The sequence below is a fragment of the Streptococcus sp. 23.2 genome (assembly GCF_016648665.1).
Lineage (GTDB): Bacteria > Bacillota > Bacilli > Lactobacillales > Streptococcaceae > Streptococcus > Streptococcus salivarius_E.
The window spans coordinates 1-57,664 of record NZ_JACLQJ010000015.1 but is presented as its reverse complement, the minus strand read 5'-3'; the positions used below and the strand labels follow the sequence as shown (position 1 = coordinate 57,664).

Below are 57,664 nucleotides of genomic sequence, written 5' to 3'. Positions count from 1 at the left end.
TGGCTCGGTAGCTCAGTTGGTAGAGCAATGGATTGAAGCTCCATGTGTCGGCGGTTCGATTCCGTCTCGCGCCATTTGTTTATATTTTGGAAGGGTAGCGAAGAGGCTAAACGCGGCGGACTGTAAATCCGCTCCTTCGGGTTCGGGGGTTCGAATCCCTCCCCTTCCATAGTTACGGGCATAGTTTAAAGGTAGAACTAAGGTCTCCAAAACCTTCAGTGTGGGTTCAATTCCTACTGCCCGTGTTAGTAAAGTGGCGAATGTGGTGAAGTGGTTAACACATCAGATTGTGGCTCTGACATTCGGGGGTTCGATTCCCCTCATTCGCCTATATTTTTGGGGTATAGCCAAGCGGTAAGGCAAGGGACTTTGACTCCCTCATGCGTTGGTTCGAATCCAGCTACCCCAGTTATACTTTGCCGGCGTGGCGGAATTGGCAGACGCGCTGGACTCAAAATCCAGTGTCCGCAAGGACGTGCCGGTTCGACCCCGGCCGCCGGTATAAGTTACACTCCTTTAGGAGTGTTTTTTTGTCTATAGGAGTTTAATTTTTATGTCTGATAAATTTCAGCTTCTCTTAAAGCAAATTCGTTTTCCTGAGGAACACGATGCTTTTAAAGAAATTAAAGATGGTTCTATCGAAACAGTAAAACTATTTAAATCAAAACGGCAGTGGTTTTTTGTTTTTTCTTTTCCTAGTGTTCTTTCTTATGAGTCTTTTGTGCTTTTTGATAGTTTACTTCATTCTTCCTTCAATTCTTTAGGTGCCAAAGCTTCTTTTGAGATTCGTTTATTTTCTACTTCTTGCGATGATTCTTTACTTGAAGATTATTTTTCATATGCCTTAGATAGTTTAAAAGTTTCTCACTTTTCTATTTATTCTTTATTCTCAAATCTAAAGGTTGAAATTTCAAATAATAGTATTTGTGTTAAGGCTCCAGCGCATATTATTAAAGAAAATTTACAGGATAGGTTTATTTCTTTGATTTCTAAATCTCTTTCTCAAGTTGGTTTATCTGACGTATCAATTTCTGTTCTTGAAGATAAGGAAGCGTCATCTTCTTTAGAAGAGGCTTACGAAACAAACAAGGTTTCTTTACAAGAACAAGCTGAATCTCAGGCAAGACAGGCTCTTCAATCTATTCTTGAGAGTGCTCCAACACCGAAACCTGTGAACGAACCGGACCAAAATTTTGCTGAGAAACAAAGTCAACGTCAAGCTAGTTTTGATAAGGCTGAAATAACGCCAATGGTTGATATTAATTCTGAAGAGAATCGTGTTGTTTTTGAAGGATATATTTTTGATGTAGAGCAACGCGAAACTAAGACGGGTCGAATTATTATTAATTTCAAGGTAACTGATTATACCTCTAGTTTTGCAATGCAGCGCTGGGTCAAAGATAGTGATGAGCTTGCTAAGTTCGATATGATAAAAAAGGGGAACTGGGTAAGAGTTCGCGGTCGTATTGAGAATAATCCTTTCACTCATAGCCTGACAATGAATGTACAAGATATCAAAGAGATTTCGCACACACCTCGCAAGGATTTGATGCCTGAGGGACAAAAGCGTGTGGAATTTCATGCACATACTAACATGTCGACTATGGATGCCATGCCAACTGTGGAAGAGCTTATTGACACTGCTGCTTCTTGGGGGCATCCAGCTGTTGCTATAACTGATCACGCTAATGTTCAGAGTTTTCCTCATGGCTACCATAGGGCTAAGAAAGCTGGTATTAAAGCTATTTTTGGTCTTGAAGCCAATCTTGTTGAGGATAAAGTTCCTATTGTTTATAATTCCCAGAATTTGGAATTAAAAGAAGCAACTTATGTTGTATTTGACGTTGAGACAACGGGCTTGTCTGCTGTTCATAATGATTTGATTCAGATTGCGGCATCAAAAATGCATAAAGGTAATATTATTGAGCAATTTGATGAATTTATAGACCCAGGGCATCCTCTTTCTGCTTTTACTACTGAGTTGACAGGTATTACTGATAATCATGTAAAAGGTGCTAAACCTTTAGTCCAAGTTTTACAGGAGTTTCAAGAATTCTGTCAAGGAACTGTGCTAGTAGCCCATAATGCGACCTTTGACGTTGGTTTTATGAATGCCAATTATGAAAGACATCAGTTACCAACAATTTCACAACCAGTTATTGATACTTTAGAATTTGCACGAAATCTTTATCCTGAGTATAAGCGTCATGGTTTGGGTCCTTTGACGAAGCGGTTTGGTGTGGCTTTAGATCACCACCACATGGCCAATTATGATGCGGAAGCAACGGGCCGTTTGTTGTTTATCTTCATAAAAGATGTGTTTGATAAGCACGGTTTGACTAATTTGGAACAGTTGAACACGGATTTGGTTTCTGAAGATTCGTATAAAAAGTCTCGTGTTAAACATGCGACGCTGTATGTTCAGAATCAAACTGGCTTGAAGAATATCTTTAAGTTGGTAAGTTTATCAAATGTCTCATACTTTGAGGGGGTAGCACGTATTCCTCGTACGGTCTTAGATGAGTATCGTGAGGGAATCATTGTAGGTTCTGCTTGTGCTGATGGTGAGGTTTTTGATACGCTTCTGTCTCATGGTATTGACAAGGCAGTTGAAGTTGCTAAATATTATGACTTTATTGAAGTTATGCCACCAGCGATTTATGCACCATTGATTGCGAAGGACTTAATTAAGGATGAGGTGGCTATAGAACAACTGATTCGAGATTTGATTGAAGTTGCTAATCGTCTGGACAAGCCTGTGCTTGCTACAGGAAATGTACATTATATCAATCCTGAGGATGCGATTTATCGTGAAATCATTGTTCGTGCTTTGGGACAAGGAGCAATGATTAATAGGCCAATCGGTAAGGGAGAAAATGCGAAACCTGCTCCTTTACCTGAAGCGCATTTTAGAACAACGAATGAGATGCTAGATGACTTTGCCTTTTTGGGAAAAGACTTAGCCTATGAAATTGTTGTAACTAATACGCAGGCTATGGCAGACCAAATTGAAGAGGTCGAGGTTGTCAAAAAAGACTTGTACACACCTTTCATTGATCGTGCGGAAGAACAGGTTGCGGAGATGACATATGCTAGAGCGTTTGAGCTCTATGGTAATCCTTTGCCTGATATTATTGATCTGCGAATTGAGAAAGAGTTGTCCTCAATTCTTGGTAATGGTTTTGCCGTAATTTACCTGGCTTCGCAGATGTTGGTTAACCGTTCAAATGAACGTGGGTACCTAGTTGGTTCGCGTGGATCTGTCGGTTCTAGTTTTGTTGCGACGATGATTGGAATTACTGAGGTTAATCCGATGCCGCCACACTATTTATGTCCTAAATGTCAACACTCGGAGTTCATTACAGATGGTTCTTATGGATCTGGCTTCGATTTGCCTGATAAGGAGTGTTCGGAATGTGGAACGGAGTATAAAAAAGATGGTCAGGATATTCCTTTCGAGACTTTCCTAGGTTTTGATGGGGATAAGGTTCCGGATATCGATTTGAACTTTTCCGGTGATGATCAACCATCAGCCCACTTGGATGTTCGTGATATTTTTGGAGAGCAATATGCTTTTCGTGCTGGAACAGTAGGTACTGTTGCAGATCGGACGGCTTATGGTTTTGTCAAAGGTTACGAACGTGACTACAATAAGTTTTACCGTGATGCCGAGGTCGATCGTCTGGCCATGGGGGCCGCTGGGGTTAAGCGAAACACAGGTCAGCACCCGGGTGGTATTGTTGTTATTCCAAATTATATGGATGTCTATGATTTCACACCTGTTCAATATCCGGCTGATGATGTAACGGCTGCCTGGCAGACGACTCACTTTAATTTCCACGATATCGATGAGAACGTGTTGAAGCTTGATATTCTGGGACATGATGATCCGACTATGATTCGTAAGTTGCAGGATTTATCAGGAATCGATCCAAAAGATATTCGAGCAGATGATCCAGATGTAATGAAACTTTTTTCAGGGACTGATATTTTAGGGGTAACACCTGAACAGATTGGGACACCAACGGGAATGTTGGGAATCCCTGAGTTTGGGACTAACTTTGTTCGTGGTATGGTCGACGAGACGCATCCGACGACCTTTGCGGAACTCTTACAGTTATCTGGTTTGTCCCACGGAACAGACGTTTGGTTAGGTAATGCACAAGATTTGATTAAGGAAGGTATCGCCACTCTGAAAACAGTTATCGGTTGTCGTGATGATATCATGGTATACCTAATGCATGCGGGATTAGATCCTAAGATGGCCTTCACAATCATGGAACGTGTGCGTAAGGGGATGTGGTTGAAGATTTCCGAAGAAGAGCGTAATTGCTATATTCAAGCTATGCGTGAAAATAATGTTCCAGACTGGTACATTGAATCTTGTGGTAAAATCAAATACATGTTCCCTAAAGCCCATGCGGCAGCCTACGTTATGATGGCCCTACGTGTAGCTTATTTCAAAGTGCACCATCCTATTTATTACTATTGTGCCTACTTCTCGATTCGAGCTAAAGCATTTGAGCTTAAGACGATGTCTGCGGGTCTTGATGCTGTTAAAGCTCGAATGGAAGATATTAAGGAGAAGCGCCAACGAAATGAAGCGACTAATGTTGAAAATGACTTATTTACGACGCTTGAAATTGTCAATGAAATGTTAGAACGTGGCTTTACCTTTGGTCAGTTGGATCTTTATAAGAGTCAGGCAACTGAATTTTTGATTGAAGGAGATACCTTGATTCCACCGTTTATTGCACTTGAAGGTTTGGGTGAGAATGTTGCTAAGCAAGTGGTTGCTGCGCGTGAAGAAGGGGAGTTCCTTTCCAAGACAGAATTGCGTAAACGAGGAGGCCTATCATCAACCTTGGTTGAAAAATTGGATGAAATGGGAATCCTAGGAAATATGCCAGAAGATAATCAATTAAGTCTTTTTGATGATTTCTTTTAATGGCTGAAGAGAATTGTCATCAACTTTGAGAGAATGGAGTCAGTCTCCGTTCTCTTTTTGTTTAGGGGGCTGCATGTGATGCTAAAAAGCCAAAGCTGAGAGGAAACCTTTTTCTTCGTCTTATGGTATACTGATAGAAAATTATAGTTTCAAGGAGTTAATCATGGTTTTACCAAATTTTAAAGAAAATCTTGAGAAATATGCTAAATTACTGGTTGCTAATGGGATTAATGTGCAACCTGGTCACACAGTGGCTTTGAGCATTGATGTAGAACAAGCAGAGCTAGCACACCTCTTAGTTAAAGAAGCCTATGCTCTAGGAGCAGCTGAGGTAATCGTTCAATGGTCAGATGATATTATTAATCGCGAGCGCTTCTTGCATGCTGATATGGACCGCATCGAAGAGGTTCCTGCCTATAAAAAAGCTGAGATGGAATATTTGTTGGCCAAGAAGGCAAGTCGCTTAGGTGTTCGTTCATCAGATCCAGGTGCCCTTAATGGTGTAGCTCCTGAACGTTTATCTGCTCATGCTAAAGCTACTGGAGTGGCTTTTAAACCTATGCAGGTGGCAACTCAGTCTAATAAGGTTAGTTGGACTGTAGCTGCTGCAGCTGGTAAGGAATGGGCTAAGAAGGTCTTTCCCGATGCTGCGAGTGATGAGGAAGCTGTAGATTTACTTTGGGACCAAATTTTCAAGACTTGTCGTGTCTATGAAGAGGACCCTGTACGTGCTTGGAAGGAACATGCTGATCGCTTGGATGCTAAAGCACGCCTACTCAATGAAGCACAATTCTCAGCCTTACACTATCAAGCACCTGGAACAGATTTGACTCTAGGATTGCCTAAAAACCATGTTTGGGAGTCTGCAGGTGCCATTAATACGCAAGGTGAAGGTTTCCTTCCTAATATGCCAACAGAAGAGGTCTTTACGGCACCAGATTTTCGTCGTGCAGATGGTTATGTCTCAAGCACAAAGCCTCTAAGCTACAATGGTAATATTATTGAGGGAATCAAGGTAACCTTCAAAGATGGTGAAATTGTAGATATCACAGCGGACCAAGGTGATGAAGTGATGAAGAATCTCGTCTTCAACAATAATGGGGCGCGTGCTCTAGGTGAATGTGCTTTGGTACCAGATCCAAGTCCTATTTCACAGTCAGGCATCACTTTCTTTAACACTCTTTTTGATGAGAATGCATCCAACCACCTAGCTATTGGAGCAGCCTATGCTACCAGTGTTGAGGGAGGGGCAGACATGACAGAAGAGGAGCTTAAGGAAGCTGGTCTTAATCGTTCTGATGTACACGTAGACTTTATGATTGGTTCAAATCAAATGGATATTGATGGTATCCGCCAAGATGGTAGTCGTGTACCGATCTTCCGAAATGGGGATTGGGTAATCTAAGTATGAGGGAGAATTTATCATGATTGGAAGTATGATAGTTGGTTTTCTAATTGGCCTTATTGCCTCTGCTATATCAAATAGGGGTGAACATATGGGCTGTATTGGTAAGACCTTTGTTGGATGGCTAGGTGCTTTTGTTGGTCAGCTTCTTTTTGGAAATTGGGGACCGATGCTAGCAGATACTGCTATCGTTCCTTCAGTACTAGGTGCTGTTATCTTATTAGCCCTTTTTTGGAATCGTAATAGTTAGAAATGAAAGAGTTCTGAGGTATTGGTTAGATATCTAAGGACTCTTTTTTCTTATTTTTTCATTTTCATATACCACTTTTAGAAAAACTGTGGTAGAGTAATAAAAACAGCATCTATTTGGAAAGGACTAGAAATGAGTGACTTAGATAAAAACATGGCTGTAAAAAGTATGGTAGTTATGCGTAAGGCTTTTCGTACCATCGATGCCAAGGTTTCTGAGACCTTTAAAGAATTTAATTTGACACCAACTCAATTTGGAGTCATGGACGTGCTTAATGCTAAAGGACGTATGAAAATTGGCGAATTAATTGACTGCATGCTTGCCACCTCCGGGAATATGACTGTCGTCATTAAAAATATGGAGAAAAAAGGTTGGTTGACGCGAGAAGCCTGCCAAACAGATAAGCGTGCTTTCGAGGTTGATTTGACGGATGAGGGCCGTCGTATTATTCAAGCAGCAATCCCGCCACATCAACGAGCTATTGAGGAGACTTTTTCCGTTCTGACACCTGAAGAGCAGGCACAGTTGGTAGAGCTCCTGAAAAAATTTAAGAATGTCTGAGCATATTTCTTTATATTTCTAATGGAATTATATATATTACTATGTAGTAGTAAAAATCAATTATTAGAAATACAAAGGAAACGTATCATGAAAAACATTTTATTTATCGTTGGATCTCTTCGCAAGGGATCATTTAACCACCAATTAGCAGAAGAAGCTGAGAAAATGTTAGCTGGTAAAGCTAATGTTTCTTATCTTGACTATAGTCAAGTACCTGTTTTTAATCAGGATTTAGAAAGTCCAGTTCTTCCAGTTTTGGCAGAAGTTCGAGAACAGGTCTTGGCAGCAGACGCAATTTGGATTTTCTCACCGGTTTATAATTTCTCAATTCCTGGGCCAGTGAAAAATTTGCTTGACTGGTTGAGCCGTGCCCTTGACCTATCAGATCCTTCAGGGCCATCAGCTCTTCAAGATAAGATTGTAACCGTGTCATCAGTTGCTAATGGTGGTCACAATCAACTTTTTGATGCCTACAAAGACTTGTTACCATTTATCCGTACCCAAGTGGTTGGTGATTTTACAGCGACACGTGTAAATGATACAGCCTGGGCAGATGGGAAATTCCTAGCAACTGAAGAAGTTCTTGAAAGCCTTCAGAATCAAGCGGAAGCTTTGATTGAAGCGATTAAATAAGAATAATGAATACCCGAGGTTTCTAGCTTCGGGTATTTTTATATGCAATAATGAAAAAAAGACACCCTAAGGTGTCTTCGTATTATGAAGGCGGTAGACGGATTTGAACCGACGATCAAGCTTTTGCAGAGCCGTGCCTTACCACTTGGCTATACCGCCATAACAGATACCATTCTATCGAAAAAAAAAAGATTCGTCAAGTCTCTTTCATCAAATTGACTGGTTGATTATTCAAACTGCCTATTTACAAGAAACATAAAGAGGTTGAAAGACATTCAACCTCTTCATATTAATTATAACTGTTGAAGATAGATTACTAACACGCAAGTGTTGATTATTGTCTAATCAAGTAATCAAATGCTCCGATAGCAGCTGTAGCACCAGACCCCATGGAGATAATGATTTGCTTGTAGGCACTATCTGTACAGTCACCTGCAGCAAAAATACCAGGGATATTTGTTGAACCAAATTTATCAACGATAATTTCTTGGCGCTCATTGAGTTCAATACCACTATCTTTGAGCCAAGCAGTATTTGGTACAAGACCAATTTGAACAAAGACACCTTCAAGATCAAGATGTTTTTCTTCGTTTGTATCACGCTCAACGTAATTCAAACCAGTTACATGATCTTGACCAACAATTTCTTTGGTTGCAACGTTCTTAAGAATGGTTAGATTATCAGTTTTAGCAGCTCGTTCTTGTAAGACTTGATCTGCCTTTAATTCAGGTAAGAACTCTAAGACCGTAACATGTTTAGTAATGCCAGCTAAATCTAAAGCCGCTTCCAAACCTGAGTTACCACCACCGATAACTGCAACATTCTTCCCTTCAAATAGTGGACCATCACAGTGTGGGCAGTAAGTAACACCTTTATTGCGGAATTCTTCCTCGCCAGGAACGTTGATATTACGCCATTTGGCTCCGAGAGCCAGGATGGCAGTTTTGGATTTTAAAACGGCACCGTTAGCCAGTGTCACTTCAATAAGTTCTTTCTTTTCGATGCCAGTAGCTAATTGACTTTTGATGATATCAACATCATAAGATTTCGTATGCTCTTCAACTTGGGCCATTAACTTAGGACCTTCTGTATATAGCGTACCAATCATGTTCTCAATGCCGACTGTCTCGATAACTTGTCCACCAAAGGTTTCTGCTAAAAGACCAGTTTTTAAACCTTTACGGGCAGCATAGATGGCCGCACTGTTTCCAGCAGGGCCACCACCAATAACCAAAACATCATAGACACCTTTATCAGCGAAAGCATCAGCATCAAGTGGTCCGTCCAATTTTTCTACAAGCTGTTCAATGGTTGCACGACCAGATGTAAATTCTTCTTGGTCTTTGTAAACCGTAGGAACAGACATGATACCTTTAGCTTTGACCTCATCCTGATACATCCCACCTTCAATCATGGTGTGAGTGATATTTGGGTTCAAAACAGCCATTATATTAAAGGCTTGAACAACGTCTGGACAATTGTGACATGTTAATGAAACATAAGTCTCTAAATCGATGGTTTTATCAATCTTCTTGATACGTTCGATAGTGTCCTTATCAACTTTAGGTGGACGACCAGAAACTTGCAAGAGAGCTAAAATGAAAGATGTGAATTCGTGGCCCATTGGTAAGCCTGAGAAAATAACACGACTTTTTTGCCCTTTTTGTGTAATACCAAAACTAGGTTGACGTTTTAAATGTGTTGATTCAAGACTAATACGGTCAGACATAGCGGCAATCTCGTCTAGAAATTCTTTTACTTTTCGAGAATTATCGTCATCCCCTAAATCCGTTTGTAATACAATATCAGATTCTAGTAAATTTAAATATTGTGCTAATTGCGTCTTGATTTCTTTATCTAAGACCATGGATACCCCCTGGTTGTTAAATTTTACCTACAAGATCTAAGCTAGGAGTAAGTGTTTCAGCTCCTTCTTTCCATTTGGCTGGACAAACTTCACCTGGATGTTGGCGAATATATTGAGCAGCACGGACTTTATCAATAAGAGTGCTTGCATCCCGTCCGATACCGTCAGCGTTAATTTCCATCATTTGGATAACGCCATCTGGATCAATGATGAATGTACCACGTTGTGCGAGACCATCTTGCCCAAGAACATCAAAGCCTTGTGAGATGTGGTGTGAAGGATCTCCAATCATAGGATAAGTAATAGTTCCAACAACATCTGAGTCATCATGCCAAGCTTTGTGAACAAAGTGAGTGTCAGTAGAGACAGAGTAAACCTCTACACCAAGAGATTTAAGAGCTTCATATTGTTCTTGAAGGTCACCGAGTTCAGTTGGGCAGACAAATGAAAAATCTGCAGGGTAGAAGCAGAAAACAGCCCATTTTCCCTTAATATCTTCATCTGTAACAGTAATGAATTCCCCGTTGTGGTAAGCTTGTGCTGAAAATTCAATAATTTCTTTTCCGACTAATGACAAAATAATGTCCTCCTCTATTTTTGATAGCCTAATTATAAACAAAATACTTATCAACCTCAAAGAAAACGATTGCAATTTTAATACGGGTGAATTTTTTCTAATGGTCAGACTGATTTTAGAGCTTGTCAAATGTCACTTTTTTTGATAAACTACTATAGTTGCGTAAAGTGACAAATACTCATTCTAAGCCGATTGTGGTCTTGTTGCCGCAGGGTGGGACTGCAAGTCTAAAGCTTAGAAGAGGAAAAAACAATTTTTAAGGAGAAATACTCATGGCAGTAATTTCAATGAAACAACTTCTTGAGGCTGGTGTTCACTTCGGTCACCAAACTCGTCGCTGGAATCCTAAGATGGCTAAGTACATCTTCACAGAACGTAACGGGATCCACGTTATCGACTTGCAACAAACTGTAAAAATGGCTGATACAGCTTACGAATTCGTTCGTGAAGCAGCAGCTAACGATGCAGTAATCTTGTTCGTTGGTACTAAAAAACAAGCAGCTGAAGCAGTAGCTGAAGAAGCAACTCGTGCTGGTCAATACTACATCAACCACCGTTGGTTGGGTGGTACTCTTACAAACTGGGATACTATCCAAAAACGTATCGCTCGTTTGAAAGAAATCAAACAAATGGAAGCTGATGGAACTTTCGAAGTTCTTCCTAAGAAAGAAGTTGCACTTCTTAACAAACAACGTGCACGTCTTGAAAAATTCTTGGGTGGTATCGAAGATATGCCTCGCATTCCAGATGTAATCTACATCGTTGACCCACACAAAGAACAAATCGCTGTTAAAGAAGCTAAAAAACTTGGTATCCCAGTTGTAGCGATGGTTGATACAAACGCTGATCCAGATGAGATCGATGTAATCATCCCAGCTAACGATGACGCTATCCGTGCCGTTAAATTGATCACTTCAAAAATGGCTGATGCTATCATCGAAGGTAACCAAGGTGAAGATGCTTCTGCAGATTTCCAAGAAGCAGCTGCAGCTGATTCAATCGAAGAAATCGTTGAAGTTGTCGAAGGTGACAACAACTAATCTTTAAGATTGGTTAGGGCTCGATGCCTACTAAAGATACGACAAACACCTAAGGGGCGGGGCTCAGCCCTGCCCCTTAGTTTGATAAAATAAATTTGGAGAAAAACAAAATGGCAGAAATTACAGCTAAACTTGTTAAAGAATTGCGTGAAAAATCTGGTGCTGGTGTCATGGACGCTAAAAAAGCATTGGTTGAAGTTGAAGGTGATATCGAAAAAGCGATTGAATTGCTTCGCGAAAAAGGTATGGCTAAAGCAGCTAAGAAAGCTGACCGTGTTGCAGCTGAAGGTTTGACTGGTGTTTACGTTAACGGTAACGTTGCAGCAGTTGTTGAAGTTAATGCTGAAACTGACTTCGTTGCGAAGAACGCTCAATTCGTTGAGTTGGTAAACGAAACAGCTAAAGTAATTGCTGAAGGTAAACCAGCTAACAACGAAGAAGCACTTGCATTGACTATGCCTTCAGGTGAAACTCTTGAAGCTGCATACGTAACTGCTACAGCTACTATCGGTGAAAAGATTTCATTCCGTCGTTTTGCAGTTGTTGAGAAAACTGATGCACAACACTTCGGAGCTTACCAACACAACGGTGGACGTATCGGTGTTGTTTCAGTTATCGAAGGTGGAGATGATGCTCTTGCAAAACAAATCTCAATGCACATCGCAGCGATGAAACCAACTGTTCTTTCATACACTGAATTGGACGAACAATTTGTTAAAGATGAATTGGCACAACTTAACCACGCTATCGATCAAGATAACGAAAGCCGTGCTATGGTTAACAAACCAGCTCTTCCACACCTTAAATATGGTTCTAAAGCTCAATTGACTGATGCTGTTCTTGCTCAAGCTGAAGAAGATATCAAAGCTGAGTTGGCTGCTGAAGGTAAACCAGAAAAAATCTGGGATAAAATCATCCCAGGTAAAATGGACCGCTTCTTGCTTGACAACACTAAAGTTGACCAAGCATACACACTTCTTGCTCAAGTTTACATCATGGACGACAGCAAAACAGTTGAAGCTTACCTTGAATCAGTAAACGCTTCAGTAGTAGAATTCGTTCGCTTTGAAGTTGGTGAAGGTATCGAAAAAGCATCTAACGACTTTGAATCAGAAGTTGCAGCTACAATGGCAGCAGCTCTTAACAACTAATTCTAGTTGCTAGATAAAAAGAAAAGAAGTTACGTGAATGAATCGTAGCTTCTTTTTTTGTTGCTATTAAAAAACGTCTGAGTATGCCCCAGACGTTGAAAAAGTAATTAATGAGCGAAGGTATTTACACCAAGTAGAAGAGAGAGTGTTCCCATGATGATACCTGCAAGGATAACCCCAAGCATAACAGCAATAACACTACGTTTAAAGTCCCAATCTAGGATAGATGCTGCTAGGGTACCAGTCCAAGCTCCTGTTCCTGGAAGCGGGATTCCCACAAAAAGTAGAAGGGCCCAGAAGACACCCTTATCTCCGGCAGCTTTTTCAAGTTTTTGGCCACCACTGTGACCTTTTTTAAGACACCAGGTAAAGAAGCCACCAATCAGAGGTTTGTCTGCCCCCCATTCGAGAACATGGCGGGCGAAGAAAAAGATAATTGGAACTGGAATCATGTTCCCAATGACACAAAGAATTAGGGCTTGCCACCAAGGAATACCTGAGGCGATAGCAACAGGTACGGCTCCACGGAGCTCAACTAAAGGAATCATAGAGATTAAGAGTGCAATGATGTATTTCATGAGTAACCTTTCATAGGGAAATAAATAAGAGATATGAGCTTTATCGAGAGTGATAAGACTAATACTACTGCGAAAGTGCTAAAAAGTACTTGTTGGATTAGGTGGGTCTCAGCCTGTTAAAGTGGATAGAAAATTTGAATCAAACACCTTAAGTTACCTAATATTTCAGTCTTATTTATTGTATCTTATATGGTCTTTAATGACAACTTTAAAAAGCTTTTTGAAGGTATAGTTTCCCATGAGCTGACATTTTTGGTATAATAATAGTCAGTTATAGTCAAATTAGACTGGAGGAATTAAGATGGCAAGAAATACATCAGATAGTATAGAAGAATATATTAAAGAATTGCTGGGCCAGTCTGGAATTGCTGAGATTCAACGCTCGAACTTAGCAGATACTTTTCAAGTTGTACCGAGTCAGATTAACTATGTTATTAAGACTCGTTTTACAGAAAGTCGTGGTTATATTGTTGAGAGTAAACGTGGAGGTGGCGGTTATATTCGTATCGTCAAGGTCAGATTCTCCGACAAGCACCACATGATTAATGATTTGCTTCAGAACTTGGCAGATCAGCTCAGCGAGCAGGTATTTACAGACTTGATTCAGTTGCTTTTTGATGAAAAAATCATCACTGAACGTGAGGGAAATTTGATTTTAGCAACTGCTAGTGATGATGTTTTAGGCGAAGATGCGGCCGCTATTCGTTCGCGTATTCTGCGCTCGCTATTACTTAGATTGGATAGAAAAGGAAATTAGATGACGACATATTCAAGAAAAATGCAGGCCATTTTCCATCGTGCTCAGCTAGAGGCAGAGCGTTTTGGAAGTCCTTTCTTGGAGACTTGGCATGTGCTTCTGGCTATGGTTGAGGTTCCAGGATCTGTAGCCTACCTAACATTTACTGATTTTGAGGACCGTATTCGTGCGGAAGAGATTGAGACCGCTGCTGTACTAGCGATGGAGAAAAGTCCAAAAGACTTGTCTGAATCAGATATTATCGATTTACGTGCACAGTCACATGCTTTAGAGGCTATGTTGCAAGAGGCAGAGGGAATTGCTAGTGTGACTGGTGCTGTAGAGGTAGGGTCTGAACATGTATTGATGGCCTTCCTTCTTCATAAGGATTTGATGGTTTGTCGTCTCCTTGAAGTTGCTGGTTTTCAATATAAGGATGACAGCGATAAGCCTCGTATTATCGATTTACGACGTTCTTTGGAGCGTTACGCAGGTCTTAGTAAGCAAGATTTGAAGGCCATTCATGACCTTCGTAAGCCTAAAAAATCAAAGGCATCAGGAAATTTTGCTAATATGATGCAGCCTCCTCAATCTTCTACTGGGGAACTGTCAGATTATACCAAAGACTTAACGGCAGTAGCCGAATCAGGTGCTCTTGATCCTGTTATTGGACGTGAGAAAGAAATTTCACGCATGATTCAGGTTTTGAGTCGTAAAACGAAGAATAACCCAGTTCTTGTGGGTGAAGCAGGTGTTGGTAAGACGGCACTTGCGCTTGGCTTAGCACAGCGTATTGCTTCAGGCGAAGTACCTTTTGAGTTGGCTGATATGCGTATCTTAGAGCTTGATATGATGAGTGTGGTTGCAGGAACACGTTTCCGTGGCGATTTCGAAGAACGTATGAATCAGATCATTGATGAGATTGAAGCTGATGGAAAAATCATTCTCTTTATTGACGAATTGCATACGATTATCGGTTCTGGTTCAGGTATTGATAGTACCTTAGATGCGGCGAATATTTTGAAACCCGCTCTAGCACGTGGAACCCTTCATATGGTTGGAGCAACTACTCAAGCTGAGTACCAGAAGCATATTGAAAAAGATGCAGCTCTTTCTCGCCGTTTTGCTAAAATTACAATTGAGGAGCCAAGTGTACCTGAGGCGATTGATATTCTAAAAGGCCTACGGTCGTCTTATGAAGACTATCATCGTGTAACGATTACTGATGAGGCAGTTGAGACAGCGGTCAAGGCGGCCCACCGTTATTTGACAAGTAAAAACTTACCTGACTCTGCCATTGATCTTTTAGATGAAGCGAGTGCAACTGTTCAAGGTCGTATCAAAAAAGAAGCCAAACGTGAGATAACGCCTTTGGATGAAGCACTTCTATCTGGTGATATGAAGGCTGCTGTTAAACAATATAAAGCTAGCCAAAAAGCAAAATTACCCAAACCTGCCTTGGTAGATGCAGATCAGATTATGCAAACCCTTAGTCGTCTATCAGGTATTCCTGTTGAGAAGATGACTCAGGCAGATAGCAAGCGTTACTTGAATCTGGAAGCAGAGCTTCACAAACGTGTTATTGGTCAAGATGAAGCAGTTTCAGCCATTAGTCGTGCTATTCGTCGTAACCAGTCAGGTATTCGTACTGGAAAACGTCCAATTGGTTCCTTTATGTTCCTTGGACCTACTGGTGTTGGTAAGACAGAATTGGCCAAGGCTTTGGCGGAAGTTCTCTTTGATGATGAGTCAGCTTTGCTTCGCTTTGACATGTCAGAATACATGGAAAAATTTGCGGCTAGCCGACTTAACGGTGCTCCTCCAGGTTATGTTGGATATGATGAGGGTGGTGAATTAACAGAGAAAGTTCGCAATAAGCCTTACTCAGTTCTCCTCTTTGACGAGGTGGAAAAGGCTCACCCAGACATTTTCAACATCCTCTTACAGGTTTTGGATGATGGTGTCTTGACGGATAGTCGAGGTCGTAAAGTTGACTTCTCAAATACCATTATCATTATGACTTCGAACTTGGGAGCGACTGCTCTTCGTGATGATAAGACCGTTGGTTTTGGTGCCCAAGACATTTCTCATAATCACCAAGCTATGCAGTCACGTATCATGGAAGAACTTAAGAAGGCCTACCGCCCAGAGTTTATCAACCGTATTGATGAGAAGGTTGTCTTCCATAGTCTAGAGGAAGAGCAACTTCGTGAGATTGTTAAGATTATGGTGAAACCGTTGGTATCAGCTTTGGCTGAAAAAGGGATTGACTTGAAATTCCAACCAGCTGCCCTTAAGCATTTAGCTAAAGATGGTTATGATGTTGAGATGGGTGCTCGTCCATTACGTCGTACGATTCAAACTCAAGTGGAGGACAAGTTATCTGAGCTCTTACTAGGTGGCCAAGTAGTTAGTGGACAAACTCTTAAAATCGGCTGCTCGAAAGATAAATTAACCTTTACAGTAGTGTAAAAATCAAACAAAAAGACATATTACAGGTGTAGTCTGTCTTTTTTGTGTCAATAGGAGTCAAGGTAGAGTCAATCTTTCTGTAAAGATGGGGTAAAAGAAAAAGCCGAGCAAAGCTCGACTGTAATGATTAGAGTTTTTCGTTGACAAAGTTGACAAAGTGATTCCACCAGACCTTGAGGAAGAAGCTTTTCTTAACTTCTTTACCAGCAACCAGTTCCATGCTAGGCATACCTTGGTTAGGCAAGTAACCTTCTCCTACAAGTGACTTATCTTCAAAGGTAGCAGTTCCAACCTTGTCACTTGAGTTGACAGGGGCTTGGACTTGATTTGTAGTAACTTTAATATGTTTACTATTGTTAGCATCTATTTTTTGGATGATATTAAAGTCAGACTTAGCGACGGCAGTGACTTGCTTAGATTTACCATCAATAACATGGGCTTGACTTTTACCGATGGCTTGTCTTTTCTTGGCAATGGTCTTGCTTTCCCAGTGATAGACTACGTAATTAAGCAGGTCGTTAGTTGCAGTGAAACGGGCATAGTCGTCGGTGTCGGTATTATCAGCATTCATAATGACTGTGATAATGCTCATGCCACTTTCATTTGAGTGGGCCACGAAGGAAGCACCGGCTAAATCAGTGGTTCCCGTTTTTAGGCCATCCACTCCTTTACGATAACTAGGTTGTCCCTTGAGCATATAGTTGAAGGTTTTAAGTTTGTTGACACCATCAAAGTCAGCCTCAGTTTTTTTAGTGATGTCGAGAATTTCAGGATATTCTTTCACCACGTGTTGTGCAATGATAGCAACATCTTTAGCACTCATGGTATTTTCTTCGTCTGATTTAGAGCCTGGATAGATATTGTCACCTAAGTAAGAATTATTGAGACCAGAGGCATTGACAATCTTGGCATCAGTGATACCCCAATCTTTAAGTTGGGCTTTCATCATGTCGACAAACTTACTTTCGGTTCCTCCGATTTCCTCGGCTAGAGCAATAGATGCACTGTTGGCACTGGAAATAAGAGTTGCGTCAAGAAGTTGTTTGACAGTGTATTTGCGGGCATCTAGTGGAATATTGGATACTCCGGCACTGACAGTTAGTTCAAAGGGATAGTCAGAAATCTCAACTTTGCTATTCCATTTGAGGTCTCCCTGATCTACCGCTTTATACACCATGTAGGCCGTTAGGAGCTTGGTAATAGAGCCAATCCCTGTAGAGGTAGTGGCATCTTTTTCGTATAAAATTTTGCCAGTAGTCGCTTCGACAGCGATGGCATGTTTGGCTGCGACATCATATCCTTTTTTCTTATCTGCTGCAAAAGCAGGGGCTACGCTTCCCAGACAGAGTAAGAAGGTCATCATAAGCGTAATCAGTTTTTTCATGGTTTGTTCCTTCATGTGTTTTGGATATTTATTATACCACATTTTGAGAGGAACTTAAGGTGTTGAGAAGGGGCTTTTACTTACAAGACCAATTTTGAAGGCAAGATAAAACTACCTTTTGATAGCTAAAAGGTAGTTTTGTGTTTACTTGTTTCCTGTAAAGAAATTAACGATATGATTCCACCAAACTTTTAAGAAGAAACTTTTCTTGATAGATTGGTTGGCTGTTACAGAAACTTGAGGTGGCTCAGAGATGTAACCTGTCCCTACGAGATCCTTATCATCAAAAGTTGCAGTTCCGATAGTATCCCCTTTTTTGATAGGTGCCGTTATGGTTTTTGCTTTGATTTTAACAGCATCATTTTTACTATTTATTTTTTGAACGACCGTAAGGTCTGACTCGAGTTTAGCAGAGATGGTTTGGCTATCTCCGTCAGCCACCTTGATATCATTTTTCTTGACGATTTGTCCTTTGGTGTTGAGGGTTTTGATTTCCCAGTTTTGTGTCACATAATCTAGCAACTCATTTGTGGCTGTGAATCTGGCAGCTTCATCTTCTCCGCCATTATCCGCATTCATAACAACGGTAATCAAGCTCATGCCATTTTCATTGGAGTGGGCTACGAAGGAAGCCCCTGCAAGTTCAGTTGTTCCAGTCTTGAGTCCATCAACGCCTTCACGGTAGTTGTCTTGACCTTCTAACATGTAGTTGTGCGTCGTTAATTTGTTGTCACCTTCGAAATCAGTTTCGGTTTGCTTGGTGATTTCAAGTACCTGAGGATAGTCTTTGATGAGGTGGTCTGCAATAATGGCAACATCTAGAGCACTCATAGTATTTTCGTCATCTGCTTTAGAGCCAGGATAGCGGTTATCGCCTAGGTATTTATTATTTAGTCCTGAAGCGTTGTATAATTTAGCATCTGTAATGCCCCACTCTTTAAGTTGGGCTGTCATAGTGTCAACAAATGCACTCTCTGATCCTGAGATTTTTTCAGCTAGAGCAATAGCAGTACTGTTAGCGCTGGAAATGAGGGTGGCATCTAGGAGCTGTTTAACAGTGTATTTTCGGGAATCTAGTGGGACATTTGAAACTTCTGAATCAACGGTTAAGTTGAAAGGATAGTCTGAGATATCGACGTCAGTGTCCCAGGTAATTTTTCCTTGGTCAACTGCTTTATAGACCATGTAGGCTGTTAGGATTTTAGTCATTGAAGCCACACCGTCAGGAGTAGTGGCGTCCTTTTCATAGAGGACTTTCCCTGTAGTTGCTTCGACAGCAATCGCATGTTTAGCGGAAACATTGAAGTCATCTGTCTGTTCTTGTGCTAGAGCAGGTGTTACTAGGCCTAGTAAGATTAAGGCAATCATAATGATGTGTTGTAATTTTTTCATAGTCATTCCTTTGTCTCTCATAAGTGTTTATTATATCACAAAACGACTTAAATATCTGAGAGAAAGGGAGACTTGGGTGCTAACTTATGCCGGAGCTCTGCCATTTTTGACTATATTATGGTAAAATGAAAGTTATATCAAATGAATGACATAAAGTTGACCGGTTCGTTTTTGTAAGGGCTGGTCATGGATAAAAAGAGGGATCAAACATGGCTAAACAAACTTTTGAGATGACCTTTGCAGGACGCCCGCTTGTCGTTGAAGTTGGGCAGGTAGCCAAGCAGGCTAATGGTGCTGTCGTCGTGCGTTATGGAGATACAACGGTATTATCAACAGCTGTTATGTCTAAAAAGATGGCAACGGCAGATTTCTTTCCTTTACAGGTTAATTATGAGGAAAAAATGTATGCAGCTGGCAAGTTCCCGGGGGGCTTTAACAAGCGTGAGGGTCGCCCTTCAACAGATGCCACGTTGACTGCTCGCCTCATTGATCGTCCTATTCGTCCTATGTTTGCGGAGGGCTTTCGTAACGAAGTTCAGGTCATTAACACGGTTCTCTCTTATGATGAGAATGCTAGTGCTCCGATGGCGGCTATGTTTGGGAGTTCTTTAGCTCTTTCTATCTCTGATATTCCTTTCAATGGTCCAATTGCTGGGGTTCAAGTAGCCTATGCTGCAGAAGATTTCATCATCAATCCAAGTGCAGCGGATAAGGAAGTTTCACTTTTAGATTTGACAGTGGCAGGTACCAAGGAAGCTATCAATATGGTAGAGTCAGGTGCCCAGGAATTGTCTGAGGATATTATGTTGCAAGCACTCTTGAAGGGGCATGAGGCCATTCAAGAGTTGGTTGATTTCCAAAATTATATCGTTGCAGCTGTTGGTAAGGAAAAGGCTGAGGTTGAACTTCTACAAGTTGATGCTGATTTGAAAGTCGAAATCGAAACAGCTTATTATGATCAGTTAGCTAAGGCTGTTCAGGTGGAAGAAAAACTGGCGCGTGAAGCAGCAACCCAGGCTGTAAAAGAAGAGGTCCTCGCTTCTTATCAGGAACGCTTTGCGGAAGATGAGGATAAGGAAACTATTCTGCGTGATGTGGCAGAAATCCTTGAGCAGATGGAACATGCTGAAGTGCGCCGTCTCATTACCGAGGATAAGGTTCGTCCAGATGGCCGTCGTGTGGATGAAATCCGTCCTTTGGACGCAGAGATTGACTTTCTTCCTAAGGTTCATGGTTCAGGTCTCTTTACACGTGGTCAAACTCAAGCCTTGTCAGTTTTGACTTTGGCACCTATGAGTGATACACAGCTTGTTGATGGTTTGGATCCAGAGTATAAGAAGCGTTTCCTTCACCACTATAATTTTCCTCAGTATTCAGTGGGTGAAACAGGGCGTTACGGTGCACCAGGTCGACGTGAAATTGGTCACGGAGCCTTGGGTGAACGTGCCCTTGCTCAGGTTCTTCCAAGTATTGAAGAGTTCCCTTATGCTATCCGTTTGGTAGCAGAAGTCTTGGAGTCAAATGGTTCTTCCTCACAAGCTTCTATTTGTGCAGGAACCTTGGCGCTTATGGCTGGAGGTGTACCGATTAAGGCACCTGTTGCAGGTATTGCCATGGGACTTATCTCAGATGGTACTAACTACACTGTCCTAACTGATATTCAAGGTTTGGAAGATCATTTTGGAGATATGGACTTTAAGGTAGCTGGTACACGTCAAGGAATTACAGCTCTTCAGATGGATATTAAGATTTCGGGTATTACACCGGCCATTCTCGAAGAGGCTTTGGCTCAGGCAAAGGTAGCTCGTTTTGAAATTCTTGATGTTATTGAGTCAGCAATCGCTGAGCCACGTCCAGAATTGGCACCAACAGCGCCTAAGATTGATAGTATTCAGATTCCTGTTGACAAAATCAAGGTTGTCATCGGTAAAGGTGGCGAAACTATTGACAAGATTATCGCTGAAACTGGTGTCACTATTGATATCGATGAAGAAGGTCTTGTTCAGATTTTCTCTAGCGATCAGGATGCTATTATCCGTGCTAAAGCTATCATCTCCGATCTTGTACGTGAAGCTAAGGTTGGTGAAGTTTACACTGTACCCGTTGTGCGTATTGAAAAGTTCGGTGCCTTTGTCCACCTTTTCAATAAGACAGATGCTCTCATCCATATCTCAGAACTAGCTTGGGAACGTACTGAGCATGTCGAAGATGTGGTTAAAGTTGGGGGTACGGTAACTGTTAAAATTATCAAAATCGATGAAAAAGGACGTATCGATGCCTCAATCAAGGCCTTGCTTCCTAAGCCTGAAAAACTTGATGATGGGGAAAATGGAGGAGAGCAGCGACATCGCCGTCGTTCTCATCATAAACCACGCCACCATAATGAAAGTGGTGAAGCACCGAAAAATCCTGATAAATCAGAAACGAAAGAACACACAGAAGAATGACAGAAAATCAAGAATTGCAAGCTTTTGATGAAACTCTAAGAGAATTTTTAAAGGAACCAGACCACTTTTTGACCAGTCTGGCTTTGGTTAATCACCTACAACGTACTCCCGTCTTGGCTGCCCAAGACCTCTACGCAGTTGAAGTGGAAGGAAAGAAGGTTGTTCCTGTCTTCACCAATGAACAGGACCTACAATCTTTCCAAGCTACTCAAGAGAGTGCTCGAGAACAGACTTGGGTAGAACGTTCGAGCTTAGATGTTTTAACACAACTTGTTCAGGCAGAGCTTTTTGGTCTTGCTTTCAATTTAAAAGAGGATGGTGACTTCTCGAATACCACTCTTTTTGCAAGCAGTGAACTCATCCAGTTTATCAACTATTTCACTCAGACCCTTAATAATCTTTTGGGTGAGGAAAATCAAAAGGCAGATCCTAAAGATAAGATTTATCTTGTTCCAGCCTTCATTCACAAACGAGAGGAAGATGGCCAGGATGACCGTCTCTTTGCGACCATGTCGAATGCAGAGGGACAGAGTTATGTGCCTGTGTTTACGAACTTAACGAGCTTTGCAAAATGGTACGGTAACGAGACTTTTGGCCTACCTTTCCGTAAGGCTAAAGGGACGATTTTGCAATGGCCACTGTCAGAAATTTACCAGCCTTCAACAGGTGAAAATGAGTTGGATAAGGTTCAAGGTATTGTCATCAATCCGTTTGATGAGCAGCCTGAGTTAGTCGACTGGTCTTATTTTGAAGGGGATAGCGAGTAGACCTAGTGTTGGTAGCTTTCCACTTTAAATAATAATAGGGCCACAGCAAACAATAATAACAATAATGATGTAAGGAGTGACCTAAATGGGTTGGTGGAAAGAAAGTATTGATATAGTAAAGAAAAATGACCCAGCAGCTCGGACGAGTCTAGAGGTTCTTTTAACCTACCCTGGATTAAAAGCCTTGGCTGCCCATCGTATCTCACATTTTCTCTGGCGCCACCATTGTCGACTCTTAGCGCGTATGCATAGTCAGTTTTGGCGCTTTTGGACTCAGATTGAGATTCACCCAGGGGCTCAGATTGCTGAAGGTGTCTTCATTGACCATGGCTCTGGCCTTGTTATTGGTGAGACAGCTGTTGTGGAGAAGGGGGCTATGCTTTACCACGGTGTCACTTTAGGTGGTACTGGTAAAGATGTCGGAAAACGTCACCCAACCGTTCGTGAGGGTGCCCTAGTTTCAGCCCATGCTCAGGTCATAGGCCCTATTGAGATTGGAAAGAATGCTAAGGTGGGGGCGGCAGCCGTGGTTGTTGCAGATGTCCCAGAAGATGTTACAGTCGTTGGTGTTCCTGCTAAGGTTGTGCGTGTTCATGGTCAAAAGGATGAAGAAGTTATCCACGATATTGAAGAAGGTCGTGAATACTATAGCGAAAAGCTAGAAGACCTTCTAAAAGCAGCTAGCTTCCACTCATCACGTCTATAAGGAAAGGAAACGATGAAACTCTTTAGTTCAAAGGTGACTCGATTGACGGTTGTGGGTCCTCTTGCTCTTGTTTACATTGCTTTACATAGAGCAGACTATAGCATGGCCGCCTTATGGTTTTGCATTGCTCTGTTATGGGCCGGTCTGGTTTTTAAGCAACGACACAAGTGAGATTTGAGTAATGAAAAAATTCTTTAAGGAAAATCCTTTTTTGGTCTTCTATATAGTTGGGAGTTTTCTTTCAGCTATGTCTCTCTTGGCTCAAGGTCAGCTAGTTGCGGCTATTTGGATTATCATTCTCGTTATACTCTTGTGTTTGTACCTAAACCATATCAAGGATAAAAAATAGTTTCCAGTTAATTGAAAGGAATCTCAAGTGATTAAAATTTATGATACGATGACGCGTTCGCTCCGTGATTTTGTACCTTTGACAGAAAATGTTGTCAATATGTATGTCTGCGGACCAACAGTTTACAATTATATTCATATCGGAAATGCCCGTTCAGCAGTAGCTTTTGATACTATTCGTCGTTATTTTGAGTATTGTGGCTATACAGTCAACTATATTTCCAACTTTACGGATGTAGATGATAAGATTATCAAGGCAGCTAATGAAGCTGGTATTTCAACTAAGGAATTGTCGGACAAGTTTATCGCGGCCTTTATGGAAGATACCGGACAACTTGGCATCAAACCAGCGACACAAAATCCTCGTGTTATTAACTATATGGATGAAATCATTGCATTCGTGTCGACCTTGGTTGACAAAGGATTTGCCTATGTCTCTGAAGGTGATGTTTACTTCCGAGTAGCTAAGTCAAACAACTATGCTAAATTGGCTAACAAGACCTTGGAAGATCTTGAAATTGGTGCAAGCGGACGTACGGATGCTGAAACAGAACGTAAGGAAAATCCTCTGGATTTTGCCCTTTGGAAAGCTGCCAAAGAGGGAGAAGTTTCTTGGGACAGCCCATGGGGACCTGGTCGTCCTGGTTGGCACATCGAATGTTCTGTAATGGCGACTGAAATCCTTGGAGATACTATCGATATTCATGGTGGAGGGGCAGACCTTGAGTTTCCACACCATACCAATGAAATTGCCCAATCAGAAGCCAAAACTGGCAAGACCTTTGCTAACTACTGGATGCATAATGGTTTTGTCAATGTGGATAATGAAAAAATGTCAAAATCCTTGGGTAACTTCGTGACCGTTCACGATATGCTTCAAACGGTTGATGGTCAAGTGCTTCGTTTCTTCCTAGCGACACAACAGTATCGTAAACCAATTAACTTTACAGAAAAAGCTATCCATGATGCTGAAGTTAATCTTAAGTATTTGAAAAATACCCACAGTCTTCCGTTGACAGAACAGGTGAATCAAGCTGAGTTGCAAACTTATCTTGACACCTTCCAAGAAGCTATGGATGATGACTTTAATACGGCAAACGGAGTGACTGTTCTGTTTGACATGGCCAAATGGATTAATTCAGGCAATTATGATCAAACCGTTAAGGATGCTTTTGAAAAAATGCTCCAAGTCTTCGGTATTGTTTTCGAAGAAGAAGTCCTTGATGAAGATATCGAAAAACTCATTGAAGAGCGTCAAGCGGCGCGTGCTAACAAGGACTTTGCGACTGCAGACCGCATTCGTGATGAGTTAGCTGCTCAAGGTATCAAACTTCTTGATACCAAGGAGGGCGTGAGGTGGACACGTGACTAAACATCTTGATGTCAACCTTATTAACGGCATTGCTCTCGCCTTTGAGGGAGATGCTGTTTATTCCTTGTACATTCGCCGTCACCTGATTTTTCAAGGTCAGACCAAGCCAAATCAACTGCACCGTCTAGCTACACGCTATGTTTCAGCTAAGGCCCAGGCTAGTCTCATTGAAAAAATGCTAGAGCAAGAGCTTTTGACTGAAAAAGAGCTAGACATCTATAAAAGAGGGCGTAATGCGAATAGCCATACCAAGGCTAAAAATACAGATGTTATTACCTATAAAATGTCAACAGGCTTCGAAGCAGTCATGGGCTATCTTCATATGACAGAGGATATCGCTCGCTTAGAGGAACTGATTGCTTGGTGTATTGACGAAGTTGAAAAAGAAATCTAAAAATTCTGCCGAGAGCAGGATTTTTTGTTATTTAAAGGCTATAAAAATTGTAACAGTTAGCCGGAATTTCAAAATTTAGATTATTTGAAAATCAAAGTAATTCAGCGTCTTGACAATGAAAAATTAAGATGAAACTAATATTTAGCATCTTAAAAATGAGAAAGTTAAGGGGTGTCTGACACGTGTAAAACCCCGATATAATAGCGTTTTTTAATAAAACTAATTTGACAGAAAGTAAAAAAAAAGTCTATAATATTAGTAAATGAGGCCATCTAAAAAATGAGGAGGTGAATGGAAATAGCTAAGAAAAAAGTTTTCTATACAACTTTTGCTGCTTTGATTTTATCTAGCTTTACGCTTCAAACAGGTAAAGCAGATGAAGTTCAGGTAAAACCTGATGAAGCTAAAATAGATTATGTTAATAGTGAGGCACCGGCTCCAGTTGCTCCTCAGGCTGATTTTTCTTCAGTAGGAGCTAAGGCAGAGCCAGCGAGTCAAGTAAGTTCAGTAGTGACCTCAACGTCACTGATGGTTGTCTCTTCAAGTGAGACAGATGAGGGGCTTCTTGAGGTACATTCTCAAGTTGATATCGTGGAGACTAGCGTTTCTACGACGACACCTCATTCAGAAGAGGCTCGTGCCCAGGCTTTTGGTGAGGATCGATCAGTAGCGGCATCTGAACGAGGAGATGCAAACCCGACATCTGATTCTGAACAAGCTAAACCAAATATTGTGCTTACTTATGATAAGTCTCGTGAGGCTACAGCGACTGCAGAGTCTCAAACTGTAGCTTCAATATATAAGAGTGAAAGCACCCTATATACATCTGAACTTGCTGGAAATACACATGCAGTTATTGAAAAATCAGAGTATTCTTCACTGGATTCTCATACGACATCTGTAAGTGCGACTCCTACTAGTCAAGCTATTGCAACTTCTGAAGTCGCTTCTGAGTCTGCAAGCACTGCTAGCTCTCTTGCATCTACGGCTCCAGAAACGAGTCAGTTAAATAATAATTCAGAAGATAGCTTAACTGTCCTTACGGTTGGCTGGAAAGATTCATCATCAACTTCTGAGGTCTTTAAAACTTCTGAAGTGGTTTCTATGTTGCAAAGTGAGAGTTTGACCTATTCGTCAGAGGTAACCTTTACGGATGGACTCATCTCAGAAATCTTAGCGACTCCAATCACTTCTGAAGTATATACCGTTGTTCCAAAACGAGACAGTACTGGAGCGCTTCTTGAAGATCAACCTGCTGTTACAGGGAATACAGATATTCTTTATTTAGCACGTGGTGAAATCTTTAACGTCAACTTTGATGTTAACAAGATGGAAGGTAAGAAGATTAAGGGCCTTAATCTAGTCCTTGATGGCAAACAAATTCATCATAGCTACTTTGTTGAAGGAACTCTGGATGAGGTCAATGCTGGTTTGAGTGCCTACCATTTGGCAGAGCAAACGACTGGTATTCATAAAATGACCTTTGAGTTGATTGATACGAATAACAATATTCATTACCTGACACAGACTTTTAGCGTCTTCAATGAAGGCGAGCGTCCAGTGACACCTGATAGTTACCGTAGGAATCAGTATTCATCAACGACAACAACGACTGTACCGGTTACTTATAATACCAGTGCAAATAACTATACTGAGACCGCCAATCATATACAAGCTACGGCTGTCAATGAGTTGGCTGAGACAACTAGAGCGCTAACACAGCAATTGGCAGAACAAATTGCTGAGGTTTTGAGTGGTTGGTCTTCAGCGATTTCTGGAAATAGTTCAACAAGCACAGGTTCAATTGATATCTTCCAAGCAGCAGGTAAAACCATTACTCAAGCTGCGAGAAGGATTGCAGAATCAATCTCAGATCCAGATACAATTGGTAAGCAAGCTTTGGCTGCTGCAACTGTTGTTCTCGTTCTTCTAGTGCTTTACCTAGCAGCAATTACATTTATTTAACATGCTTTGCCCTCGTAAGAGGGCTTTTTTTATGATAGAATTAGCTTATGAAAACAACTAAAGAATTAAGTCTAGACATTGTTTATGGTGTGCATGCCGTAACAGAGAGTCTGGAAGCAAATACTGGAAATAAACTCTATATTCAAGATGATCTTCGAGGAAAAAATGTTGATGCCATTAAGGCCTTGGCAGCTGAAAAGAAGGTTTCCATCTCTTGGACACCTAAGAAAACCTTGTCTGATATGACAGGTGGAGCTGTGCATCAAGGTTTTGTTCTTCGTGTGTCAGAGTTCGCTTATTCTGAGCTCTCAGTTATTATGGATAAGGCTGAACAAGAGGAGAATCCTCTAGTCCTCATTTTAGATGGACTCAACGATCCTCATAACTTTGGTTCTATCCTACGTACAGCTGATGCTACTCAGGTGACAGGAGTTATTATTCCTAAGCATCGTGCTGTGGGGGTAACACCTGTCGTTGCCAAGACATCAACAGGGGCTGTGGAGCATATTCCCATTGCCCGAGTGACCAATCTTAGCCAAACTCTTGATAAGCTTAAAGAAGCAGGCTTCTGGGTATTTGGTACGGATATGGATGGCACCCCATCTCATAAATGGAACACAGCTGGAAAGGTTGCCCTTATCATTGGTAATGAAGGTAAGGGAATCTCTGCTAACATCAAGAAACAAGTGGATGAGATGATTACTATACCCATGAGTGGTCATGTGCAGAGCCTTAATGCCAGTGTGGCAGCAGCAGTTCTCATGTATGAAGTTTATCGAAACCGATTGTAACTATGAAAAAAAGAATACTTCTAGTTGATGGTTATAATATGATTGCCTTTTGGCAAGAAACCCGTCAACTCTTTAAGACCAATCAGCTTGATGAAGCTCGTGAAACATTGCTTCGTAAGCTCAATCATTATGCTAACTTTGAACATATTGATATTATCTGTGTGTTTGATGCCCAGTTTGTTCCAGGAAGTCGTCAGCGTTATGATCAGTATCGTATCAGTGTTATTTTTACTGAGGAAGATGAGACAGCAGATAGCTATATTGAGCGCGCAGCGGCTGAGATGAATACTGTTCAAAATTTAGTTGAAGTAGCAACTAGTGACTTAAATGAACAGTGGGCTATCTTTTCACAAGGAGCTTTGCGTGTTTCGGCGCGTGAGTTGCAAGAGCGTGTCAATACTGTTAAGTCTGACTTAGACAAGATGTCGGCACATATTGACTTAAAGACACCAAAACTACGTCCATGGGACGATGCACAATTAGGGAAATTACAGGACCTTTTAAATGAAATAGAATAGAGGGACATATGACATTTAACATTTTGACAGATTCCACAGCAGATCTAGATGAAAAATGGGCTCAGGAGAATAAGGTAGAGCTCGTTGGTTTGACCATCACGCTTGATGATATTGCCTATGAGACCGTTGGTCCTAACCGTTTAACGAGTGACCGTCTCTTAGAACGTATGCAAGAAGGCAGTCAGCCCACCACAAGCCAGGTGAATGTTGGTCAATTTGAAGAGGTTTTTCGTCGTCATGCTAAAAATGGTGATGCTCTTCTCTATATTGCCTTCTCATCAGTGCTTTCAGGTACTTATCAAAGTGCTGTTATGGCGCGTGACATGATTTTGGATGAATACCCAGAAGCTATCATTGAGATTGTAGATACTCTGGCGGCAGCAGGTGGGGAAGGTTATCTTTCTATTTTGGCGGCAGCAGCTCGTGATCAAGGTAAGAGCTTATCTGAAACGAAAGCCATGATTGAGGACATTCTGCCACGTTTACGGATCTATTTCTTAGTTGATGATCTCTACCATCTCATGCGTGGGGGTCGCCTTTCTAAGAGCTCAGCCATTATTGGTAGTTTGATTAATATCAAACCCCTTCTTTGGTTGGACGCTTCAGGCAAGTTGGTTCCTCTGGCCAAGATTCGTGGACGTAAAAAAGCTATTAAAGAAATGGTCCTACAAGCTACTCAGGATATTGGACATAGCACAGCAATTGTCGCTTATGCCAATGATATTGAAGCTGCGGAGAATCTAAAACAGGACTTGTTAGCAGTTGACGGCATTGAGCAAGTTCTCATTATGCCACTTGGGCCAGTCATCTCTACCCACGTCGGACCAGATACCTTGGCCGTCTTCACGATTGGTAAAGAAGCTAGATAGAAAAGTGTCAGATAGGATTTCCTATCTGATTTTTTGTTTTCTGAAATGATAGATTAATAGAATATAAAAAGATAATCTATACAAAATGAATGATATATTTGACATAACGTAAAATAATGCTATAATGAATCTAGAAAATGGAGGAAACAAAATGAAGAAGTCAAAGAAAAAAGTAGCTAGCACGATGGATGAACGTGCTCAGTTGATCAGCGGAGAATCTTCTGCTAGAGGTTATTGGATAGCCATGCTTGGTATGTTTGTAACGATTATGGTTGCTAGTAAGACACACTCCGTCGAATTAGTGCAGTCACTATTAATCATCACTTTCTTTGGTTCTATGTGCCTAGTATTAGTTCACAGCGTATCACGTAATGGGCATCCATGGTTGCTAGACAAAAAACTTGAGAAGAAGATGCTTATAATTTCCTGGGTAATGTGTTTTTTGGGAATTTTTATATTGCTAATGGGCCTCTTAAGTCTATTTCAGTCGTTTAAGATAGGGAAGAATCTTATGAGTAGTGTAGCATTTTTGACATTGGGTTTGACCCTTATTTGTGACTGCTGGGTTATTATTAAAAGAATCAAGAAGAACCGTCTGGAAGAACAGGAAGACGAAGAGTAGGTTTTTTAAATGAAAAATTTAAAAATGAAGTCAGCGCGTGTAGCAAAGGATCTCACTCAACAGGGGTTGGCAGATGCTATAGGAGTCTCTCGTCAGACTATCTCAGCTATTGAAAAGGGAGACTACAACCCGACTATAAATCTGTGTATTGCTATCTGCAAAACTCTGGACAAAACTTTAGACCAGCTTTTTTGGGAATCTGAGGATTAATTTGTACCCCCTTAGAGGTTAATTAGGTATGATTTCTAGTCTTACACCTTATAAAATTAGAGACTAAAAAATACAAAAAATAAAAGAAAAACACCTCCAAATGACTTGCCTTGGACGTGTTTTTTTGATATTATGTTAAACGGTATTGTTTACCCCATTTGAAAGGCCCCGGAACCTTCCAAATACTTTTCGATGGGAAGGAACACCCATCACTCGTAAACAAAAATCGAACTATATATAGGAGAAATCATGAACAAAACAACATTTATGGCTAAACCAGGCCAAGTTGAACGTAAATGGTATGTCGTTGACGCAACTGATGTGCCACTTGGACGTCTTTCTGCAGTAGTTGCTAGCGTACTTCGCGGAAAAAACAAACCAACTTTCACACCACACACTGATACAGGTGACTTCGTAATCGTTATCAATGCTGAAAAAGTTAAATTGACTGGTAAAAAAGCAACTGATAAGATCTACTACACTCACTCAATGTACCCAGGTGGATTGAAATCAATCTCTGCTGGTGAACTTCGTTCTAAAAATGCAGTTCGTTTGATCGAGAAATCAGTTAAAGGTATGCTTCCACACAATACTCTTGGCCGCGCTCAAGGTATGAAATTGAAAGTATTCGTTGGAGCTGAGCACACTCACGCTGCACAACAACCAGAAGTTCTTGATATTTCAGGACTTATCTAAGGAAAGGAACAATAAAGTATGTCACAAGCACAATATGCAGGTACTGGACGTCGTAAAAACGCTGTTGCACGCGTTCGCCTTGTTCCAGGAACTGGTAAAATCACTGTTAACAAAAAAGATGTTGAAGAGTACATCCCACACGCTGACCTTCGTTTGGTCATCAACCAACCATTCGCAGTTACTTCAACTGTAGGTTCATACGACGTTTTCGTTAACGTTGTAGGTGGTGGATACGCTGGTCAATCAGGAGCTATCCGTCACGGTATCGCTCGTGCCCTTCTTCAAGTAGATCCAGACTTCCGCGATTCATTGAAACGCGCAGGACTTCTTACACGTGACTCACGTAAAGTTGAGCGTAAGAAACCAGGTCTTAAGAAAGCTCGTAAAGCTAGCCAGTTCTCAAAACGTTAAGAAACGGCTACAATACAGCATTTATCAACACTTCATGGTTCACACCATGGGGTGTTTTTTGATGTTTTTTTGGCAAAATTCACACCACTTTTCACACCAAATTCACACCATTACTTTTTAAGGTTACGGTAGGCAATTTCACCAACAGCCATTGGTATGACATTTGAAGTGTTGACATAGGTCTTAGTTGTGAGAGTATCGCTATGCGTTAGAGCTTCTGAAATGTCCTCTAGTGATGTGCCAAATTGTTTGGCAAGAGTTGCACCCGTATGACGTAATTTATGAGGTGTGGCGTGTGTTAGTTCCTTATGACGGCGTTCGACTGACTTCATCTTATTATTAAGATAATCAGCGTGTAAGGGACTATTAACATTCCCTTTTGTATCAATATAAGTAAAAACATACTGTTCATCAGATTGGATAATATTGAATTTTGCCAATTCCAATTTTTGTTGTTTTTTCCAAGCACAGAGTAAATCAGTTAGTTCAATAGGAATATGGAAAGTTGTCCTTTTATTTCCCTTAGTTGATTTTGGATTTTTATACTTGTCCAAGGCTTTCACTAACTGAATTTCTTGTTTCTTTAGGTTAATGTGTTTCCATTGCAAAGCGTAACTTTCGGATTTCCTATCTCCTAAGAAAAAAGTTGTATAGAATAACACATAATCTTTGAATAGTAGCTTGTCGTTTTCTAAATCTTCTTCAAAAGCGGTGAACCATGCTTGAAGTTCTGATTGTGACAGATATAAATCTTCATCATTTTTACTCTCTTGTAGTTTTATTTTTTTAGTTGCCTTAATACGGCTAATTGTTTTAGAGAGACGATTAGTTTCGATATATTCCAATTCCTCAGCCCAATCAAAAATAGAATTAACGTAACTTCTAATGACTTTAAAGTTTGCATATTCTTCTGCCTTTTGTGTTAAAAGATTCAAGATAACCTGTTTATTTTGATTGAGAAAATCAATGGAATAATTACCAAGCAAGGGTAGGATATGTTTTCTAAAGACAATTTCGGTACCGTCAATAGTAGCTTGTGAAGGTGGTTTTGTGGTAGATGTTGTTTGACCTGCTTTATAGGATTCCCACCAAACATTGTGATAAAAATCGGAAAAGAGGATTGAGCCATTTGTTTCCAATGAGGTTGATTCTCCGCTTAAAATTTTATCAATCTTGTTTTGTAATTCAAGTTCGTATTTTTTAGCCTCACTCCTTAGTTTGAAACGTTTTTCAATCACTTTTTTATTAATTCCCAATGAGGATTTGACTTCTTCTGGGACATAGATACGTAAGCGATAAGTTCCGTTTTTAGTTTTTGTAATTGACATAGTATTCTCCTTTTTTGAATTGAGCTAGAAAAATACCGTGGCTTCATTATATCAGACCACGGTTAGAATGCTACTGATTTTGTAACCAGTAATTAAGTTCGGTTTTATCAAAGCGGACAGTTTTTCCAACTCGAATAACTGGTAATCCCTTTTTTATCCAAGAATCAAGCGTATTATTGGCAATTCCTAGATACTTACAAGCTTGTTGCTTGTTCAAGAATGGACTTTCAATGTTGTTACTATCCAATTTATTTTTTATTTCATTTTCTATAAGTCGGCTAATTAACAGTTGTAGCTGATGAATTTGTTCGTCTGGTAAAATCACTTGCATAGCCTCTTTTGTCCTTTCATGATATAATGTTAGTAGTTATTATTTCTAAGGCGATTTGTTTACGGCAAGTCGTCTTTTTGTATGCCCCAAGTCCCGGAACTCTGGTGTTCACGGACATATTGGTCAATCTCCTTTTCATCGCTGTTAGTAAATTTCGATAGTCCCAATTTTAAGAGGTCTTGGAGAAATTGGTTAGCTTCTTCAAGTGTGGTTGCCTCGTACTTAGCCACATAGAGCTTGGCTAAGGTCTTTGAGACTTGTTTTTCCGTCCATTGTTCCGATTGTCTAAGTGTTGGCTTGGTGCGTTCAATACTCAATCGTGTTTTAGTTTCCGTCTGGAGGTAGTCCAGCCACCATTTAACAGGTTGACGTCTGCGTTTGTTGGTATCCCTGTCATTAGGTCTGACAAAGCGGTAGTGTCCGTTGATTGCCTCAAAGTAAATGGCTGTCAGAGGTCTTTTAAGAACCATTTGCTGGGCGATAATATTGGCTTTGCCTTGCCAACAACGGAGCTCCGCCCTGACCCAAGAATGGGTCCCATCAATGACTTTACCTTTTCCTTTTTGTTCCATGAGTTTGTTATAAACACACCATTGTTGGCTTCCTCGTGCGCCTATGGTGACGGTCTCGCCAATCCGTTCCCCTGTTTCAAGGACTGACCGCTCGTGATAGTCCATGTGTTGGGCTCTGGTGATACACAATCCCCGTTTACAGTAAGCATAGAGAGTTTGAACCGATAAGGCATTATCGTAGATGTCATTAGCAATATCAATTCGGGTAAAGTTAACCTGATAGCGGTAAAGGCGTGTGACTAGAGCTACCCAGTTGTTAGCGTTACCCGCCATAAATTCCTCATATTGGCGACAGCCTTGTCCTTTTAGTTCCAGATAGACCCCCATATTATCTAAGGCTTGGTTAAAGTAAACTTTGATGTCTGAACAGGCATAGTGGCGTTGATACTTATTTATTCCCCAAGCATTCAGTGCAAACTGATCTTGGGGAATAAGGAGTATCTCTTCTAACACCTCCTCTGGTGAAACATCTTTAACGGTTACAGCGAAGTAGTCAATCCTTACGCTGTTGTCCATGCTTAGTCACCAGTCATTTTAAGGTCATTTGCCACTAGTTTTACACCAGACCAGTTGCTACGAGTCATGTTCCACATGAGACGGACTTGAGGATTGACGAGTTCAACGGTCTTATCAAGTAAACCGTCGTTTTCTGCCAGTTTCGTGATTTTGTCGAGGTTGTCATGAATTTCAAGCGTAATCGCTTTGAGTTCTTCAATGGCAATGTTCATTTCTTTTAACACTTTGATTTTATCCGCATCTTGAACGCTACAAACTAGTTTGGATGGTTCGTCTGTTCGGACTTGTTCGCCGTTTACCTCTTGATACTTATAACTCATACGAGCAGAAAGTACCACTACTTTTTTAGGAAGCATGAATTGACTTTTATCAAGGTTCAATTCGCCAAGTTTAAGTGTTGTGTCAGTTAGTGTTAAGTTTGTCATCATATTCTCCTTTGTGTTTTTTAAAGTAGTTATCTTTTCTAAACGTACGCAGAATTAGTTTTGAACCTTACTCTCCCAAGGGATTTCAGCGAAAACTTCAACTGATTGGCTTTAACCTCAGACGTATCAAGGGGTTAGCCCTACTTTCGTGTACGTTCGTACCCCCTATTAGTAGTGGGGCACTTATTTTAATGGCAAGTCTCGCCCGTTTCGAGCCCCTACCGCCTTGTGGGCTACCGTGTTGACCACTCGCCCACAGCGTTGGTGCTGTACCGTGCTCACTTCCCAAACAACTTTTTCTTCCTTGATTTCTCCAAATTTTCAATCTGTTCACTTAACTGTTCCATACGAATAGCTAATGCTTGTTCCTGTTGTGTTAAGTTGGTTACTCTTTGACTTAATTTCTTTAGTTGAAAGGTTAAGCGATTAATTTTTTGGTTAATGGATAAAGGGGAAGCTCTACTGGGGACATAAGCTTTTAGGATTGCCCTATCAAGTCCAAGACTTCCTTTAGTATCTGCAATTTGTTGGAGCTTTTCAATATCATCAGTGGTAAAGAGGAAGACTTTGCTATAAGAACGTTTCCCTGTTTGTATCCTATCTTCTTGAAAGGTATGTCCTGTTAAGTGTTCAATCTTTAAACGCCACTTTTTTAGCGTAGAGACTGAATTTAAACCTGAAACTTGTTTTATTGTTTGATGATAGTCAAAGTAATTAGTCATGTATTCTCCTTTAACTTAAATTTATTTTATATATTTAAAACTTATTTTTACTATTTATATCTATATTATATATCCTTTTTATTATATGTCAAGTATTTTGTTGAAAAATAAGTTTTAAATTGTTAAAATAAATAACAACCAAAACAAAGGAGCTACCTATGACTTATATGATTCATAATTTCGCTTTTAATCTTTCTCGACTTCGTAAGGAAAAAGGGATCAGTCAGACAGAATTGGCGGAAAAACTAAATATTGGAAAACAATCGATTTCTGATTACGAAAAAAGCAAAAGCTATCCAACTTTTGCGACCTTAGATAAAATAGCGGACTTTTTTAAAGCAACACCAGTACAACTTTTTGGGACAAGTCAAGATATTGAACTGGAAAAAGCTGTTCTTAAAACAGATGAATACACAGAAAAGGCTAATAATATCATACAAGCAGTTAAATCTTTTGATGAGTTAGCTCATCAAATAGAAAAATATAATAGTATAGAAGGTTATACTAGTGATACGATTAATAATTTAGCATTTCTATTAAAGAGAGTCCCTATCATATCTCCCAAAACCGACCATCAGCTTTATAAACATATTCCTAGTGGTAAGCTAGTTGAGGCAGAAGATAAAGATGATATTGAAAGTAACTATGAACTTGCTTTTGAACCTAGTGCATTATCTAGATTGCAGTATATGAGTGATGATGAGTTAGCCATAATTGACAAACTGATTTATTTAACTCAAGGTAAACCAATACTTAATAAAGATGGGGAAACATTGACTAGTATTGGTAATGGTAAATACGTTGTAGCAGAGAATGGTGATGAAATTGCCCGTGAAAAATCACCTCTACAGTTATTGTTAGAAAACGAGAGTAAATTAAATAATCTTCTTTAATTTATATGACTAAATTAAAGAAGATTAAAATGTAAAGACTGATGTGAGTGATAATACCTTAAAAATGGAAATGAAAAAAATAAGTATGAATAATTCTATTTTTGCTGATTTGTATTAATTTTTAGGAAAATAAGAGTAAATAGCATAATAAAAAGGGATTGAAAATAAAATTTCAATCCCTTTTTTGGATAAAGACAATAATAATGGTGCTAATTAGGATTAATACCTAAATAAGTTTTAATTTTCTTTTCAAGAAAATCAATATGTTGGTTAATTTCAGTTTGTTGCTTATGAAGTTCATCAAGTTGAAAAAATAGTAGTCTAAGTCGTTGAGGAATTGTGGAGTCTCCTTTATATCTTAGGTCAGCGTATTCTTGCATATTTTTAATAGACATTCCCGTCTTTTTTAATCTAATAATGAATTGAGTCCACGCTATATCAGAGTCATCATAGTATCTACGATTATTTTCTTCTCTGTGTGAGTAAATCAATTTTTCTTGCTCATAGTATCGAAGTGTGGGGATAGAAAGTCCAGTTTTTTCAGCAAATTCTCCAATAGAATAGTGAGCCATAATATTTCCCCTCCTTTTTTTTAATTATTTTAGCATAATTTTTAAAAAAATCAAAAAAAAATTTCAGTTTTCTCTTGACATAAAGTGCACTTTACTATGTAAAATACATAGCATCAAAGGAATTTGATATAAAGCTAGGAGAGGAGGTAATACCATATAGACGAAAAATTGGTTTGAAGGAATAGAGAGCTCCAGAGGGGCTTAGTGATAAGGCTGTCAAGAACCTTGATGGGAGCAGCGACTCTTATAAAAAATGCAAATAGCAATCTGTAAAGGAGAAAATAGTTTGGAACAAACGAAGAATTATACTTGTATTACTGGAGCCAGTGCTGGTATAGGAGCGGAGACAGCAAGACAATTTGCAAAATTAGGAATGAATCTTATTTTAATTGCTCGGCGTCAAGAACGACTAGAAAAATTGAAGCAAGAGATTTTGAACCATTATCCGGATTTAGATGTTGTTATTAAAGTTGTTGATTTATCGAAGTCCAGTAATGTTTTTGAACTTTATGAAAGCTTGAAAAAATATCACATTACTACTCTAATAAATAATGCAGGTTTTGGAAATTATGATAAGGTTGAATATCAAGATTTAGAAAAGATAATAACATTAATCCATCTAAACATTGAAGCTTTAACAATTCTATCAACTCTATATGTGAGAGATTATAAAGATTGTAAAGGCGCTCAATTGATTAACTTATCATCTAGAGGCGGATACATGATGGTTCCAAATGCAGTTACATACTGTGCAAGTAAATTTTATGTCAGTGCTTTTACAGAAGGCTTGGCATTGGAACTAGAGGCAAATCAACATCAATTAAAAGCTAAGGTTTTAGCTCCAGCTGCCACAAAAACGGAATTCGGTCAAGTTGCTACAGATTCGAAAGAATACAATTATGATGAGCATTTTGCTAAATATCACACAAGTGAAGAGATGGCACAATTTTTGATGGAATTATATCAAAGTGACAAAGTTGTTGGTTTAGTTGATGTTACAAATTTTGAATTTCATCTTAGTGGACCACTACTTAATCATTAATTATTTTAATAAATAGAGATAATATGTATTGAATAATAATAGTTGCAGCCATTTTATGACAAGAAAAAAGCTTCTGAAATGTTAGATTTCAGAAGCTTTTTGTCTATCTATTATGATTTAAACCTTGGTAAGTTATAATTTTCTGTGATATTTAGGATATTTAAAAATATAGAAGTATTTTTGTAGACTAATTTACAATTTTTCCAGTATTTTACCAAGTAGTTCTTCTAACTTTCCTAAATCTCCATAGACTGTTCCGTCCATATAAAGATTGTAAACCTCGTCATCTTGCTCCACACGTATTTGTGCAGAATAACCTTTTGATAGTGCTAAGGAACGAATAACTTCTCGTTGAGTTCGTCCATTCCCTTCTCGAAAGGGATGGAAATAATTAAGATTATCAAGAATTTTTGCTAATTGTTTAATAATTTTATTTTTTGAATTAGCAGTTTGATAATAGGTATGAATAAGATGGTTGATATAGTCTTGGGCAGTACTGAAAGATTGTATTGGCATAAAGGGATTCCCGCTTTTTGAGATATTCACCTTGCGATATTGTCCCGCCCAAGCATAGACATCTTGAAATAAATATTTATGAATGGCTAAAATATCACTAATGGAGTAGACTTCTATGGTTTTCAAGCGCAAGTCTGCAAGCCTTCTAGTAACGAATAAATGCTCATTCCGGTAGGCTTCTTCAATATTTGTAATATTTTGTTTGTTGATTAAGACTGTAGAATTTGGATAGGTATATTGGTGATTGGGGTCAATGTACTCATAGCCTTCGTATTGATTTTTAACCAATATTCAATTCCTTTCGTCTGTTGATAACATAAGTTTTTAAATCAATCACATCTTGAACAGTAGGTTCATAATTTTCAATCATTGATGACCCAATGGCATACCAGACAGTATCAAAATCTGAAAAGTTATCAAAGGGAATCCCTAAAATTGTTAATTCTTCTTTATTTACATCAAGAGTCATGGCACACCTCCTTGTATAGAGTTATTCTTATTATACCATAAAATCGGTATTTTCACCTAAAGGATAGAGACTGTTATTAAAGTATGAATTTATGATAAAATAATTTTATCATAAAAAGAAATAGCAGGGGTGTAGCATGGAGGCATATATTACAGAAGCGTTAGTAAAAGCAGGGATTGAGTTGGGAACTCTAACATTTAAAGGAACAACAACACTAGTGAATAGTAAAATTCAATCATTAAAGGAAGAACGTAATGCTGATAAATTACGAAATACTTATGATGAAATTGTAAATGAGTTACTTTCGGAACGAGAACAGGCAATCAGAATTGCTCAGGCATATAAAGAAGAATATGAAAAAGTACATATTGATGATAAAGATATTGAGTATTTACACAACACTTTAGAACAGGTTATTTCTCTGCTATCTTCATTTACTAGTGTTGAAGATGGGAAAGAAGATTCAATGAAACAATTAGTTGCTTTACTTAATAAGGATACTTTAAAGACTATGCAATTATTGGGATTTAATTACAAGGAGGCAATAGGAGAACCTCTAACGGAGGTTTGCTCAAATGCTATAAGAAATAAATTAGGAGGTCTATCATCTAAGAAAAACGTACGTAACAAAAAATAATTTAACCAATGGTGTGAACTTTTAGTATTTATCAGCTCAATTCTTTGTAATTTTGGGGTAAAATTCACACCATTCAGATGAAATTAGTTGAGATTAATTGAAATAACGCTTTCAGAAAAGCGTAGAAATGCTTGATATTAAAGACTTTTGAAATTTAGTCAAACAAAAGTCGTTCAAACCAGGTCTTAAGAAAGCTCGTAAAGCATCACAATTCTCAAAACGTTAATCAATACGATTATATCAACGTTTACAGACATTCAAGAATTATTTCTTGGATGTCTTTTTTGTTTCAAAAAATCAAAGTTCACCCCAAAATTCACCCCATATTCACCCCATCAATTTTTTAAACTACGAAAAGCAATATCACCTACAGTCTGATTGACTTTATCTTTGATATTAACGTAAGTTTTTGTAATCTCTTTATTACTATGAGTAAGAGCTTCTGAGAAGGCTTCAAGAGAAACACCTGCTTGTTTAGCAAGAGTAGCACCAGTATGTCTTAGTTTGTGTGGTGATGCTGGTGCTAGTTCAGGATGCCTGCGTCTGACTGATTTCATCTTGATAAAACTTAAAATCTTTCTAATTATAACAAAGCATAGTCAAAAAGCTATGACCTCTATATTCACAAAAAAATCCAGACCAATACTAGTCCAGATTTCTTGTCTATTAAACATTCTTTTCAAAGAATGGAAGAACGGCTGTAACGGCTTTGTCAACGCAATTATTTAACTGTGAGAATCCGACGCACATAAATTTTAAATGGCGTCTCAGTCACATTTAAATTTATGAGACGCTTAGACGTTAGGCTTTCAATTTATCAAATTTTGATTTGATGTTTGCCTTGAACTCTTCAATTTTGGCCTTGCGCTCTGCTTTACGTTCAGCCTTCATTTGCGCACGCGCTTGGTTGTAGAGGTCTTCTTGGACTTGCAGGGCTGCTTCAACTTCAGCTACGACGGTTGCCACATCCCAACGCAAGATTTGGGTGTCGTACTTGGTGAAGTAAGCATCGATGACTGCTTCGTTGTTTTCTTGCACCAAGGCGACAACGGCTGTTTCGCCGTCGGTCAATTTTTGAGACACAACGTCAATCAAGCCAGCTTCTGTCGTGTCAACGGTGTCACCAACAGCCAGACCATAGAGGCTACCAAAACTATAGCCAAACAAGACACCGATGGGACCACCTAAAAGGCCGACAACAGCACCGACCAAGCCACCCTTTAAGGCTCCATTCGTCGATGAGTCTTCAAAATCATAGCGCTCTTTTTCAACGATATGACTGTTTTCATTCTTGACCAGAGCGATTTGAGCAACCTTGGTTGTCGGAGTTTGGCGGAAAGCCTTCAAATCCGCAAAGGACTGATAAGCTTCGCTTTCGGTGTTAAAGATTGAAATTACCAAGTTTTCCATAGTCAGTACCTCTTTTCTAAATATACACGTACATTTTAACACAGTTTCAATCACTTTTCAATCATTTTAGTGCGACATTTTAATTGATATGTCGCGTTTATCAGCGTCAAAGAACAGTTTCAGTAGCGGTATATCTTTGCCATATCCCAGCCCAGACACTCTGGAGACTCTGAGTGACTATCAAGAAAGATGTCCATCAGATTCTTAAAGCCTCCCGTGCAAAAAGTAAATAAATAGTGTTTTTCCTGTATGCCTGTCACACGGCTAAAAGACCGCTTGACCAAATCTTCCAGAAAATTATAGCAGATATTATGTACCAGCTCTGTGTAGTGAGTCTGATGAGCGTGCCGAATCACAACGACACTTTTATAGAATCTGCCAACTGTTTCCTTATGGTCGAATCCTTGAAAGAAGTCGCTTTATTCGTCGGTCAAGACAATTAATTTGGCTGGTGCAACTGATTCGCCAAGCTATGAACAAGCAATTATTACCTTTTGAAAGCGAAAATGGCAATTATGAAGGTGAAGCTACTCAGGTCTTAGTTCTTCTATCTAATTACTATGCAGACAAAAAACTATTTGATGAAAATACAGATGGATATGGAAATATCTTGATTTTAAAGGATGCATCCATCATTTCTAAATTATCGGCTATCCCAGATTTATTAAAAGGGGATCTAGTAGATAACAATAATATCGAATATATCAAAGCACGCAATATTTGGATTTCTTCAGAGGTTGAGTTAGAGTCAGATGTTGATGGGGATAAGTCGGATAATCTGCCAGTAGATATAAAAATACTAGAAAACAGGCTTGAAAAAGGCTCGTAAAGCTAGCCAGTTCTCTAAACGTTAATTCGTTGCTGGACAGCAGAATACAAACGAAAACACTTTGCATCTTGCAAGGTGTTTTTTTCTATGAGAACTGGCGGTGCGCAATTAGGATAGCTCTAGCGACTTTAGTCGCATAGAGATATGCTATGCACAGTTGCCCCAAGAAAACAAGCGAAGCGATGTTTGATTGGATGGCAACCACTGCACTCAAAACGTTAATCAACACGATTATATCAACGTTTCAAAGCACTCACAGGTTTGCCCTATGGGTGCTTTTTTGTATAGATTTCTGAAAAATTGTTCAAAATCTTACTAGAGTTTTGTCTTCATCTTGAAATTCTGACAACAATGTGATATATTTATAACAGATAAGGTGTGATGTATTTATAACATGATGAAAGAAGGTGACGAAAATGAAAATGTCGAAGAACTTAAAGATAATCCTTTATATCGCTAGCGTGCTTATTGTCGTATGTTTAGTTTTATTGCTGGGGAATCACCTACCGATTCTAGCGAAAGGTGCTATTATGACGACGGCTTGGCTTCCTTCGTATTTGGTTTGTACGATGGTATCGGTCCTCTCAAAATCAACCTATCAAAAGAAAGAAAAAAACATGTTTGGGATTACTGCAAAATTATATACAGTGCTTGTACTTCTCTCGTCCTCGATCTATACTATTGGAGTTTGGCTGCTAACTCCTGGTTCTTTGATTAAGAATATAATGTTAGGAATTGGATTAAGTATTCAATTGTTATTAATGTTTTACTTCTTATTCAAGAGAATTAATGAAGAACCCGATGAACGATTTTATAGAAATATTGCAAAGTCCTCTTCCATTTTGTTTACAATAGCAATCTTTATATTATTGGGAATGGCAACCTTGATAGCTGTCTGTAAAGTTTTCGTTTTGAATGCTGGATTCCTTTATATTTTGGTGGCTTTTTTACTCTTATTATTTGCCATTACTTACTTTATCACTGAAAAAAGGGGATGATATATGGCGAAAGAAAGTAAAATAAAGACTAACTTGAAAGAAGTAAGGGAAGCTTATGGTATGACTCAACAAGATTTAGCAGATCAAGTAGGAATACGGAGAGAAACGATTGTTCACTTAGAAAATAACCGCTACAACCCTTCGTTGGAAATGGCTTTAAAAATAGCACAAGTCTTTAATAAACAAGTGGAAGAACTATTTCGTCTGAAATAAGAGAAGTAAAACAATCCAATTGATTTGTGTATTAGTTTTTTGGAGACTTGTTATTCTGAGAAGAGGTCTTGGTAAGAGGGAGTGTTTTCAAAGGAATTTTCTTGACTTCACCTTAGTTGAAACGCATTCAAAAATAAGATAATAGTTTATTTTTCAAGCATTTTAACCCAATAATAGAACTTTTTAGGCCGAAATATTTTCAAAAATGCTAATGTTTCTCTAATCTATTCAATTTTGAGGTCTTGCATATTATGTAGTTATCATACAAAAGCGCTCAGAGTGAATGAGTACATTCATTTGAAAGATGATATTGTTATATACTTCAAACATATTATCAGTAAAGGGTTTTATACGTCTATTAAATATCTCTTGATTTTTGGCCAAAAAACTTCACATAATAATGAATGTATATTTTACAAATTATGCTTTTATATATGATTTAAATTTGTATTTAAACTTAGCAGAGGACATAATAAATTACCTAAAATAACATTAAAATTAAAAATAATTAATTATTACTATTTGGTAACAGACTTCAAAAACCCTTTGTTTGTAGGAATTGTAGGATATATTAAAAATTTAAAAAAGTTTTTAAAAATTGTTGACATATCTCTAGATAGTGTTATAATCTATAGATGTCAGGGAGGTCCTGATACTAAATATATAATAATCCATTAGAGGAGAAACAATTATGAAAAAAGTATTGCTTACATCAGCTGCAGTTCTTGCAGTATTCGCTTCATCAGCAGCGGTTTTCGCTAACGACGGTAACGTTCACACTGGAAACCTTGATAACAAAACTGAAGCAACTGGTGGTGACTTCTTCACAAACAACGAAGGTGGTCTTACTCAAGCTGCTAAAGATGGTCTTAACAACGTTGATGCAGATTCAACTAAACAAAAATTTGAAGATGCTGGTGAACACATCGAACCAAAACGTGACGCTAACGGAAACATCATCAAAGATGAATTTGTAGTTACTGATAAAGCTAATGCTAACAAAGACGCTAAAGAAGAAGCTAAAGCTGTTAAAGCTGCAGAACAAAAAGCTCCAGCAGCAGCTAAAGCTGACGCTAAAGCTCTTCCAAACACAGCAGCAGTTAAATAATTAACTGTTATTGCTAAAAAAGAATATCACTGGAGCTTATGCTTCGGTGATATTTTTCTATGGATAAAGAAAAGGATTTGACATTTCATGAGTAATCACAATCGTAAATCTAATGGATCTCGCAATAAACTGATTGCTGGAATTTCTGCCGTAGTAATTGCTGCTTTGGCTATCTTCCTTGGCTTCCAGTTTATGTCTCCAACAGCATCATCCTCTAATGGTGTTAAGAGTGTTTTAACGACTAAAAAAGCAAACACTTATAAAGTTTCAGATGAGGAGAAAGCTTACCTCAAAAATAAATTTGATGGTCTTGAGGCGACAAACCCTGATACTATCGCTTATGTCTATGCACCAGGGACTAAATTGGATGAGCCGGTTGTTCAAACAACGGACAATTCAACCTATTTAGATAAAACATTCGATGGAGGAAACGTTCCATATTTGGGAACTGTCTTCATGGATACAGACAATAAGAAAGATTTCAGTGATCGTTTGACTTGGCTCTTCGGCCATGCTCGAGGCAGTAAGGTTGCTGATAGTCGTATGTTCAACGATGTTAACTACTATAGTGATCAGTCGTTCTTTGATAAACACAAATATGTTGTTATTGAGACGCCTCAACGTAAGTACTATTATGAAGCGCTTGCTATGGTAATTGTGCCTGAAGACACAGCTTTCTATCGTACATCATTTGAAAGCGATAAAGACTTTAAACAACAGTTGGATATTATCTATGATCAAGCAAGTGTTAAAAACAAGGATTTGAAGGTTAGTGCTTCAGATAAATACCTCGTTCTTTCGACTTGTCGTGAGGAAGATGAAACGATTCGTGCCAATCTCTACTTACGTCAAATTCCAGACTCTGAAATGTCTGATTTTGTAGCTAAACATGGTAAAGATTTGGAATACACACCAACACGCTAATCATTAACAGAACTCTACTTCAGTATGAAGTAGAGTTTTTATCTTGTCTAAGAAAACTGATTTTTTCAATCGTCGTGGAATTGAGATGTAACCGTTTATTAATCTTTTTTATCATCAATGGATAAGTTTTTTTGGTACACTAGAAGTATGAAAAAGGAGAGTATTATGAAACAGAGCCAGGCTAAAAAGCGTGACAATGCGATGACTAATAAGATTCTGATGGGGTTGATTGCTCTTGTCTTAGGTTTGCTTTTTCTTGAGATTTTAATTGTTCATAGTAAGAACGAACAGCAAAAGAATGCCTCGAACCAAGTACAGACAGCACGTATCATGGCTAATGGGGACTTGCTCTATCATGACGGTCTCTATATGAGTGCCCTGCAGGCAGATGGTAGCTATGATTTCACGGAGAATTTTACTTATGTGAAGCCGTGGTTAAAGCAGGCTGATTTGGTTTTGGGTGATTTTGAGGGAACTATCAATCCTGATTATCCTTTGTCAGGCTATCCTCTGTTTAATGCTCCTCAATCAGTGATTGCAGCTATTAAGGATGCTGGCTATGATGTTATGGATTTGGCTCATAATCATATCTTGGATTCTGGTTTAGAGGGAGCTTTTACAACAGCTGATGCTTTTAAAAAAGTAGGAATTGATCCTGTTGGTGTTTATGAAAAGCCGGTGCGTGATAAGGCACCACTCCTCATCAAGAATGTTAATGGTATCAAGGTTGCAATACTTTCCTATGCTTATGGTTACAATGGCCTAGAGTCGAACTTAACGGATAAAGAGGTTGCAGACCACTTATCGAATTTGGATGAAAAACGTATGAAAGCTGAGATTCAGCGTGCAGAAAAAGAAGCAGATATCACGGTTATCATGCCTCAGATGGGTGTTGAGTATCGTTTGGAACCGACAGATGAACAGGTTAAACTCTATCATAAGATGATTGATTGGGGTGCCGATATTATCTTTGGAGGTCATCCTCATGTGGTTGAGCCTTCAGAGGTGGTTAAAAAGGATGGGCAGCAAAAACTTATTATTTACTCAATGGGAAATTTTATCTCTAACCAGCGCATAGAGACTATGGATGGTGTGGATAGTGCAGAGTGGACAGAGAGGGGTGTCTTAATGGATGTGACCCTTGAGAAAAAGAATGGTCAAACCACGATTAAGACGGCTCAAGCACATCCGACTTGGGTTAACCGTACGCCTAAAGGAACAACTTCGCCAGAGGGGTATCCTTTGTATACTTACCAAACTTATATTTTAGAGGATTTCATTAAAGGTGGTAAATATAGAAATAAACTAGATGAAGAGACCAAAGAACGTATCGATACTGCCTATAAAGAAATGAATGCCCATGTTAATTTAAAATGGAAATAAAGCTAAGATATCGCCTAAATTTGGCGGTATTTTTTGTTTATCGACAAGTTATCCACAGACTTATCCACAGTTGTGGATAAGTCTGTCAACTGTGTTGAATATTGATTTTTCAAGGTTTTAAAAAAAGGAAATTATTTAGGTTGTGAACAAGTTTATCCACAAGTAGTTAGGTCAAAGAGAGGATTTTTCATAAACGATAATGATTAAATATTGCTGAAACATTCGTCTTTTTCAAGAAAAAAGAGGCAATTTTCATAAAAAATAGCATTTTTAATCAAAATATGCTAAAATTATACAAAATAAAATGATGGAGGCTTCTCATGAAAGCAATTATTACAGTTGTAGGTAAGGATAAAGCGGGTATTGTTGCAGGTGTTGCGACTAAGGTTGCAGAACTTGGTTTGAATATTGATGATATTACTCAAACAGTCCTTGATGAATTCTTTACCATGATGGCGGTTGTATCATCGGAAGATAAGAAAGATTTTACACACCTACGTGCTGAATTGGAAGCCTTTGGTGAGTCATTGAACGTTAAAATCAACATCCAAAGTTCAGCGATTTTTGATGCGATGCACAACTTGTAAGATAGGAGTAGCTTAAAATGGATATTAAACAGGTCACAGAAACCATTGCCATGATTGAGGAACAGAATTTTGATGTTCGTACCATTACCATGGGAATCTCACTCCTAGACTGTATCGATTCAGATATCGATAAGGCAGCTGAAAAAGTATATAACAAGATTGTATCTAAGGCTAAGGATTTGGTAACTGTTGGCGACGAGATTGCGGCTGAACTTGGTATTCCGATTGTTAATAAACGTGTATCTGTTACTCCGATTTCAATCATCGGTGCGGCAACAGATGCTACAGACTATGTACCTTTTGCGAAGGCGCTTGACCGAGCAGCTAAGGAAATCGGCGTTAACTTTATTGGTGGTTTCTCTGCGCTCGTTCAAAAGGGTTACCAAAAAGGTGATGAGATTCTTATCAATTCTATTCCACGTGCGCTTGCTGAGACTGATTTTGTCTGTTCGTCTGTCAACATTGGTTCAACAAAGACTGGTATTAACATGACAGCAGTACGTGACATGGGGCGTATCATCAAAGAGGCTTCTCAGGAAGATCCAATGGGTCCAGGTAAGTTGGTTGTCTTTGCCAATGCGGTTGAAGATAATCCATTTATGGCAGGTGCCTTCCACGGTGTTGGTGAGGCTGATGTTGTAATCAATGTTGGGGTTTCAGGTCCTGGTGTTGTGCAACGTGCAGTTGAGAAAGTTCCAGGCGAAAGTTTCGATGTTTTAGCTGAAACAGTTAAGAAGACTGCCTTCAAAATCACACGTGTTGGTCAGTTGGTTGGTCAAATGGCCAGTGAACGTCTTGGTGTCGAGTTCGGTATTGTGGATTTGTCTCTTGCGCCAACACCAGCAGTTGGTGATTCAGTAGCCCGTGTCCTTGAAGCGATGGGTCTTGAAGTTGTTGGTACGCATGGTACTACTGCAGCTCTAGCCCTTCTTAATGACCAAGTTAAAAAAGGTGGTATCATGGCATGTAACCAAGTTGGTGGTTTGTCAGGTGCCTTTATTCCAGTTTCTGAAGATGAGGGTATGATTGCGGCTGTTAAATCTGGTCATATCAACCTTGAAAAATTGGAAGCTATGACAGCCATCTGTTCTGTTGGTCTAGACATGATTGCTATTCCTGCTGATACGCCAGATACTACAATCGCGGCCATGATTGCTGATGAAGCGGCTATCGGTGTTATTAACCAGAAAACAACAGCTGTTCGTATTATTCCTTATGGTAAGGAAGGTGACATGCTGGAACTTGGAGGTCTTCTTGGGTATGCACCGGTAATGAAGGTAAACAAAGCTTCATCGGCTGACTTCATTGCGCGTGGTGGTCAAATCCCAGCTCCTGTTCACAGCTTTAAAAACTAAACGGATGATAAATGCTTTGCCAATTGGTAAGGCATTTTCTGATGGTCTCGCTGGCTAGATAGTCGAGGGGATTTGTGCTATAATGAATTCAAAAATGACGGAAAGAAGGGGCACTATGAGTAAGGTTAAGTTGTATATTGCAAGACACGGCAAAACCATGTTTAACACCATTGGTCGTGCACAAGGTTGGTCTGATAGCCCTTTGACCCCATTCGGTGAAGAAGGTATTCGTGAATTGGGGGTAGGTCTGAAAGCAGCAGGTATTCCTTTTAAAGCTGCATATTCTAGTGATTCAGGTCGAACGATTCAAACTATGGATATCATTTTGCGTGAGACGGGTTTAGAAACTATTCCCTATAAACGTGACAAACGTATTCGTGAGTGGTGTTTTGGTAGTTTAGATGGTGGCTATGATGGTGAACTTTTCTACGGTGTGCTACCGAGAACAGATGCTTTTCAAGGTAAGGATTTGCATGAGGTAACTTATCCTGAACTTGCACAAGGTATCCTTGATGTGGATACGGCTGGTTGGGCAGAGTCTTGGGAAGTGCTCAGAAAACGTATTTTAGAAGGGTTTACAGCTATTGCTGAGGATCTTGATAGGTCTGGTGGTGGTAATGCTATCGTTGTTAGTCACGGTATGACCATCGCAACTTTTGCATGGTTAATTGATCCTTCTGTCGAGCATCCTTCATTGGACAACGGTTCGGTTACTGTTGTTGTTTATGAAAATGGTAAATTTACATTAGAAGCACTTGGCGATATGACTTATCGTCAGGTTGGGCGAGAGATAATAGAAAAAGAAAATGGTAAAAAATAACTATCCAAGTCGCCGTCAGGCGAAAAAGCAAACCAACTGGTTTTTGGTTATCAGTAGTGTCTTGATTGCAGTCCTTTTAGTTGCAGCAGGACTTTATTCTGTATTTGGTGTCAATCGTACGGTTCAACAAACCAATAGATCGTCGGTAATAAAAGGTAGTAAGCAAGCTACCGATGTGACTCAAAGCAAGGATACAAAGGGACTACCTGATGTATCGCCTAAAGACTGGGAATTGCTTTTGGTAAATCGAGATAATAAGTCTAAAGAACTTAATCCTGAGATTGTTGATGTCGATGGTGTTTCTGTAGATGCGAGAATTGCTAAGAATGTTAAGGAGTTTTTAGCAGCTGCTCAAGAAATTGATCCAAGTTACCACTTGATATCAGGTTATCGTAGTGTTGCTTATCAGACAGAACTTTATAACAGTTATGTTCAGCAGGAAATGGCTGCTGACCCAAGTTTGACGGAGTCTCAGGCGGAGAAAAAGGTTCAAACCTATTCACAACCACCAGGAGCGAGTGAACACCAGACGGGTCTTGCGATTGATATGAGTACTGTAGATAGCTTAAATGAAGCAGATCCAGATACAGTAGCTAAAGTCAAAGAGTTGGCGCCGAAATATGGCTTTGTTCTTCGTTTTCCAGATGGTAAAACATCATCAACTGGTGTAGGCTACGAGGATTGGCATTTCCGCTATGTTGGTAAAGAGTCGGCAGAGTATATGACTGAACATAATCTTACTTTGGAGGAATATTTGGCATTATTAAAGGAGAAAGCTAAGTGAGACGACGTTTTAAACTAAAAGCCTTCATTACCTTAGTTGTTGTTTTTGCTTTAGGTATTCTCTTACCTTTGATTCTTCATGCCTCTACAGATGATAATGCTCGTGCGGTAAAGGTTGCTTACACACAGCAAGAATTTATTGAGACCTTAGCTCCAACAGCTCAAAAGATGTCTAAAAACTATGGTGTACCTGCGTCTATTCTCCTTAGTCAAGCTGCATATGAGTCAAATTATGGTAGCAGTCTTTTATCTGTTAAATATCATAACATCTACAGTCTCCCTGCTCAGCCAGGTCAAGAACGTATTCGTTTAAAGGATAGTATCTACAGTAAAGGGAAGTGGCAATACCAAAAGGTGGATTTTGCAGTTTTTAAGGATTGGTCAAGTTCTATGATGACTTATTTAGAAGGACTTCGCCAAGGAACATGGGGCGAGTCGACCTATAAAGAGGTGGCAGGAACGACTAGTTATAAAGTTGCGGCAGAAAAACTACAAGCTGCGGGTTTTAGCAGTGATCCGGATTATGCCAAACACCTCATATCTATTATTGAGACCTATCATTTGTCAAAATATGATTGATAAGATTAGAGTGCCTCTGAGGTGCTCTTTTTTTGCTTTTCTAGGTCTTAAGATGTATTTTTAGCACTCTTATAAAAAGAGTGCTAATTTTTTTGGTTTTTTGGGTTGACATGTTCAAGTTTAGGTGTATAATAGAATCATAAGTTAGCAGTCGATGTGTTAGAGTGCTAATAAATAGAAATGAGGTGACATCGTGATTACGCAAAGGCAAAACACTATTTTGAATTTGATAGTTGAGATGTTCACTCGTACACATGAACCGGTTGGTTCTAAAGCATTACAAGAATCAATTGATTCGAGTTCAGCGACCATTCGTAATGACATGGCCAAGCTTGAAAAGATGGGCTATCTTGAAAAAGCTCATACTTCTAGTGGGCGTATGCCAAGTCGAGCAGGTTTCCAGTATTTCGTCGCTAATTCTTTGAATCTTGATACGATTGATGAACAAGATGTTTATCAAGTGGTTAAGGCCTTTGATTTTGAAGCCTTTAAACTTGAAGATATCTTAGATGCAGCGGCGAAGCTGCTGGCAGAAATGACAGGATGTACAGCAGTGATTCAAGATGTGGAACCGACACGACAACGTCTGACTGGATTTGACATTGTTCATCTATCCAATCACGACGCTTTAGCGGTTCTGACTCTAGATGAATCTAAGCCTGTGACAGTTCAGTTTGCTATTCCAAAAAATTTCTTGTCTAGTGATTTGGAAATTCTTCATAAGCTTGTTCAAGAACGTTTTTTGGGAAACACTGTCTTAGATATCCATTACCGATTGAGAACTGAGATTCCTCAGATTGTGCAAAAGTATTTCAAAATAACAGATAATGTTCTAGATTTGTTTGATTATATCTTTTCACAACTTTTTAAGGAATTGATTTTCATCGAAGGTAAGGTTGCATCACTGACTTATGCCGACTTAAAAACCTATCAATTTTTGGACAATCCACAACATGTGGCACTTGAGCTTCGATCAGCTATCTCCGATGATGAAGTGACCAAGATTTCGGTTGCAGAATCAACTGAAGAAGCGCTTGAAAATGTCACAGTTATGAGTCATAAATTCCTGATTCCTTATCGTGGAATGGCACTCATGCATGTGATTGGCCCAGTTGAAATGGATTATCGTCGCATGGTTAGTTTGGTCAATGTTATTAGTAGAGTTTTGGTTATGAAGTTGACGGATTATTACCGTTACCTCAATAGTAACCATTATGAAGTTAGCTAAAATATAACATTTAAAAAGTATAGAAAGAGGTGTATGCCTTGACTGAAGATATTAAAAAAGAAGAAGTGAAAGAAGAGGAAGCTACGGAGACAACTGAAGAAGTTGTAGAGGAAGTAAGCGAACCTTCTGAACTTGAAGAAGCCCAAGCGCGTGCCGAAGAATTTGAAAACAAATACCTTCGTGCCCATGCAGAAATGCAAAACATTCAGCGACGTGCAAATGAAGAACGTCAACAATTGCAAAAGTATCGTAGCCAAGATTTGGCAAAAGCGATTTTGCCATCACTTGATAACCTTGAACGTGCTCTTGCCGTTGAGGGCTTGACTGATGATGTCAAAAAAGGTTTGGAAATGGTGCAAGAAAGTTTAGTGCATGCTCTTAAAGAGGAAGGAATTGAAGAAATTCCAGCTGATGGTGATTTCGATCATAACTTCCACATGGCTATTCAAACAATGCCTGCAGATGATGAACATCCAGCAGACACGATTGCACAAGTTTTCCAAAAAGGGTATAAACTCCACGAACGCGTCTTACGCCCAGCTATGGTAGTTGTATATAATTAATTGAAAACTTGTCCGAAATGACAGAAAACTATGAATGAAAGATAAAAAAGCAAAATAGAAATTAAAGTAAAAAGGGGAAAAACATATGTCTAAAATCATTGGTATTGACTTAGGTACAACAAACTCAGCAGTAGCAGTTCTTGAAGGAACTGAATCAAAAATTATCGCAAACCCAGAAGGTAACCGCACAACTCCATCTGTTGTGTCATTCAAAAACGGTGAAATCATCGTTGGTGACGCTGCAAAACGTCAAGCAGTAACAAACCCAGATACAATCATCTCTATCAAATCTAAGATGGGTACTTCTGAAAAAGTTTCTGCAAACGGTAAAGAATACACACCACAAGAGATTTCAGCTATGATTCTTCAATACTTGAAAGGTTATGCTGAAGATTACCTTGGTGAAAAAGTAACTAAAGCAGTTATCACAGTTCCTGCTTACTTCAACGATGCACAACGTCAAGCAACAAAAGACGCTGGTAAAATCGCTGGTCTTGAAGTAGAACGTATCGTCAACGAACCAACAGCAGCAGCCCTTGCTTATGGTTTGGATAAGACTGATAAAGAAGAAAAAATCTTGGTATTCGACCTTGGTGGTGGTACATTCGACGTATCTATCCTTGAACTTGGTGACGGTGTCTTTGACGTATTGGCCACTGCAGGGGATAACAAACTCGGTGGTGATGACTTTGACCAAAAAATCATCGACCACATGGTTGAAGAATTCAAGAAAGAAAATGGAATCGACTTGTCAACAGACAAGATGGCTCTTCAACGTTTGAAAGACGCAGCAGAAAAAGCTAAGAAAGACCTTTCAGGTGTCACTTCAACACAAATCAGCTTGCCATTCATCACTGCCGGTGAGGCTGGACCTCTTCACTTGGAAATGACATTGACTCGTGCGAAATTCGATGATTTGACTCGTGACCTTGTAGAACGTACGAAAACTCCAGTTCGTCAAGCCCTTTCAGATGCAGGTTTGAGCTTGTCAGATATTGACGAAGTTATCCTTGTCGGTGGTTCAACTCGTATCCCTGCCGTTGTAGAAGCTGTTAAAGCTGAAACTGGTAAAGAACCAAACAAATCAGTTAACCCTGATGAAGTAGTTGCCATGGGTGCTGCTATCCAAGGTGGTGTTATTACTGGTGATGTCAAAGACGTTGTCCTTCTTGATGTAACTCCATTGTCACTTGGTATCGAAACAATGGGTGGAGTGTTCACAAAACTTATTGACCGCAACACTACTATTCCAACATCTAAATCACAAGTCTTCTCAACTGCAGCAGACAACCAACCAGCCGTTGATATCCATGTTCTTCAAGGGGAACGCCCAATGGCAGCAGATAACAAGACTCTTGGACGCTTCCAATTGACTGATATCCCAGCTGCACCTCGTGGTATCCCACAAATCGAAGTTACTTTCGATATTGATAAGAACGGTATCGTATCTGTTAAAGCTAAAGACCTTGGAACTCAAAAAGAACAAACAATTGTCATCCAATCTAACTCTGGTTTGACAGACGAAGAAATTGAAAAGATGATGAAAGATGCTGAAGCAAATGCTGAAGCAGATGCAAAACGTAAAGAAGAAGTAGATCTTCGTAACGAAGTTGACCAAGCTATCTTTGCGACTGAAAAAACAATCAAAGAAACAGAAGGTAAAGGCTTCGACACAGAACGTGATGCTGCTCAATCAGCTCTTGATGACCTTAAGAAAGCTCAAGAATCAGGCAATCTTGATGATATGAAGGCTAAATTGGAAGCTCTTAACGAAAAAGCTCAAGCTCTTGCAGTTAAACTTTACGAACAAGCTGCAGCAGCACAACAAGCTCAAGCAGGAGCAGAAGGTGCACAAACAGCAGATAACCCAGGCGACGATGTCGTAGACGGAGAGTTTACTGAAAAATAAGATGTAAAGTCCATTAAAACCTCACAGTGAAAATAGGAAGATTTCTCTTTTTCACCAAGAGGTTAGGGCGTGCTCAGTTCGGTAAGGTGTTGAGCTTAGCTAGTAAATGATAAAAAGAAATCCAGAGGTTGCAAACCAGCCTCTGTTTTTCGCTAAAATAAGTGAAGTGAATATAAGATATAGTTTTACTTCGTATCGTAACAAATATAAAATAGAAAGGAACAAAGAGTGTTCGTCGTTGAACACGGGCTATGGATTAAGCAAAAAAGATAGTTGGTTTCAAGGGACTAGGTGTTCATCTTCAAAACTATTACTTTGGCTTTCTCCATTAGATGCCCTTTGTATCTAAAATTATGAACAATACCGAATATTACGATCGTCTTGGGGTATCTAAGGATGCCTCTCAAGATGAAATTAAACGTGCCTATCGTAAGATGTCTAAGAAATACCACCCAGACATTAATAAAGAACCGGGTGCGGAAGAAAAATATAAAGAGGTTCAAGAGGCCTACGAAACTTTAAGTGATGACCAAAAACGTGCAGCCTATGACCAATACGGACCAGATGGTGCGAATGGTTTTGGTGGTCAAGGAGGCTTTGGTGGCTTCGATGGTGGTGCAGGCTTTGGTGGCTTTGAGGATATCTTCTCTAGCTTCTTTGGTGGTGGTGCTACTCGTAACCCGAATGCTCCACGTCAAGGTGATGATCTTCAGTACCGTGTCAACCTAAGCTTCGAAGAGGCGATTTTTGGTGCCGAAAAAGAAGTTCACTACAATCGTGAAGCAACATGTAAGACATGTTCGGGATCTGGTGCAAAACCTGGCACAAGCCCTGTAACTTGTGGTCGCTGTCATGGTCAAGGAGTTATCAATGTTGATACGCAAACACCACTTGGTATGATGCGTCGTCAAGTAACCTGTGATGTCTGTCATGGAACAGGTCAAGAAATTAAAGAGCCATGTCAAACTTGTCATGGAACAGGACATGAAAAACAAAGTCATAAAGTATCTGTCAAGATTCCAGCAGGTGTTGAAACAGGTCAACAAATTCGTCTTGCGGGTCAAGGTGAAGCTGGTTTCAATGGTGGTCCTTATGGAGACCTCTTTGTAATCATCAATGTTAATCCAAGCGATAAATTTACTCGTGATGGTTCAACAATTTACTATACACTTAACATTTCCTTTGTCCAAGCAGCTCTTGGTGATACTGTCGAAGTACCAACAGTTCATGGAAATGTTGAGATGACCATTCCAGCAGGAACTCAAACAGGCAAAACTTTCCGTCTAAAAGGAAAGGGTGCTCCACGTCTTCGTGGAGGTTCACAAGGAGACCAACACGTTACAGTTAAGATTGTAACTCCTACGAAGCTAAACGATGCTCAAAAAGAAGCTCTCCTTGCATTCGCCAAGGCAAGTGGAGATGAAAAAATCGCACCACAGAAAAAAGGTTTCTTCAATAAAGTAAAGGATGCCTTAGAAGATTTATAAAGGAAGGACGCTGAAGGCGTCTTTTTCTTTATTTCGAAAACTGTATGGGGTCACTTGACAATCGACCTACTTTTTATCCTTGAAAAAATCTGATATGATAATTTTATGGTTAGATACAAAGCGACAATTTCCTATGATGGTACACTTTTCTCAGGTTTTCAAAGACAACCAAATGCACGTTCTATTCAAGAAGAGCTTGAAAAGACTCTTTTACGGTTAAATAGCGGTACACCTGTCACCGTTCATGGAGCGGGGCGTACAGATGCAGGTGTTCATGCCTATGGACAAGTTATCCACTTCGACTTGCCCCAGGAGCGGGATCCAGAGAAGTTACGTTTTGGTTTAGATACGCAATGTCCAGATGATATTGATGTTGTTAGTATTGAACTTGTATCAGAAGAATTTCATGCACGATACAATAAACATAGTAAAACTTATGAGTTTCTAGTAGATGCAGGGCGACCTAAGAACCCTATGATGCGTAATTATGCGACCCACTATCCCTACCCTCTAAGTTTAGCACCTATGCAGGAGGCCGCTAAGGATTTGGTCGGTACACATGATTTTACAGGCTTCACAGCTTCAGGAACTTCTGTAGAAAATAAAGTACGCACAATTACACAAGCTAGTGTATCTATCGATGAGAAAACTGGATTTTATATCTTTACTTTTTCTGGCAATGGTTTTCTCTATAAGCAAGTTAGAAATATGGTCGGTACCTTGTTGAAGATTGGCAATGGTCGCATGCCTGTTTCGCAAGTTAAGACAGTGTTGGAAAGTCGTAATCGTAATCTCGCAGGACCAACGGCAGCAGGAAATGGGTTATATTTGAAGGAGATAAGATATGAGTGATGAATTGATTTTAGCGATTTCGGGGAATGATATTTTTAGTGGTGGCGGACTTCATGCAGATTTAGCGACGTTTACCACAAATAAACAGCATGGATTTGTGGCTCTTACCTGTCTGACAGCTATGACTGAGAATGGTTTTGAGGTCATTCCGGTTGATACTAATGTTTTTAAACAACAACTTGACTCACTAAAAGATGTCCCATTCTCAGCAATAAAAATTGGTTTGTTGCCTAACGTTGAAATCGCAGAATTAACGTTGGATTTTGTTAAAAAACATTCTGATATTCCAATTGTCTTGGATCCCGTTTTAGTATGTAAGGAGACTCATGACGTTGAAGTTTCTCAACTACGTGATGAATTGGTTAAATTTTTCCCTTATACCACGGTTATCACTCCGAACTTACCTGAAGTCGAACTGCTTATAGATAGAAAGGTTAAGACTCTTGATGACATGAAGCATGCGGCTAGCTATCTCAATGAATTAGGTGCTAAGACTGTCGTTGTCAAAGGTGGAAATCGCTTGGATGGTAATAAAGCGATAGATGTCTTTTATGATGGAACAGATTACAAATTGTTTGAAGAAGCTGTGCTAGACAAAAACAATACCGGTGCAGGATGTACATTTGCTTCAAGTATAGCTAGTGAATTAGTCAAAGGCTGTTCAGAAACTGAAGCTGTAGCAAATGCTAAAGCCTTCGTTTATGAATCAATTAAACAATCAAATGAATTTGGAGTAGTTCAATATGCAAAATAAGAAAACAAAAGAGCTAACATTATTAGCTGTCTTAACGGCTTTATCAGTGACCTTTGGATTCGTAGCTAAAATTCCGACTCCAACAGGGCTTTTAACTTTGGTAGATGCAGGAATCTACTTCACAGCCTTCTATCTTGGGAAGAAAGAGGGGGCAATTGTGGGCGGATTGTCTGCTTTTCTGATAGATCTGCTATCATCTGCTCCGCAATGGATGTTTATCAGTTTGTTAATACATGGTGCACAAGGTTATTTTGCTGGCTTAAAAGGGAGCTATCGTATCCTAGGCCTTCTGATTGCAGCAGTTGTGATGGTGGGTGGCTATGCACTTGCTTCAGTATTTATGTATGGAACAGGAGCTTCAATCGCAGAAGTAATTCCTAATTTCTGCCAGAATGCTCTTGGCGTAGTTGTTGGATGGGTATTGTATCAAGGATTCAAAAAAGTTCAGTCTAAAAAAGGTTAATAACATTACTAAACCCTATTGACAAGAACTAAATTGGGTGATAAGATATAAAAGTTGTCTTAACTGACTTGCCACAAACTTGAAAAGGTTCCAAAACTTTAAAAAAGTTATTGACAAGACAGGTCAGAGATGATATTATAAATAAGCTGTTTCGCGAGAGACAGCAGACACGAGAAGTGAAAAAAACTTCAAAAAAAGTGTTGACAAGGCATTCTAGATTTGCTAGAATATAGAAGTTGTCTTAAGAGAGACAAAGACCTTTGAGAACTGAATAAGAAACCAAGTG

56 protein-coding genes, 7 tRNA genes and 3 pseudogenes are annotated in these 57,664 nt (G+C 39.4%); 50 read left to right on the top strand and 16 right to left on the bottom strand.

The window, feature by feature from the left end; translation table 11 throughout:
• Position 1 precedes the first annotated feature (1 nt).
• From H7T98_RS08405 to H7T98_RS08355, 11 genes are all read left to right on the top strand, one after another.
• A tRNA-Phe gene (locus H7T98_RS08405) sits at positions 2–74 on the top strand.
• A 14-nt stretch (positions 75–88) separates the two neighbouring features.
• A tRNA-Tyr gene (locus tag H7T98_RS08400) sits at positions 89–169 on the top strand.
• Positions 170–174: 5 nt separating this feature from the next.
• Positions 175–245, top strand: a tRNA-Trp gene (locus H7T98_RS08395).
• Between the two features lie 11 nt (positions 246–256).
• Positions 257–329: transfer RNA gene (locus H7T98_RS08390), tRNA-His, on the top strand.
• A gap of 8 nt (positions 330–337) precedes the next feature.
• A tRNA-Gln gene (locus H7T98_RS08385) sits at positions 338–409 on the top strand.
• A gap of 9 nt (positions 410–418) precedes the next feature.
• Positions 419–502 (top strand) — tRNA-Leu (locus H7T98_RS08380).
• 51 nt (positions 503–553) lie between these two features.
• Entirely contained in the window at positions 554–4,948 is a 4,395-nt protein-coding gene (locus tag H7T98_RS08375; protein ID WP_175057360.1) for a PolC-type DNA polymerase III, read from the top strand.
• A gap of 163 nt (positions 4,949–5,111) precedes the next feature.
• Entirely contained in the window at positions 5,112–6,353 is a 1,242-nt protein-coding gene (locus H7T98_RS08370) for an aminopeptidase (RefSeq protein ID WP_201061662.1), read from the top strand.
• 19 nt (positions 6,354–6,372) lie between these two features.
• Entirely contained in the window at positions 6,373–6,603 is a 231-nt protein-coding gene (locus H7T98_RS08365) for a GlsB/YeaQ/YmgE family stress response membrane protein (protein ID WP_002886331.1), read from the top strand.
• A 132-nt stretch (positions 6,604–6,735) separates the two neighbouring features.
• A complete protein-coding gene (locus tag H7T98_RS08360; RefSeq protein WP_022496768.1) occupies positions 6,736–7,164 on the top strand; it encodes a MarR family winged helix-turn-helix transcriptional regulator in 429 nt (142 codons plus the stop codon).
• Between the two features lie 87 nt (positions 7,165–7,251).
• Positions 7,252–7,797, top strand: a complete 546-nt coding sequence (locus H7T98_RS08355) for an NAD(P)H-dependent oxidoreductase (protein WP_022496767.1) — start codon at positions 7,252–7,254, stop codon at positions 7,795–7,797.
• An 88-nt stretch (positions 7,798–7,885) separates the two neighbouring features.
• Here the strand turns inward: H7T98_RS08355 and H7T98_RS08350 are convergent.
• From H7T98_RS08350 to ahpC, 3 genes are all read right to left on the bottom strand, one after another.
• Positions 7,886–7,956 (bottom strand) — tRNA-Cys (locus H7T98_RS08350).
• A gap of 175 nt (positions 7,957–8,131) precedes the next feature.
• Positions 8,132–9,664 (bottom strand): alkyl hydroperoxide reductase subunit F, encoded by a 1,533-nt coding sequence (gene ahpF, locus H7T98_RS08345; protein WP_175057361.1) that lies wholly within the window; start codon positions 9,662–9,664, stop codon positions 8,132–8,134.
• Positions 9,665–9,680: 16 nt separating this feature from the next.
• The gene (gene ahpC / locus H7T98_RS08340; RefSeq protein ID WP_022496765.1) at positions 9,681–10,241 is read right to left on the bottom strand and encodes an alkyl hydroperoxide reductase subunit C; all 561 of its coding nucleotides are present in this window, start codon (positions 10,239–10,241) and stop codon (positions 9,681–9,683) included.
• A 272-nt stretch (positions 10,242–10,513) separates the two neighbouring features.
• Here ahpC and rpsB point away from each other — a divergent pair, with 272 nt between their 5' ends.
• Both rpsB and tsf read left to right on the top strand, forming a co-directional pair.
• Positions 10,514–11,281: a 30S ribosomal protein S2 gene (gene rpsB, locus H7T98_RS08335; RefSeq protein WP_002886342.1), complete on the top strand. Its 768-nt coding sequence runs from the start codon at positions 10,514–10,516 to the stop codon at positions 11,279–11,281.
• Positions 11,282–11,391: 110 nt separating this feature from the next.
• Positions 11,392–12,432, top strand: a complete 1,041-nt coding sequence (gene tsf / locus H7T98_RS08330) for a translation elongation factor Ts (RefSeq protein ID WP_002886343.1) — start codon at positions 11,392–11,394, stop codon at positions 12,430–12,432.
• A 107-nt stretch (positions 12,433–12,539) separates the two neighbouring features.
• Here tsf and H7T98_RS08325 read toward each other — a convergent pair whose 3' ends face one another.
• On the bottom strand, positions 12,540–13,010 hold the full coding sequence (locus tag H7T98_RS08325; RefSeq protein ID WP_070439737.1) for a COG2426 family protein: 471 nt from the start codon (positions 13,008–13,010) through the stop codon (positions 12,540–12,542).
• 301 nt (positions 13,011–13,311) lie between these two features.
• Between H7T98_RS08325 and H7T98_RS08320 the strand changes: the two genes are divergently transcribed.
• Together H7T98_RS08320 and H7T98_RS08315 are read left to right on the top strand one after the other, a co-directional pair.
• Positions 13,312–13,767: a CtsR family transcriptional regulator gene (locus H7T98_RS08320; protein WP_014633783.1), complete on the top strand. Its 456-nt coding sequence runs from the start codon at positions 13,312–13,314 to the stop codon at positions 13,765–13,767.
• A complete protein-coding gene (locus H7T98_RS08315) occupies positions 13,768–16,218 on the top strand; it encodes an ATP-dependent Clp protease ATP-binding subunit (RefSeq protein WP_070439736.1) in 2,451 nt (816 codons plus the stop codon).
• A gap of 127 nt (positions 16,219–16,345) precedes the next feature.
• Here H7T98_RS08315 and pbp3 (H7T98_RS08310) read toward each other — a convergent pair whose 3' ends face one another.
• Together pbp3 (H7T98_RS08310) and pbp3 (H7T98_RS08305) are read right to left on the bottom strand one after the other, a co-directional pair.
• The gene (pbp3, locus tag H7T98_RS08310; protein WP_201061660.1) at positions 16,346–17,602 is read right to left on the bottom strand and encodes a D-alanyl-D-alanine carboxypeptidase PBP3; all 1,257 of its coding nucleotides are present in this window, start codon (positions 17,600–17,602) and stop codon (positions 16,346–16,348) included.
• A gap of 144 nt (positions 17,603–17,746) precedes the next feature.
• Positions 17,747–18,994 (bottom strand): D-alanyl-D-alanine carboxypeptidase PBP3, encoded by a 1,248-nt coding sequence (gene pbp3 / locus H7T98_RS08305; protein WP_022496762.1) that lies wholly within the window; start codon positions 18,992–18,994, stop codon positions 17,747–17,749.
• Between the two features lie 209 nt (positions 18,995–19,203).
• Between pbp3 (H7T98_RS08305) and pnp the strand changes: the two genes are divergently transcribed.
• The 13 genes from pnp to rpsI all read left to right on the top strand — a co-directional run bounded on the left by pnp (position 19,204) and on the right by rpsI (position 31,110).
• Entirely contained in the window at positions 19,204–21,441 is a 2,238-nt protein-coding gene (pnp, locus tag H7T98_RS08300; protein WP_070439734.1) for a polyribonucleotide nucleotidyltransferase, read from the top strand.
• Complete coding sequence (locus H7T98_RS08295) at positions 21,438–22,208, top strand: SseB family protein (protein ID WP_070439733.1); 771 nt, start codon at positions 21,438–21,440, stop codon at positions 22,206–22,208. Before pnp ends, H7T98_RS08295 begins: the two co-directional genes overlap by 4 nt.
• Before the next feature lie 85 nt (positions 22,209–22,293).
• Positions 22,294–22,914, top strand: coding sequence for a serine O-acetyltransferase (gene cysE, locus H7T98_RS08290; protein ID WP_002886354.1), 621 nt, complete (start codon positions 22,294–22,296; stop codon positions 22,912–22,914).
• A 376-nt stretch (positions 22,915–23,290) separates the two neighbouring features.
• Positions 23,291–24,634, top strand: a complete 1,344-nt coding sequence (cysS, locus tag H7T98_RS08285; RefSeq protein ID WP_014633787.1) for a cysteine--tRNA ligase — start codon at positions 23,291–23,293, stop codon at positions 24,632–24,634.
• Entirely contained in the window at positions 24,627–25,028 is a 402-nt protein-coding gene (locus tag H7T98_RS08280; RefSeq protein ID WP_002886359.1) for a Mini-ribonuclease 3, read from the top strand. Before cysS ends, H7T98_RS08280 begins: the two co-directional genes overlap by 8 nt.
• Positions 25,029–25,319: 291 nt before the next feature.
• A complete protein-coding gene (locus tag H7T98_RS08275) occupies positions 25,320–26,993 on the top strand; it encodes a hypothetical protein (protein WP_201061658.1) in 1,674 nt (557 codons plus the stop codon).
• A gap of 47 nt (positions 26,994–27,040) precedes the next feature.
• Positions 27,041–27,784 carry a 23S rRNA (guanosine(2251)-2'-O)-methyltransferase RlmB gene (gene rlmB / locus H7T98_RS08270; protein ID WP_004182149.1) on the top strand — a complete coding sequence of 248 codons (744 nt, stop codon included), beginning with the start codon at positions 27,041–27,043 and terminating at the stop codon, positions 27,782–27,784.
• A gap of 2 nt (positions 27,785–27,786) precedes the next feature.
• On the top strand, positions 27,787–28,302 hold the full coding sequence (locus tag H7T98_RS08265) for an NYN domain-containing protein (RefSeq protein WP_060973211.1): 516 nt from the start codon (positions 27,787–27,789) through the stop codon (positions 28,300–28,302).
• Between the two features lie 8 nt (positions 28,303–28,310).
• The gene (locus H7T98_RS08260; protein WP_201061656.1) at positions 28,311–29,171 is read left to right on the top strand and encodes a DegV family protein; all 861 of its coding nucleotides are present in this window, start codon (positions 28,311–28,313) and stop codon (positions 29,169–29,171) included.
• A gap of 124 nt (positions 29,172–29,295) precedes the next feature.
• A complete protein-coding gene (locus H7T98_RS08255; RefSeq protein WP_260319155.1) occupies positions 29,296–29,793 on the top strand; it encodes a hypothetical protein in 498 nt (165 codons plus the stop codon).
• A 9-nt stretch (positions 29,794–29,802) separates the two neighbouring features.
• Positions 29,803–30,003, top strand: coding sequence for a helix-turn-helix transcriptional regulator (locus H7T98_RS08250; RefSeq protein ID WP_002886373.1), 201 nt, complete (start codon positions 29,803–29,805; stop codon positions 30,001–30,003).
• Between the two features lie 249 nt (positions 30,004–30,252).
• Positions 30,253–30,699, top strand: a complete 447-nt coding sequence (gene rplM / locus H7T98_RS08245; RefSeq protein WP_201061654.1) for a 50S ribosomal protein L13 — start codon at positions 30,253–30,255, stop codon at positions 30,697–30,699.
• Between the two features lie 18 nt (positions 30,700–30,717).
• On the top strand, positions 30,718–31,110 hold the full coding sequence (gene rpsI / locus H7T98_RS08240) for a 30S ribosomal protein S9 (RefSeq protein WP_000075973.1): 393 nt from the start codon (positions 30,718–30,720) through the stop codon (positions 31,108–31,110).
• Between the two features lie 110 nt (positions 31,111–31,220).
• Here rpsI and H7T98_RS08235 read toward each other — a convergent pair whose 3' ends face one another.
• The 5 genes from H7T98_RS08235 to H7T98_RS08215 all read right to left on the bottom strand — a co-directional run bounded on the left by H7T98_RS08235 (position 31,221) and on the right by H7T98_RS08215 (position 35,004).
• Complete coding sequence (locus H7T98_RS08235) at positions 31,221–32,438, bottom strand: tyrosine-type recombinase/integrase (RefSeq protein ID WP_045768738.1); 1,218 nt, start codon at positions 32,436–32,438, stop codon at positions 31,221–31,223.
• Positions 32,439–32,508: 70 nt separating this feature from the next.
• Positions 32,509–32,769, bottom strand: a complete 261-nt coding sequence (locus H7T98_RS08230; RefSeq protein WP_045768737.1) for a helix-turn-helix domain-containing protein — start codon at positions 32,767–32,769, stop codon at positions 32,509–32,511.
• A 59-nt stretch (positions 32,770–32,828) separates the two neighbouring features.
• Positions 32,829–33,857, bottom strand: a complete 1,029-nt coding sequence (locus H7T98_RS08225; RefSeq protein ID WP_201061652.1) for a replication initiation factor domain-containing protein — start codon at positions 33,855–33,857, stop codon at positions 32,829–32,831.
• A gap of 2 nt (positions 33,858–33,859) precedes the next feature.
• A complete protein-coding gene (locus tag H7T98_RS08220; protein WP_045768735.1) occupies positions 33,860–34,282 on the bottom strand; it encodes a hypothetical protein in 423 nt (140 codons plus the stop codon).
• A 278-nt stretch (positions 34,283–34,560) separates the two neighbouring features.
• Positions 34,561–35,004, bottom strand: coding sequence for a hypothetical protein (locus tag H7T98_RS08215; protein ID WP_155124138.1), 444 nt, complete (start codon positions 35,002–35,004; stop codon positions 34,561–34,563).
• Between the two features lie 158 nt (positions 35,005–35,162).
• On the opposite strand from H7T98_RS08215, the pseudogene H7T98_RS10265 reads away from it, so the two are divergent.
• Positions 35,163–35,504: pseudogene (locus H7T98_RS10265) on the top strand (helix-turn-helix domain-containing protein); the annotation flags it as partial.
• A gap of 602 nt (positions 35,505–36,106) precedes the next feature.
• On the opposite strand, the gene H7T98_RS08205 reads toward H7T98_RS10265, so the two are convergent.
• Entirely contained in the window at positions 36,107–36,469 is a 363-nt protein-coding gene (locus H7T98_RS08205; protein ID WP_201061648.1) for a MerR family transcriptional regulator, read from the bottom strand.
• Between the two features lie 286 nt (positions 36,470–36,755).
• Here H7T98_RS08205 and H7T98_RS08200 point away from each other — a divergent pair, with 286 nt between their 5' ends.
• Complete coding sequence (locus H7T98_RS08200; protein WP_201061646.1) at positions 36,756–37,511, top strand: SDR family NAD(P)-dependent oxidoreductase; 756 nt, start codon at positions 36,756–36,758, stop codon at positions 37,509–37,511.
• 192 nt (positions 37,512–37,703) lie between these two features.
• Here H7T98_RS08200 and H7T98_RS08195 read toward each other — a convergent pair whose 3' ends face one another.
• Entirely contained in the window at positions 37,704–38,315 is a 612-nt protein-coding gene (locus H7T98_RS08195; RefSeq protein ID WP_155124136.1) for a Fic/DOC family protein, read from the bottom strand.
• Positions 38,308–38,496 carry a hypothetical protein gene (locus H7T98_RS08190; protein WP_014713950.1) on the bottom strand — a complete coding sequence of 63 codons (189 nt, stop codon included), beginning with the start codon at positions 38,494–38,496 and terminating at the stop codon, positions 38,308–38,310. Before H7T98_RS08190 ends, H7T98_RS08195 begins: the two co-directional genes overlap by 8 nt.
• Positions 38,497–38,632: 136 nt before the next feature.
• On the opposite strand from H7T98_RS08190, the gene H7T98_RS08185 reads away from it, so the two are divergent.
• Positions 38,633–39,133: a hypothetical protein gene (locus tag H7T98_RS08185; protein ID WP_021144854.1), complete on the top strand. Its 501-nt coding sequence runs from the start codon at positions 38,633–38,635 to the stop codon at positions 39,131–39,133.
• A 335-nt stretch (positions 39,134–39,468) separates the two neighbouring features.
• Here H7T98_RS08185 and H7T98_RS08180 read toward each other — a convergent pair whose 3' ends face one another.
• Positions 39,469–39,690, bottom strand: coding sequence for a tyrosine-type recombinase/integrase (locus tag H7T98_RS08180; protein WP_201043268.1), 222 nt, complete (start codon positions 39,688–39,690; stop codon positions 39,469–39,471).
• 244 nt (positions 39,691–39,934) lie between these two features.
• The gene (locus tag H7T98_RS08175) at positions 39,935–40,543 is read right to left on the bottom strand and encodes a DUF1269 domain-containing protein (RefSeq protein WP_195950897.1); all 609 of its coding nucleotides are present in this window, start codon (positions 40,541–40,543) and stop codon (positions 39,935–39,937) included.
• 349 nt (positions 40,544–40,892) lie between these two features.
• On the opposite strand from H7T98_RS08175, the pseudogene H7T98_RS08170 reads away from it, so the two are divergent.
• From H7T98_RS08170 to H7T98_RS08080, 19 genes and pseudogenes are all read left to right on the top strand, one after another.
• Positions 40,893–41,036, top strand: a pseudogene (locus H7T98_RS08170) (IS982 family transposase); the annotation flags it as partial.
• A gap of 3 nt (positions 41,037–41,039) precedes the next feature.
• Positions 41,040–41,372, top strand: a pseudogene (locus tag H7T98_RS08165) (diacylglycerol kinase family lipid kinase); the annotation flags it as partial.
• A gap of 416 nt (positions 41,373–41,788) precedes the next feature.
• Positions 41,789–42,370, top strand: a complete 582-nt coding sequence (locus tag H7T98_RS08160) for a hypothetical protein (protein WP_201036582.1) — start codon at positions 41,789–41,791, stop codon at positions 42,368–42,370.
• A gap of 3 nt (positions 42,371–42,373) precedes the next feature.
• On the top strand, positions 42,374–42,583 hold the full coding sequence (locus H7T98_RS08155) for a helix-turn-helix transcriptional regulator (RefSeq protein WP_002886384.1): 210 nt from the start codon (positions 42,374–42,376) through the stop codon (positions 42,581–42,583).
• A gap of 691 nt (positions 42,584–43,274) precedes the next feature.
• On the top strand, positions 43,275–43,691 hold the full coding sequence (locus H7T98_RS08150) for an LPKTxAVK-anchored surface protein (RefSeq protein WP_021143454.1): 417 nt from the start codon (positions 43,275–43,277) through the stop codon (positions 43,689–43,691).
• Between the two features lie 87 nt (positions 43,692–43,778).
• Positions 43,779–44,615: a class B sortase, LPKTxAVK-specific gene (srtB, locus tag H7T98_RS08145; protein WP_002889691.1), complete on the top strand. Its 837-nt coding sequence runs from the start codon at positions 43,779–43,781 to the stop codon at positions 44,613–44,615.
• 165 nt (positions 44,616–44,780) lie between these two features.
• Positions 44,781–45,998 (top strand): CapA family protein, encoded by a 1,218-nt coding sequence (locus tag H7T98_RS08140; RefSeq protein ID WP_021143455.1) that lies wholly within the window; start codon positions 44,781–44,783, stop codon positions 45,996–45,998.
• A gap of 320 nt (positions 45,999–46,318) precedes the next feature.
• Positions 46,319–46,585 carry an ACT domain-containing protein gene (locus tag H7T98_RS08135; protein WP_021143456.1) on the top strand — a complete coding sequence of 89 codons (267 nt, stop codon included), beginning with the start codon at positions 46,319–46,321 and terminating at the stop codon, positions 46,583–46,585.
• A 17-nt stretch (positions 46,586–46,602) separates the two neighbouring features.
• Positions 46,603–47,940: a PFL family protein gene (locus tag H7T98_RS08130; protein WP_037604034.1), complete on the top strand. Its 1,338-nt coding sequence runs from the start codon at positions 46,603–46,605 to the stop codon at positions 47,938–47,940.
• A gap of 115 nt (positions 47,941–48,055) precedes the next feature.
• A complete protein-coding gene (locus tag H7T98_RS08125; protein ID WP_175060990.1) occupies positions 48,056–48,760 on the top strand; it encodes a histidine phosphatase family protein in 705 nt (234 codons plus the stop codon).
• A complete protein-coding gene (locus H7T98_RS08120; RefSeq protein WP_021143459.1) occupies positions 48,747–49,544 on the top strand; it encodes a M15 family metallopeptidase in 798 nt (265 codons plus the stop codon). Before H7T98_RS08125 ends, H7T98_RS08120 begins: the two co-directional genes overlap by 14 nt.
• Positions 49,541–50,122: a glycoside hydrolase family 73 protein gene (locus tag H7T98_RS08115; protein WP_173018429.1), complete on the top strand. Its 582-nt coding sequence runs from the start codon at positions 49,541–49,543 to the stop codon at positions 50,120–50,122. Before H7T98_RS08120 ends, H7T98_RS08115 begins: the two co-directional genes overlap by 4 nt.
• A 193-nt stretch (positions 50,123–50,315) precedes the next feature.
• On the top strand, positions 50,316–51,350 hold the full coding sequence (gene hrcA / locus H7T98_RS08110; RefSeq protein ID WP_004182170.1) for a heat-inducible transcriptional repressor HrcA: 1,035 nt from the start codon (positions 50,316–50,318) through the stop codon (positions 51,348–51,350).
• Between the two features lie 38 nt (positions 51,351–51,388).
• Positions 51,389–51,913 carry a nucleotide exchange factor GrpE gene (grpE, locus tag H7T98_RS08105; protein WP_002886396.1) on the top strand — a complete coding sequence of 175 codons (525 nt, stop codon included), beginning with the start codon at positions 51,389–51,391 and terminating at the stop codon, positions 51,911–51,913.
• Positions 51,914–51,998: 85 nt separating this feature from the next.
• Positions 51,999–53,822, top strand: a complete 1,824-nt coding sequence (gene dnaK / locus H7T98_RS08100; protein WP_014633800.1) for a molecular chaperone DnaK — start codon at positions 51,999–52,001, stop codon at positions 53,820–53,822.
• Positions 53,823–54,175: 353 nt separating this feature from the next.
• A complete protein-coding gene (gene dnaJ, locus H7T98_RS08095; protein ID WP_002886399.1) occupies positions 54,176–55,309 on the top strand; it encodes a molecular chaperone DnaJ in 1,134 nt (377 codons plus the stop codon).
• A gap of 105 nt (positions 55,310–55,414) precedes the next feature.
• Positions 55,415–56,161: a tRNA pseudouridine(38-40) synthase TruA gene (truA, locus tag H7T98_RS08090; protein ID WP_014633801.1), complete on the top strand. Its 747-nt coding sequence runs from the start codon at positions 55,415–55,417 to the stop codon at positions 56,159–56,161.
• A complete protein-coding gene (locus H7T98_RS08085) occupies positions 56,154–56,915 on the top strand; it encodes a bifunctional hydroxymethylpyrimidine kinase/phosphomethylpyrimidine kinase (RefSeq protein WP_014633802.1) in 762 nt (253 codons plus the stop codon). The genes truA and H7T98_RS08085 overlap by 8 nt, the downstream gene beginning before the upstream one ends.
• Positions 56,905–57,378 (top strand): ECF transporter S component, encoded by a 474-nt coding sequence (locus H7T98_RS08080; protein ID WP_175057368.1) that lies wholly within the window; start codon positions 56,905–56,907, stop codon positions 57,376–57,378. The genes H7T98_RS08085 and H7T98_RS08080 overlap by 11 nt, the downstream gene beginning before the upstream one ends.
• Positions 57,379–57,664 lie beyond the last annotated feature (286 nt).

Coding starts and splice junctions, on each gene's coding strand:
- H7T98_RS08375 (WP_175057360.1), top strand. CDS start 554: ATGTCTGATAAATTTCAGCTTCTCTTAAAGCAAATTCGTTTTCCTGAG.
- H7T98_RS08370 (WP_201061662.1), top strand. CDS start 5,112: ATGGTTTTACCAAATTTTAAAGAAAATCTTGAGAAATATGCTAAATTA.
- H7T98_RS08365 (WP_002886331.1), top strand. CDS start 6,373: ATGATTGGAAGTATGATAGTTGGTTTTCTAATTGGCCTTATTGCCTCT.
- H7T98_RS08360 (WP_022496768.1), top strand. CDS start 6,736: ATGAGTGACTTAGATAAAAACATGGCTGTAAAAAGTATGGTAGTTATG.
- H7T98_RS08355 (WP_022496767.1), top strand. CDS start 7,252: ATGAAAAACATTTTATTTATCGTTGGATCTCTTCGCAAGGGATCATTT.
- ahpF (WP_175057361.1), bottom strand. CDS start 9,664: ATGGTCTTAGATAAAGAAATCAAGACGCAATTAGCACAATATTTAAAT.
- rpsB (WP_002886342.1), top strand. CDS start 10,514: ATGGCAGTAATTTCAATGAAACAACTTCTTGAGGCTGGTGTTCACTTC.
- tsf (WP_002886343.1), top strand. CDS start 11,392: ATGGCAGAAATTACAGCTAAACTTGTTAAAGAATTGCGTGAAAAATCT.
- H7T98_RS08325 (WP_070439737.1), bottom strand. CDS start 13,010: ATGAAATACATCATTGCACTCTTAATCTCTATGATTCCTTTAGTTGAG.
- H7T98_RS08320 (WP_014633783.1), top strand. CDS start 13,312: ATGGCAAGAAATACATCAGATAGTATAGAAGAATATATTAAAGAATTG.
- H7T98_RS08315 (WP_070439736.1), top strand. CDS start 13,768: ATGACGACATATTCAAGAAAAATGCAGGCCATTTTCCATCGTGCTCAG.
- pbp3 (WP_201061660.1), bottom strand. CDS start 17,602: ATGAAAAAACTGATTACGCTTATGATGACCTTCTTACTCTGTCTGGGA.
- pbp3 (WP_022496762.1), bottom strand. CDS start 18,994: ATGAAAAAATTACAACACATCATTATGATTGCCTTAATCTTACTAGGC.
- pnp (WP_070439734.1), top strand. CDS start 19,204: ATGGCTAAACAAACTTTTGAGATGACCTTTGCAGGACGCCCGCTTGTC.
- H7T98_RS08295 (WP_070439733.1), top strand. CDS start 21,438: ATGACAGAAAATCAAGAATTGCAAGCTTTTGATGAAACTCTAAGAGAA.
- cysE (WP_002886354.1), top strand. CDS start 22,294: ATGGGTTGGTGGAAAGAAAGTATTGATATAGTAAAGAAAAATGACCCA.
- H7T98_RS08275 (WP_201061658.1), top strand. CDS start 25,320: ATGGAAATAGCTAAGAAAAAAGTTTTCTATACAACTTTTGCTGCTTTG.
- rlmB (WP_004182149.1), top strand. CDS start 27,041: ATGAAAACAACTAAAGAATTAAGTCTAGACATTGTTTATGGTGTGCAT.
- H7T98_RS08265 (WP_060973211.1), top strand. CDS start 27,787: ATGAAAAAAAGAATACTTCTAGTTGATGGTTATAATATGATTGCCTTT.
- H7T98_RS08260 (WP_201061656.1), top strand. CDS start 28,311: ATGACATTTAACATTTTGACAGATTCCACAGCAGATCTAGATGAAAAA.
- H7T98_RS08255 (WP_260319155.1), top strand. CDS start 29,296: ATGAATCTAGAAAATGGAGGAAACAAAATGAAGAAGTCAAAGAAAAAA.
- H7T98_RS08250 (WP_002886373.1), top strand. CDS start 29,803: ATGAAAAATTTAAAAATGAAGTCAGCGCGTGTAGCAAAGGATCTCACT.
- rplM (WP_201061654.1), top strand. CDS start 30,253: ATGAACAAAACAACATTTATGGCTAAACCAGGCCAAGTTGAACGTAAA.
- rpsI (WP_000075973.1), top strand. CDS start 30,718: ATGTCACAAGCACAATATGCAGGTACTGGACGTCGTAAAAACGCTGTT.
- H7T98_RS08235 (WP_045768738.1), bottom strand. CDS start 32,438: ATGTCAATTACAAAAACTAAAAACGGAACTTATCGCTTACGTATCTAT.
- H7T98_RS08230 (WP_045768737.1), bottom strand. CDS start 32,769: ATGCAAGTGATTTTACCAGACGAACAAATTCATCAGCTACAACTGTTA.
- H7T98_RS08225 (WP_201061652.1), bottom strand. CDS start 33,857: ATGGACAACAGCGTAAGGATTGACTACTTCGCTGTAACCGTTAAAGAT.
- H7T98_RS08220 (WP_045768735.1), bottom strand. CDS start 34,282: ATGACAAACTTAACACTAACTGACACAACACTTAAACTTGGCGAATTG.
- H7T98_RS08215 (WP_155124138.1), bottom strand. CDS start 35,004: ATGACTAATTACTTTGACTATCATCAAACAATAAAACAAGTTTCAGGT.
- H7T98_RS08205 (WP_201061648.1), bottom strand. CDS start 36,469: ATGGCTCACTATTCTATTGGAGAATTTGCTGAAAAAACTGGACTTTCT.
- H7T98_RS08190 (WP_014713950.1), bottom strand. CDS start 38,496: ATGACTCTTGATGTAAATAAAGAAGAATTAACAATTTTAGGGATTCCC.
- H7T98_RS08185 (WP_021144854.1), top strand. CDS start 38,633: ATGGAGGCATATATTACAGAAGCGTTAGTAAAAGCAGGGATTGAGTTG.
- H7T98_RS08180 (WP_201043268.1), bottom strand. CDS start 39,690: ATGAAATCAGTCAGACGCAGGCATCCTGAACTAGCACCAGCATCACCA.
- H7T98_RS08175 (WP_195950897.1), bottom strand. CDS start 40,543: ATGGAAAACTTGGTAATTTCAATCTTTAACACCGAAAGCGAAGCTTAT.
- H7T98_RS08160 (WP_201036582.1), top strand. CDS start 41,789: ATGAAAATGTCGAAGAACTTAAAGATAATCCTTTATATCGCTAGCGTG.
- H7T98_RS08155 (WP_002886384.1), top strand. CDS start 42,374: ATGGCGAAAGAAAGTAAAATAAAGACTAACTTGAAAGAAGTAAGGGAA.
- H7T98_RS08150 (WP_021143454.1), top strand. CDS start 43,275: ATGAAAAAAGTATTGCTTACATCAGCTGCAGTTCTTGCAGTATTCGCT.
- srtB (WP_002889691.1), top strand. CDS start 43,779: ATGAGTAATCACAATCGTAAATCTAATGGATCTCGCAATAAACTGATT.
- H7T98_RS08140 (WP_021143455.1), top strand. CDS start 44,781: ATGAAACAGAGCCAGGCTAAAAAGCGTGACAATGCGATGACTAATAAG.
- H7T98_RS08135 (WP_021143456.1), top strand. CDS start 46,319: ATGAAAGCAATTATTACAGTTGTAGGTAAGGATAAAGCGGGTATTGTT.
- H7T98_RS08130 (WP_037604034.1), top strand. CDS start 46,603: ATGGATATTAAACAGGTCACAGAAACCATTGCCATGATTGAGGAACAG.
- H7T98_RS08125 (WP_175060990.1), top strand. CDS start 48,056: ATGAGTAAGGTTAAGTTGTATATTGCAAGACACGGCAAAACCATGTTT.
- H7T98_RS08120 (WP_021143459.1), top strand. CDS start 48,747: ATGGTAAAAAATAACTATCCAAGTCGCCGTCAGGCGAAAAAGCAAACC.
- dnaK (WP_014633800.1), top strand. CDS start 51,999: ATGTCTAAAATCATTGGTATTGACTTAGGTACAACAAACTCAGCAGTA.
- dnaJ (WP_002886399.1), top strand. CDS start 54,176: ATGAACAATACCGAATATTACGATCGTCTTGGGGTATCTAAGGATGCC.
- truA (WP_014633801.1), top strand. CDS start 55,415: ATGGTTAGATACAAAGCGACAATTTCCTATGATGGTACACTTTTCTCA.
- H7T98_RS08085 (WP_014633802.1), top strand. CDS start 56,154: ATGAGTGATGAATTGATTTTAGCGATTTCGGGGAATGATATTTTTAGT.
- H7T98_RS08080 (WP_175057368.1), top strand. CDS start 56,905: ATGCAAAATAAGAAAACAAAAGAGCTAACATTATTAGCTGTCTTAACG.